The organism is Aeromonas sp. Y289-2 (assembly GCF_027705925.1).
Taxonomy (GTDB): Bacteria; Pseudomonadota; Gammaproteobacteria; order Enterobacterales; family Aeromonadaceae; genus Aeromonas; species Aeromonas veronii.
The window spans coordinates 73170-130389 of the sequence record NZ_JAPDCH010000012.1; the positions used below are offsets into that span (position 1 = coordinate 73170).

Annotated in this window: 53 protein-coding genes (2 of these 53 only partly in view); 14 read left to right on the forward strand and 39 right to left on the reverse strand. The window is 59.4% G+C overall.

All coding sequences use genetic code 11. The features are described from left to right. The 17 genes from OKC43_RS16660 to OKC43_RS16740 all read right to left on the reverse strand — a co-directional run. On the reverse strand, positions 1 to 2652 hold the 5' portion of the coding sequence (locus OKC43_RS16660; RefSeq protein ID WP_236272299.1) for a DUF6701 domain-containing protein. The gene continues 1011 nt to the left of window position 1, outside the view; 2652 of the gene's 3663 nt are visible here — the first part of the coding sequence; the start codon lies at positions 2650 to 2652; its stop codon lies beyond the left edge, outside the window. After that, positions 2652 to 3122: a hypothetical protein gene (locus tag OKC43_RS16665; RefSeq protein ID WP_047434687.1), complete on the reverse strand. Its 471-nt coding sequence runs from the start codon at positions 3120 to 3122 to the stop codon at positions 2652 to 2654. Before OKC43_RS16665 ends, OKC43_RS16660 begins: the two co-directional genes overlap by 1 nt. Next, positions 3112 to 4008: a PilW family protein gene (locus tag OKC43_RS16670; RefSeq protein WP_236272298.1), complete on the reverse strand. Its 897-nt coding sequence runs from the start codon at positions 4006 to 4008 to the stop codon at positions 3112 to 3114. Before OKC43_RS16670 ends, OKC43_RS16665 begins: the two co-directional genes overlap by 11 nt. Next, on the reverse strand, positions 4008 to 4667 hold the full coding sequence (locus OKC43_RS16675) for a type IV pilus modification PilV family protein (RefSeq protein WP_236272297.1): 660 nt from the start codon (positions 4665 to 4667) through the stop codon (positions 4008 to 4010). The genes OKC43_RS16670 and OKC43_RS16675 overlap by 1 nt, the downstream gene beginning before the upstream one ends. Beyond that, positions 4654 to 5151: a prepilin-type N-terminal cleavage/methylation domain-containing protein gene (locus OKC43_RS16680; protein WP_021231583.1), complete on the reverse strand. Its 498-nt coding sequence runs from the start codon at positions 5149 to 5151 to the stop codon at positions 4654 to 4656. Before OKC43_RS16680 ends, OKC43_RS16675 begins: the two co-directional genes overlap by 14 nt. A 57-nt stretch (positions 5152 to 5208) precedes the next feature. Further along, positions 5209 to 5643: a prepilin-type N-terminal cleavage/methylation domain-containing protein gene (locus tag OKC43_RS16685; RefSeq protein WP_100647010.1), complete on the reverse strand. Its 435-nt coding sequence runs from the start codon at positions 5641 to 5643 to the stop codon at positions 5209 to 5211. A 14-nt stretch (positions 5644 to 5657) separates the two neighbouring features. Continuing rightward, on the reverse strand, positions 5658 to 6329 hold the full coding sequence (locus OKC43_RS16690) for a prepilin-type N-terminal cleavage/methylation domain-containing protein (protein WP_123173923.1): 672 nt from the start codon (positions 6327 to 6329) through the stop codon (positions 5658 to 5660). Positions 6330 to 6406: 77 nt separating this feature from the next. Continuing rightward, positions 6407 to 6868 carry a hypothetical protein gene (locus OKC43_RS16695; protein ID WP_047434675.1) on the reverse strand — a complete coding sequence of 154 codons (462 nt, stop codon included), beginning with the start codon at positions 6866 to 6868 and terminating at the stop codon, positions 6407 to 6409. Between the two features lie 77 nt (positions 6869 to 6945). Beyond that, on the reverse strand, positions 6946 to 8166 hold the full coding sequence (locus OKC43_RS16700) for a type II secretion system F family protein (protein WP_005340027.1): 1221 nt from the start codon (positions 8164 to 8166) through the stop codon (positions 6946 to 6948). A gap of 3 nt (positions 8167 to 8169) precedes the next feature. After that, entirely contained in the window at positions 8170 to 9879 is a 1710-nt protein-coding gene (gene mshE / locus OKC43_RS16705; protein WP_139438632.1) for an MSHA fimbrial ATPase MshE, read from the reverse strand. 74 nt (positions 9880 to 9953) lie between these two features. Continuing rightward, positions 9954 to 11048, reverse strand: coding sequence for a tetratricopeptide repeat protein (locus OKC43_RS16710; protein WP_236272296.1), 1095 nt, complete (start codon positions 11046 to 11048; stop codon positions 9954 to 9956). Then, the gene (gene mshM / locus OKC43_RS16715; protein WP_236272295.1) at positions 11045 to 11935 is read right to left on the reverse strand and encodes an MSHA fimbrial biogenesis protein MshM; all 891 of its coding nucleotides are present in this window, start codon (positions 11933 to 11935) and stop codon (positions 11045 to 11047) included. Before mshM ends, OKC43_RS16710 begins: the two co-directional genes overlap by 4 nt. A 92-nt stretch (positions 11936 to 12027) precedes the next feature. After that, a complete protein-coding gene (mshL, locus tag OKC43_RS16720; protein WP_043826241.1) occupies positions 12028 to 13695 on the reverse strand; it encodes a pilus (MSHA type) biogenesis protein MshL in 1668 nt (555 codons plus the stop codon). 70 nt (positions 13696 to 13765) lie between these two features. Then, on the reverse strand, positions 13766 to 14095 hold the full coding sequence (locus OKC43_RS16725) for a SctD/MshK family protein (RefSeq protein WP_019446481.1): 330 nt from the start codon (positions 14093 to 14095) through the stop codon (positions 13766 to 13768). Beyond that, entirely contained in the window at positions 14088 to 14735 is a 648-nt protein-coding gene (locus tag OKC43_RS16730; RefSeq protein WP_100647015.1) for an MSHA biogenesis protein MshJ, read from the reverse strand. Before OKC43_RS16730 ends, OKC43_RS16725 begins: the two co-directional genes overlap by 8 nt. Then, positions 14735 to 15328, reverse strand: coding sequence for a PilN domain-containing protein (locus OKC43_RS16735; protein ID WP_005348605.1), 594 nt, complete (start codon positions 15326 to 15328; stop codon positions 14735 to 14737). The genes OKC43_RS16730 and OKC43_RS16735 overlap by 1 nt, the downstream gene beginning before the upstream one ends. Beyond that, entirely contained in the window at positions 15328 to 16191 is an 864-nt protein-coding gene (locus OKC43_RS16740; RefSeq protein WP_026035092.1) for a hypothetical protein, read from the reverse strand. The genes OKC43_RS16735 and OKC43_RS16740 overlap by 1 nt, the downstream gene beginning before the upstream one ends. Before the next feature lie 87 nt (positions 16192 to 16278). On the opposite strand from OKC43_RS16740, the gene OKC43_RS16745 reads away from it, so the two are divergent. Further along, positions 16279 to 17202 (forward strand): 1-aminocyclopropane-1-carboxylate deaminase/D-cysteine desulfhydrase, encoded by a 924-nt coding sequence (locus OKC43_RS16745; RefSeq protein WP_236272294.1) that lies wholly within the window; start codon positions 16279 to 16281, stop codon positions 17200 to 17202. A 76-nt stretch (positions 17203 to 17278) separates the two neighbouring features. Here the strand turns inward: OKC43_RS16745 and OKC43_RS16750 are convergent, their stop codons facing one another. Beyond that, positions 17279 to 19207: an EAL domain-containing protein gene (locus tag OKC43_RS16750; protein ID WP_236272293.1), complete on the reverse strand. Its 1929-nt coding sequence runs from the start codon at positions 19205 to 19207 to the stop codon at positions 17279 to 17281. A gap of 504 nt (positions 19208 to 19711) precedes the next feature. On the opposite strand from OKC43_RS16750, the gene OKC43_RS16755 reads away from it, so the two are divergent. Further along, on the forward strand, positions 19712 to 21238 hold the full coding sequence (locus OKC43_RS16755) for an EAL domain-containing protein (protein WP_236272292.1): 1527 nt from the start codon (positions 19712 to 19714) through the stop codon (positions 21236 to 21238). A 281-nt stretch (positions 21239 to 21519) separates the two neighbouring features. After that, positions 21520 to 22617, forward strand: a complete 1098-nt coding sequence (locus tag OKC43_RS16760; protein WP_005348596.1) for a calcium:proton antiporter — start codon at positions 21520 to 21522, stop codon at positions 22615 to 22617. Positions 22618 to 22762: 145 nt separating this feature from the next. On the opposite strand, the gene hutH is transcribed toward OKC43_RS16760, so the two are convergent. The 10 genes from hutH to ftsY form a co-directional block, all read right to left on the reverse strand. Next, positions 22763 to 24295 (reverse strand): histidine ammonia-lyase, encoded by a 1533-nt coding sequence (gene hutH / locus OKC43_RS16765; protein WP_236272291.1) that lies wholly within the window; start codon positions 24293 to 24295, stop codon positions 22763 to 22765. Between the two features lie 4 nt (positions 24296 to 24299). Continuing rightward, the gene (gene hutU / locus OKC43_RS16770) at positions 24300 to 26009 is read right to left on the reverse strand and encodes a urocanate hydratase (protein WP_236272290.1); all 1710 of its coding nucleotides are present in this window, start codon (positions 26007 to 26009) and stop codon (positions 24300 to 24302) included. 53 nt (positions 26010 to 26062) lie between these two features. Further along, positions 26063 to 27007, reverse strand: coding sequence for a formimidoylglutamase (hutG, locus tag OKC43_RS16775; protein ID WP_201954069.1), 945 nt, complete (start codon positions 27005 to 27007; stop codon positions 26063 to 26065). Continuing rightward, complete coding sequence (gene hutI / locus OKC43_RS16780) at positions 27000 to 28235, reverse strand: imidazolonepropionase (protein WP_234922529.1); 1236 nt, start codon at positions 28233 to 28235, stop codon at positions 27000 to 27002. The genes hutG and hutI overlap by 8 nt, the downstream gene beginning before the upstream one ends. Positions 28236 to 28390: 155 nt before the next feature. Beyond that, positions 28391 to 29095 carry a histidine utilization repressor gene (gene hutC, locus OKC43_RS16785; RefSeq protein WP_041202413.1) on the reverse strand — a complete coding sequence of 235 codons (705 nt, stop codon included), beginning with the start codon at positions 29093 to 29095 and terminating at the stop codon, positions 28391 to 28393. Between the two features lie 11 nt (positions 29096 to 29106). Beyond that, entirely contained in the window at positions 29107 to 29766 is a 660-nt protein-coding gene (can, locus tag OKC43_RS16790) for a carbonate dehydratase (RefSeq protein WP_042076162.1), read from the reverse strand. 125 nt (positions 29767 to 29891) lie between these two features. Then, positions 29892 to 30746 carry an RNA polymerase sigma factor RpoH gene (gene rpoH / locus OKC43_RS16795; RefSeq protein ID WP_005339997.1) on the reverse strand — a complete coding sequence of 285 codons (855 nt, stop codon included), beginning with the start codon at positions 30744 to 30746 and terminating at the stop codon, positions 29892 to 29894. 451 nt (positions 30747 to 31197) lie between these two features. Then, positions 31198 to 32151 carry a permease-like cell division protein FtsX gene (gene ftsX, locus OKC43_RS16800; protein ID WP_005339996.1) on the reverse strand — a complete coding sequence of 318 codons (954 nt, stop codon included), beginning with the start codon at positions 32149 to 32151 and terminating at the stop codon, positions 31198 to 31200. Continuing rightward, positions 32151 to 32819 (reverse strand): cell division ATP-binding protein FtsE, encoded by a 669-nt coding sequence (gene ftsE / locus OKC43_RS16805; protein ID WP_005339995.1) that lies wholly within the window; start codon positions 32817 to 32819, stop codon positions 32151 to 32153. The genes ftsX and ftsE overlap by 1 nt, the downstream gene beginning before the upstream one ends. Positions 32820 to 32908: 89 nt before the next feature. Further along, the gene (ftsY, locus tag OKC43_RS16810) at positions 32909 to 34807 is read right to left on the reverse strand and encodes a signal recognition particle-docking protein FtsY (protein WP_270659950.1); all 1899 of its coding nucleotides are present in this window, start codon (positions 34805 to 34807) and stop codon (positions 32909 to 32911) included. 110 nt (positions 34808 to 34917) lie between these two features. On the opposite strand from ftsY, the gene rsmD reads away from it, so the two are divergent. Together rsmD and OKC43_RS16820 are read left to right on the forward strand one after the other, a co-directional pair. Then, positions 34918 to 35547 (forward strand): 16S rRNA (guanine(966)-N(2))-methyltransferase RsmD, encoded by a 630-nt coding sequence (gene rsmD / locus OKC43_RS16815; protein ID WP_100654707.1) that lies wholly within the window; start codon positions 34918 to 34920, stop codon positions 35545 to 35547. Further along, positions 35531 to 35842 carry a DUF1145 domain-containing protein gene (locus OKC43_RS16820; protein WP_005348564.1) on the forward strand — a complete coding sequence of 104 codons (312 nt, stop codon included), beginning with the start codon at positions 35531 to 35533 and terminating at the stop codon, positions 35840 to 35842. The genes rsmD and OKC43_RS16820 overlap by 17 nt, the downstream gene beginning before the upstream one ends. A gap of 856 nt (positions 35843 to 36698) precedes the next feature. On the opposite strand, the gene OKC43_RS16825 is transcribed toward OKC43_RS16820, so the two are convergent. The 5 genes from OKC43_RS16825 to OKC43_RS16845 all read right to left on the reverse strand — a co-directional run bounded on the left by OKC43_RS16825 (position 36699) and on the right by OKC43_RS16845 (position 41820). Continuing rightward, on the reverse strand, positions 36699 to 37685 hold the full coding sequence (locus OKC43_RS16825) for a helix-turn-helix transcriptional regulator (protein WP_005339987.1): 987 nt from the start codon (positions 37683 to 37685) through the stop codon (positions 36699 to 36701). A 287-nt stretch (positions 37686 to 37972) separates the two neighbouring features. Continuing rightward, the gene (locus OKC43_RS16830; protein WP_111900333.1) at positions 37973 to 38359 is read right to left on the reverse strand and encodes a SirB2 family protein; all 387 of its coding nucleotides are present in this window, start codon (positions 38357 to 38359) and stop codon (positions 37973 to 37975) included. After that, complete coding sequence (locus tag OKC43_RS16835) at positions 38356 to 40212, reverse strand: monovalent cation:proton antiporter-2 (CPA2) family protein (protein ID WP_236272288.1); 1857 nt, start codon at positions 40210 to 40212, stop codon at positions 38356 to 38358. Before OKC43_RS16835 ends, OKC43_RS16830 begins: the two co-directional genes overlap by 4 nt. Before the next feature lie 67 nt (positions 40213 to 40279). Beyond that, a complete protein-coding gene (gene kefF / locus OKC43_RS16840) occupies positions 40280 to 40876 on the reverse strand; it encodes a glutathione-regulated potassium-efflux system oxidoreductase KefF (RefSeq protein WP_236272287.1) in 597 nt (198 codons plus the stop codon). 101 nt (positions 40877 to 40977) lie between these two features. Then, positions 40978 to 41820, reverse strand: coding sequence for a LysR family transcriptional regulator (locus OKC43_RS16845; protein WP_236272286.1), 843 nt, complete (start codon positions 41818 to 41820; stop codon positions 40978 to 40980). 142 nt (positions 41821 to 41962) lie between these two features. Between OKC43_RS16845 and OKC43_RS16850 the strand changes: the two genes are divergently transcribed. From OKC43_RS16850 to OKC43_RS16875, 6 genes are all read left to right on the forward strand, one after another. Then, positions 41963 to 42685 carry an SDR family oxidoreductase gene (locus OKC43_RS16850; protein WP_236272285.1) on the forward strand — a complete coding sequence of 241 codons (723 nt, stop codon included), beginning with the start codon at positions 41963 to 41965 and terminating at the stop codon, positions 42683 to 42685. Between the two features lie 88 nt (positions 42686 to 42773). After that, entirely contained in the window at positions 42774 to 43097 is a 324-nt protein-coding gene (locus OKC43_RS16855; RefSeq protein ID WP_236272284.1) for a hypothetical protein, read from the forward strand. A 46-nt stretch (positions 43098 to 43143) separates the two neighbouring features. Next, a complete protein-coding gene (locus tag OKC43_RS16860; RefSeq protein ID WP_005339953.1) occupies positions 43144 to 43575 on the forward strand; it encodes a DUF411 domain-containing protein in 432 nt (143 codons plus the stop codon). Positions 43576 to 43809: 234 nt separating this feature from the next. Then, the gene (locus tag OKC43_RS16865; RefSeq protein WP_236272283.1) at positions 43810 to 45963 is read left to right on the forward strand and encodes a S9 family peptidase; all 2154 of its coding nucleotides are present in this window, start codon (positions 43810 to 43812) and stop codon (positions 45961 to 45963) included. A 413-nt stretch (positions 45964 to 46376) separates the two neighbouring features. After that, positions 46377 to 47348 (forward strand): TAXI family TRAP transporter solute-binding subunit, encoded by a 972-nt coding sequence (locus OKC43_RS16870; RefSeq protein ID WP_005339950.1) that lies wholly within the window; start codon positions 46377 to 46379, stop codon positions 47346 to 47348. A 103-nt stretch (positions 47349 to 47451) separates the two neighbouring features. Further along, complete coding sequence (locus OKC43_RS16875) at positions 47452 to 50007, forward strand: TRAP transporter permease (protein ID WP_236272282.1); 2556 nt, start codon at positions 47452 to 47454, stop codon at positions 50005 to 50007. A gap of 521 nt (positions 50008 to 50528) precedes the next feature. On the opposite strand, the gene OKC43_RS16880 is transcribed toward OKC43_RS16875, so the two are convergent. Beyond that, the gene (locus OKC43_RS16880) at positions 50529 to 51782 is read right to left on the reverse strand and encodes a phospholipase D-like domain-containing protein (RefSeq protein WP_236272281.1); all 1254 of its coding nucleotides are present in this window, start codon (positions 51780 to 51782) and stop codon (positions 50529 to 50531) included. Between the two features lie 73 nt (positions 51783 to 51855). On the opposite strand from OKC43_RS16880, the gene OKC43_RS16885 reads away from it, so the two are divergent. Beyond that, on the forward strand, positions 51856 to 52032 hold the full coding sequence (locus tag OKC43_RS16885) for a hypothetical protein (protein WP_005339947.1): 177 nt from the start codon (positions 51856 to 51858) through the stop codon (positions 52030 to 52032). Here OKC43_RS16885 and OKC43_RS16890 read toward each other — a convergent pair. The 3 genes from OKC43_RS16890 to tatA form a co-directional block, all read right to left on the reverse strand. Next, entirely contained in the window at positions 52010 to 53431 is a 1422-nt protein-coding gene (locus OKC43_RS16890) for a lytic transglycosylase F (protein WP_236272280.1), read from the reverse strand. The two genes, OKC43_RS16885 and OKC43_RS16890, sit on opposite strands and share 23 nt — an antisense overlap. Before the next feature lie 229 nt (positions 53432 to 53660). Further along, a complete protein-coding gene (locus OKC43_RS16895) occupies positions 53661 to 53963 on the reverse strand; it encodes a YfcZ/YiiS family protein (protein ID WP_005339945.1) in 303 nt (100 codons plus the stop codon). Between the two features lie 16 nt (positions 53964 to 53979). After that, positions 53980 to 54141, reverse strand: a complete 162-nt coding sequence (tatA, locus tag OKC43_RS16900; RefSeq protein ID WP_005339944.1) for a twin-arginine translocase TatA/TatE family subunit — start codon at positions 54139 to 54141, stop codon at positions 53980 to 53982. 276 nt (positions 54142 to 54417) lie between these two features. Between tatA and OKC43_RS16905 the strand changes: the two genes are divergently transcribed. Next, entirely contained in the window at positions 54418 to 55386 is a 969-nt protein-coding gene (locus OKC43_RS16905; RefSeq protein WP_005357635.1) for a LysR family transcriptional regulator, read from the forward strand. A 75-nt stretch (positions 55387 to 55461) separates the two neighbouring features. On the opposite strand, the gene OKC43_RS16910 is transcribed toward OKC43_RS16905, so the two are convergent. Together OKC43_RS16910 and OKC43_RS16915 are read right to left on the reverse strand one after the other, a co-directional pair. Continuing rightward, a complete protein-coding gene (locus OKC43_RS16910; protein WP_236272279.1) occupies positions 55462 to 56061 on the reverse strand; it encodes a YhgN family NAAT transporter in 600 nt (199 codons plus the stop codon). A 99-nt stretch (positions 56062 to 56160) separates the two neighbouring features. Beyond that, a complete protein-coding gene (locus OKC43_RS16915) occupies positions 56161 to 56406 on the reverse strand; it encodes a YecH family metal-binding protein (protein ID WP_005357633.1) in 246 nt (81 codons plus the stop codon). A gap of 209 nt (positions 56407 to 56615) precedes the next feature. On the opposite strand from OKC43_RS16915, the gene OKC43_RS16920 reads away from it, so the two are divergent. Beyond that, positions 56616 to 57220 carry the 5' portion of a dicarboxylate/amino acid:cation symporter gene (locus OKC43_RS16920; RefSeq protein ID WP_005348522.1) on the forward strand. It continues 679 nt past the right edge of the window, so 605 of the gene's 1284 nt are visible here — the first part of the coding sequence; its start codon is at positions 56616 to 56618; its stop codon lies off the right edge, out of view.

The following is a 57220-nucleotide window of genomic DNA, read 5'->3' on the forward strand; positions in this document are numbered from 1 at the left end:
ATAAGGCACAAAATTGCTGACGCCTAACCGGATCACCCCGACCTCAGACCAATTCGCCGTCACGTTTGCTTCCCCGCTCGCCAACGTGATCGCTGTCGGCGAAAATGCTCCAGTGCCGCCAGCTGCAGGCGCTAACAGCGCCCAAGAGACCGCCTTATTACTGGTCGCAAAGCCAGGGGTTAGCTGATCCTGCTCATTCAGGGCTCGCGCTTGCAGAGTAAAGGACTCGCCCGCTTTACGATAGACAGGGCATGCTGCATATGTGTTGTCGTTACTGCCCGAGCAGCCACTTTGTCCTTGTGCCTGGAGTGCGATCGCTTTAGGAATCACAGCAACCGTATCACTACCGGTCAGCTTAAGGGTGCCGGTGACATCATTCTTCTGGAAAGTAGCATCCAGTCGCAACACCCCCGCATCCGGGTACTGTACGGTCAGTTGACCCACCCCATCACTGTTAAACGCAACCTTAACGTTTCCTGATGGCGCGAGCGTGGTGCTATTGACCGTCGGCACGGCAGTGCTGCTCTCAGAGACGACCTTGCTCGAGGTAAATTGGAGAGTCTGATCTCCAGTCAGTAAGGGCACGCATACCTTGGTCGCCCCCACATCGTTTGATTTGATGGCGCGGATCGAGGTGACTCCCGAGGTACCGGCATAGAAGGTGGGGACATTGAAACGCAGTGCAGCATCGGCAAACGGGAGCGTGCAATATTGTTTAGCAGGCCCCAATGAACCGGACCGACATAAGGTATCACTCTGCGGCCGCAGTGGCGGAGTCGAGCTGGACACGCCCATAGTGATGGAACTGGCCGAATAATTACTTAGCATCACCTTAGTGGTGCCGCCAGTTATAGTGACAACACCATTATTCACGTTATTTAAACCACTACCTGACGACCAACCACCATTCGTAAAGGGGTTAGGAGTGAGCGCTGCCGTAACAGTACCCGACATTAGTTGTGAACAATCCTCATTGGCACAAGCTTTAATTGTGATCTCTTCAGGCTGGCAGGTGATTGCCTGCCCTGAATGAGCGAATTCGAAATGATGTACTTGAACCCCGACCGGATTCACTTTCAATGCACATATCTTTACGTTATCAATATCATGTATATTGTTTGAGCCACCTGTTGAGCCGGTGAACGAAAGGTAAAAGTTTTCTGGTATAGGTGACTGACCTAAACCATTAGCGGTAGCATCAAATGTAGGTATCCCAGGCACTGCTGCATAACCAGCACCAGTATTTCGATCTATTGACACCATGGTTTTATTTCCCGAACGGGAATCTACAGTCAAACGGTAGCGATGAGGGGGATTAGGGTAATTATTGCCATTGTGGATCGACGGGTTCAAGGTCGGTGAACCATAAAGATAGCGATATCCAGTTGTAGCAGAGCCAGAACCTCGAATAGCAATTGAATTCTTGCGGCGAGTTTGATTATTACTACCGCCTTCTGCAGAAAAGTTACCAAATTCGTCAATGCCAACACCCAACCAGCCACCTGCAAATCCGGGTGCAGCACTGCCTTTATGGCCATACCCCAGCGGTCCACCAAATGCCCCTGGTTGAGGGGTTATCTTGGCGTCTGACAACACCATGGCAATACCATCTGCACCAGTGCCACCATAAGCGGAATGATCGAACTCTACCGTCACCAAGTTATTAGCAGCAGGAAATAACTTAAGGTAAGTCAATGAGGTAGCTTGGTCATTCTTATTTTCAGTTAAACGCAAACGCCCCTCTTTAATTGAAGGGGTAAATGGACCTTTACTGGTTTTTACCACCCATTCTGGTTTGAGTGATGATGAATCAAAATTATCATTGAAGCATTGCAGTTTTGGCTGTCCATCATCATATATAACTTTACTACTACTTTGCATTGTAACATTTTTTGCACTAAGACGCCCAGTTAATACAACTTGCTCCTGCAACACCGCATCTCCTGCGACATAATAGCTGCCCTGAACATTGGCATTTCCTTTCACATATAGGGCACCACCAACGAATATATCCATGTCGCTCGCACCAGTGAATACCGAGTCCCTTTCAATAGTGAAATCACCTCTGACATAAAAACTTGTCTGACCAGAGCCGACTAGTGTTACCACCCCAGAATTAAGGTAAAAATCGCCATCGATAATATATGTTTTACCCGCAGTCAAAACCAAGCTGGAGTTATTAAAAAGGGTCACTCCTTTTAATACGTATGCTGTATAACTGTCCGACACGTTCATCGCACCATCATTCAAAGTGACGGGCCCTATATCCCAACGCGTAGAGCTCACTCTCAGACCATAATTTACAGTAGTTCCTAACGTCACGGTTGGTAGCACCCATGGTGCAATAGTGTAACTTTTTGCATCTGTGCTACTAAGCATGCTTGGCGCTGAACGAACTTGACTAGCGATATTTGTTATAAGGCACTTACCTATTCCACATGCTTGATCATACATCTCCCATTCATTCTTCAAACGTCTAAAGCAGACATCCTGAGAGTTATAATTTTCAATTTTTGCATTTTCTTGCATGTAAAGAGTTCCTCCGGTGGAGTAACTCTGAATTGGTCCGGGGAAAATGCTGTTGCAATCAATTGCAGCCCAAACTGGTGAAACCATGATGTATAAGCAAATGATCAGAAATAAATTGCGCATCAGGGAGTTCCTCCATCATAAGCTTCGGCCATCAGGGTTCGGCTCACTACAAAATCAGGATTGGCACTGCTAAGGTCGGAGCTGCCACAGGTTCCGACACTCTCGAGACGGTAGCCCGTGTTGCTCTGGTTGTTATAGGTCACCGGTACCTCCCGGCAGCTAACCACAACCTGACAACCAGCCAAACCGATGTTGTCATTAAACTGCTGTGTGGCAAGTACCAGACCACAACGATTAGGTGATGACACAGCCGGTCTGTTAGGGAATAGCTGATATAGAGCAATCTCCAGCCCGCTCTGGGCGGCCAGCAGGGCACGCACGCTGCGCACCTCCACCGTATTTTTCTCACCACTATCGACCAGAAAACGGCCCATGGCAGCCGCCAGCAGCGCCATCACCACAATAACAAACAGGGCGATCATCAAGGCACTGCCTCGCATCCGTCCGAAAGCGTGTGGATCAGGGCACATTGAACACCTCTATCTTGTGGTTAAAGGTGACCGACTCCCCCTTGCGCTCGAAGACAAAGCGCATGCCAAACTCCCCTTCGGCGTTAAACGCCGAGGTTTCACGATAGAAGACATTGCCAGGCCGAAGTGACTCGGCCATCAGGACTCCTAGCGGTAAGGTGCTGCCAGCGGCACTGATCCCTGCACTGGTTCGGTATAGCGCCCCTCCAGATACGCAGTAACGCACCTGCTCGCGAGCAAAATACACTCTCATGCCGGGAGATGTACCATCCAGCAGCGCACCGCTATACCCGATTGATTGGGCTCCAGAGATCACCGGACCCACAGCCTCAACTTGCGCCACGCAACGACCATAATCACAGCGGTCCCGTATCGACTGCGTACCGCTGGAAACGGGTTGGGGAAACACCACTAACCAGTCGTTTACCGGCTCAACTGCAACAGGAGGCGCAACCATGACCAGCTCAAGTGTGGACGAGGCGCCAGACGGGCGATTGAGGGCAAGATAGCGCCCCGAGTTGCTGATGGGCCAGAACCGCAGACAGGGGCCTTGGTCCAGCCAGTTACCATTCTGATCTTCAATGCGCTCCGATCCCGGCACCGCATCGCGCAGTTCGCGGTTAAGCCGCTCCATGGCGAAACGGGCATCACTCATCAACTGTTCACGGCTACTGGCATCGCCATAAATCTGGGTGCCGATTCCGATAAACTGGCTGGTAAAGGTCGCCATAATCCCGAGCAACAGGATGACCATCACCAGCTCGACCAGAGTAAAGCCACTGTTACCCCGAGGCTTGCGGTAGGTTCGATTAGCAGCTAGGCGTAATCGGACGTCGGAAGTAGCAGCAGGAGCAGACATTCGGACAGACAAGCAGGAGCGTTCCATCAGTAGTTCCCCCGATAGAAGGAGAAGTCGAACACACTCCCATCCGGCAGCTTCACCTGCAACAGAACTCGCTTGCCGATAGACTCTGCCTTAAGACCCGGGCTGCCAAACAGGTCATCCGGCGTCACGGCGATCCTGACCTGGTAGTTGCGATACTCATCGCTTGCGACCTTGGAATCGGCTTGAGTAAAGAATGCCGCCTCAATCCAGTCACTGTTCAAGCAGTTAACCTCAGCCCATCCCTTGGCACAAATGACGCTGGTCTGATAATCATCCACATCATCAAAGGTATAGGGCTCCCGTTCACCACCATCCGGGCCATACTGGCTGGGCTGCCAACCCGCAATCGCCGGAGCAGGAGGATTCTGGGTACAGGTCACACCGACAGGGCAACTGCAATCCCCATAAAATTGGCCATTGAAGGTCTCGCCACAACGATAACGACCACCGTTATGATCCGAATGTTCATCAAACGACTTTTGCAAGATCTCGCCGGAGAGGCGCTGGGCCAGCTGGGCGGCGCGTACCTGCTGCACCGGGTCTACCGCCTGCGGCGCCTGATTGATAAGCAACCCCAAAATGCCGGTCAAAGCCACCGCCAGCAGCACTATGCCAACGATCAGCTCAATCAGGGTGAAACCGCGCTTAAGGGATCTCATGAATAAACCCCTCTGACTCAATCTTGATGCGGCTAGTTTCGCGACCATCACTCACCAGCAAGGTACAACCGGTGGCACAGCTGCTGCCTAGCGGTCTGCCCATCTGATCGAAGCGCAGCACGAAGCGGTTGTTGTTATCAAGGGAGATGGAGATACCGACAGAGGGCGTAACCAGTCGACCACGGGTCTCCAACTGGGGAGTCCAGCCACTACTGGTATCCAGGTCATCGCTGGCGGGACACGCCGCATAAGTACGGTGGGCAAAACGGGGGGAGGCAACCACCAGCTGGGTGCAGCGGTTGGCGGGCTCATGCATATTGACGGTCTGCACCAGCCGCAAGCGGGTCAGCAACTCGTCACGTACGGTTTGAGTTTCAAAGCCGCCTTTGCCCAGCCATTTTGGCACGGCAAAGGCGGCTAGAATCCCGAGTAACAGGATCACCAGTACCAGTTCAATCAGGGTAAAGCCCTTGGTTGCAGGCATGGGATTTCTCATCAGGAAAAAGAGAAAGCGAGGCCGAAGCCTCGCTCGTCACAACAATCAGTTAGTACAACCCGAAACAACCACACTATATGAACCACCAGCAGCAGATGCTTCATTGTATTTGACTTGGCAATTCGCATTATTGCCAGCAGCCTGAGGTTTGAACGTACCTTTGGATGCAGATACTTCACTCCAACCATCCAACGTAACGGCATTTGCAATAGTATTTGCTGTCGGATAACCATATATGGCCTCAACAGTGGTGCCAGCAACTGATACTGCAACAGAAGATGCTTCAATGCCTTGAATCGCAGCTTTGCTGTAAATCATCTGAGCAGAGCTCTGCAAGGATGCTTTAACACCATCAGCAGCTGCTTTACGAGCATCATCCTGCAGATTCAGGAACTTGGGTGCAGCGGTAACCGCCAGAATACCCAGAATGATGATCACGATAACCAGTTCGATCAGGGTAAAACCCGCCTGTTTTTTCATTTCACTTTCCTCTGTTAATTAATATTTGTGGTCACCTGACCGGACGCCGGACGGTAACTGAAACTCATAAATGCATCAGTCTTGCCTTGCGGATCCTGATACTTGCCATCACTGCCCTTACTCAAACTATTGACCAGATAGTAACGGCAGACCGAATCCAGTCCATTACTGCTCACTGTGGCATAGTATTTCAGGTCATTGCCGCTACCGCGCACTTCATTGAAGCTGGCCGTAGCCTTGGGCGGGTTTTGCAGTAACCCCTCCCAAATATTGAGACAACGTTCGGCGGTCAGATTGGCCGGATCCACATCGGGATTACCACTGGCAACGGTATCCATGGGATAGCCCGGCGACAGCTCGCCGTTACTGATCTGGGTCTCGGTCGGCGTGGTCAGATAGAAGCGACTACCGTCATAAAGCACGGTATTGAGGCTGTCCTGTTTGGCGCGACCTTCCGCCTCCCATTGCGCCCGCACCAGTGAAACGCCGGTAGCAAAACCGCCTGAGACTCCCTCGACGCTGGCCTTTTTCGCTTCGTCAGTCACATCGAGAAAGCGCGGCAGCGCAGTCACCGCCAGGATCCCCAGGATCACGATAACGATCACCAGCTCAATGAGGGAAAAGCCGGCAGACCGTCTTCTCATCCCGTTTTCCGGCATTGTTGGTGCCATTGGTTTCATTGTCATGCTCCCTCCGTAATGCCCCACATTATTTCATGCAGGCCCAAAAAAATCATGTAGTTGGGTCATATGATTAGTTTCATTCAAGGCTTTTTCATCACCCGCCCGTCAGAAAACTGATAAACCAGCCAATAACCATCCCACCCCATCTCGCAACCACTGCCATCGGGGCGGGCCAGAACCTGCAGGGGAGGCATGCCCCCCTTCGTCTCACCCATCAGTGCCAGCCACAACTGACGGCAATTTTCCGAAGGAGATTGCAGCGGCACCAGCCCCAAGGGCCACCCTCGGGCATCAAACTGCCACCCCTTGCCGGCGACATGCAGTGTCTGCGGGCGCCGCTCATCGAGCCAAATGCCGTGCAAACGCTGTGCCCGCTCGGCAAATTGCTCCCCCAACAAGGTGAGGGTGAGCTGCTGCGCCTCTTCCCGGTGGCCCTGATAGCTACGCACCAACGTAGCAACAATCACCATCAACAGGATGATCACGGCGATCCGCCGATATCCGGTCAGCCAGCGATCATCTTGCTGCGTCTGTCTGTTCATCCCGCCCTCGACTCCACCGCTCACTTGCCTCTTACAGCTCCCATCATGTCCCACCACTCAGGCGTGAAGATGCCGAGTTACTTGCCGCGAACTGCGCGCATCATGTCCCACATGGGGGTGAAGATACCCAGCGCCAGGATCAACACCATTACTGCCACGATCCCGATCAGGATCGGCTCGATCCGAGCGGTGAGACTCTTGAGGTCATAATCCACCTCCCGCTCGTAATACTCGGCCGCTTCGTGCAGCAGGTCATCGACCTGACCGGTCTCCTCCCCCACGGCGATCATCTGCATCACCAGCGGGGTGAACAGGCCGCTGCTGCTGGCGGTGCGCAGCAGGCTCTCGCCCCGCTCGATACCGGCGCGCATATCCCGCACCCGCCCCGCCATATAGGCGTTATCCACCGCATCGGCCACCAGGGTCAGCGCCGTGTTCAGCGGCACCCCTGCCTTGAGCATCATGGAAAAACTGCGGGCAAAACGGGCCAGCAGGGAGCGCTCTATGATAGTGCCGACGATCGGCAACTTGAGCTGCCAGCGGTGCCAGGTCAGCTTGCCCTTGGTGGTGGCGACCCAGCGGCGCCAACCGAACACCATCCCAGCCAGAATGGCGAGCAGCAGCCACCAATAGTTGACAAAAAAGTGCGAGGTTGCGAGCAGAATGCGGGTCGCCAGCGGCAACTCCACCCCGAATTTGGCGAACATGCCGGCAAACACCGGGATCACCATGATATTGAGGATCACCATGGCGATACCGATGGCGATCATCACGAAGCTGGGGTAGCGCATCGCGGTCTTGATCCGCTTGCGGGTCTCCAGCTCCAGCTCGAAATAGTTGGCGAGCTGCAAAAAGGACTCTTCCAGCTGACCTGTGTTCTCACCCACATGGATGATGGCCACGAACAGGCTGCTGAATACCTTGGGGTGCGCCTGCATCGAGCTCGAAAGCGGGCGACCGTTGCCGAGATCTTCCCCCAGCGAGTGAAGCGCCCGCTTGAGCGGCTTGCTGTGAGTGCTCTCCTCCAGCCCGGCAATGGCGCGCAGGATCGGGATCCCGGCCCGGGTCAGGGCATACATCTGGCGGCTGAAGATCACCAGCTCATCCAGCTTGACGCCCCCTTCCAGCAACAATGACCAGTCTATGGCAGCGGATTTGGCCTTGCCCGGTTTGAGCTCGGTGGGCATCACGCCACGGCGCATCAGCTGCTCGGCGGCCGCCATCTCGTTGGCCGCTTCTACCACGCCACTGGTGGCGTTGCCCTGGCTGTCACGCCCCTTATAGGCAAAGTTAGCCATCGCTTACCCCAAATCCTCGGCCAGTCGCAGCACCTCGTCCACCGAGGTGATCCCCTGACGGGCATAATCGAGGGCTGTGAGGGCCAGCGGCCGATAGTGTTCGTGTTGACGGGCCGCCTTGGCGAACCCTTCCGCATCGTTGCGGCGCAGGGCATCCATCATCGGCTGATCCAACTCCAGCAGCTCGTAGACCCCGATCCGGCCGGAATAACCGGTAAAGTTGCAGCTCTGGCAACCCCGGCCCTTGTGATAGGTGTATTGGCCAAGCGCCTCGCCGGAGAGTACGGTGAGCCAGGTGGCCTGCCCTTCGTCGGGCGCCTTCTCCTCAACGCAGTGCTCACATACCCGCCGAACCAGCCGCTGGGCGACCACCGCCCGCAGGGCACTCGCCACCAGATAGCCGGGCGCCCCCATGTCGATAAGGCGCAAGGCACTGGTCACCGCATCGTTGGTGTGCAGTGTGGTCAGCACCAGGTGACCAGTGATGGCGCCACGCAGACCGATCTCAACCGTTTCGTTGTCCCGCATCTCCCCCACCAGCAGGATGTCCGGATCCTGACGCAGGGTGGAGCGCAGCACGTTGGAGAAGGTGAGGCCGATCTTGGGGTTGACCTGCACCTGATTGACGCGGGAGAGACGGTATTCCACCGGGTCTTCTACCGTGATGATCTTGTTGCTGGACTGGTTGAGCTCGGAGAGAGCGCCATAGAGGGTGGTGGTCTTGCCGCTACCGGTCGGGCCGGTCACCAGGATCATCCCGTGTGGCCGTTTGAGCTGGCGACGGAAACGGGTCAGGATCTCAGGCGGCATGCCGGTCTCGGTCAGCGACAGGATGCCGGAGGATTGATCGAGCAGACGCATCACCACTGATTCACCATACTGCACCGGCATGGTGGACATCCGCACATCCACATCGCGACCGCGCACCTTCATATTGAAACGGCCATCCTGCGGCAAGCGCTTCTCGGAGATATCGAGCCCCGCCACCAGCTTGAGGCGCAGCACCAGCGCCTGGGCGATGCGCACCTCGTTGAGGATGTTCTCGTGGAGGATGCCGTCGATCCGCTGGCGAATGCGCAGCACCTTCTCGTCCGGTTCGATGTGGATATCCGACGCACCTACCTGCACCGCATCCTCGAACAGGGAGCGCAGCAGCTTGGCCACCGTCGCCTCCCCCTCGTCATTGGCTCCCAGATTGCTGGAGCCCAGCTCGAAGCCGGAGTCCTGATACTCCTCCTGCAGTTGTTCGGCGAAGCTCTCGATCTCGCGGGTACGGCGATAGAGGCGGTCGAAATACTCCAGCAACTGCCCTTCCCGCGCCACCGCCAGCACCATGATGCGCGGGCTGAGCAGGGCGGCGATGGCATCCAGTGCGCTCAGATCGGCAGGATCCGACATCGCCACCGTCACCTTGTCGTCGGTAAGGTTGACCGCCAACGCCCGATAACGGCGCGCCTGCACTTCGGGCAGCAGCGGCACCGCGGCGGCGTCGATGGTGAGGTTGTTGAGATCGAAGAAGGGCACATCCAGCTGGCGGGCGAGGAACTGCAACAGCTGCACCTCGCTGATAAAGCCGAGGTCGATGAGAGTGGTGCCCAGCTTGCGGCCGGTCTGACGCTGCTGCTGCAGGGCAAGCTGCAGCTGATCATCAGAGATGATCTGCTCTTGTACCAGCAGGTCGCCGAGGCGCATTTTCAGTCTGGGTTGTGCCATGTTTGCTCCGATCTCTGTTACTTCACACCCGTTGCCGCATCCGATTAGGCTTAGCTAATCTAACCTGCTGTTTATCAAGGGGTTAGTTGACCAATTCGTTGTTCCAGCCAGTTGGTCGACGCCTCGCCGAGGTTGCCGTGCAGCAAGGCGTTGCGATAGGCATCGAGCGCCCGCTGGCTGTGGCCCTGACCATCCTCGGCCACACCGAGGCCAAGCCACCAACGACCCTGATCCGGCTGCTGACGCAGCAGCTTCACATAGAGCGCCGCCGCATCGGCATTCTGGCCCAGCTCCTGAGTCAGTCCTGCCCAGGTGGCGTAGTAGTCCATGTTGCTGGCGAGATCCGGCTGATAGCCGGACAACCAGCCAAGCGCCTGCTGCTGCTGCCCCTCGCTGATGGCAAGGCGGGCCAGCAGCAGACGAAAATCGGCCTGTTGGGGATCGAGCCGGATCCCCTCTTCCAGCAGCTGACGCGCCTCGGTCAGGCGGCCCTCGCCGTAGAGCAGCCCCGCCAGCTGCTCGCGCGCCCCCTGGTTGTAGGGGTCGTGGGCCAGCACCTGATAGTAGTTGTCCTGTGCATCCCGCAGGCTTCCCTTGGCCATGGCGGTGGTCGCCTTGCGCTCCGCCAGTGCCGCCAGCTCCTTGGCCGACAGCTCCACCGTCTCGATCTTCAATACGCTCGGCTTGCGCGGCGCGCTGGCGACTGCCTGCTGCTCTGCCGCCAGTTCGGCGTAAAGCTCGGGCTGCAGCTCTTCATCGGTCGGCTCCGTCTCGTCAACATCGCTGGAGGCATCAAAGGGCGCACCGTCGGCCATGCCATCCGAGTCACTCTCGCCTGCCTCATCATTCACCTCATCCTGACTTGGCAACGGCAGCGCGGCCGCCACCTCGACCGGCTCGGTCTGGCTGACCGGCGCAGCGGCCCTTGCCACCACATCGGGAGTCACCGCATCGGGAGCTAGCACTTCACTGGCAGCCGTCACGGTATGGGTCTGCTGCCAGTAGATCCAGGTTCGCCAACCGAGGATCCCCAGTGCCAGACCGCAGATCAGGGTCAGCAGCAACATCCACCATCCCTGCTGACGCGCAGGGGCAATATAGACGGCAGCACCTTCGGATCCTTGCTGGCGCCGATCCAGATCTTTCAGCATCTGGTTGATAACGCTCATGGCCAGACTCCATAAGCCAGGGCGCACCCCAGCAACAGTAACAGGGGCCACCAGCGCCGTGGCGCAAAGCGGCTGGCATCGTCGGTATCGCGAATGGCGAGCCGTACCAGACGGCTATCGACCTGACGCACACCCTGACCATAGGCCAGCATCAGGCACTTCTGCGCCAGGATATTGATAAGTCTCGGGATCCCTCGCGATGCGCGCCACAACAGACGCATGGCGCGACCAGCAAACAGCGGTGCCCCGCGGTAACCGGAGACCTGCAATCTGTGCTCCAGATAGGCGCGGGTCTCGTCAAAACGCAGCGGCCGCAGGCAGTAGGAGAAGCCAATCCGCTGGCGCAGTTGGCGCAGATGCGGCTTGGCCAATCTGGCATCCAGCTCCGGCTGGCCGAACAGCACGATCTGCAGTAGCTTGCTCGATTCGGTCTCGAGATTGCCGAACAGGCGGATCGCCTCCAGTGTCTCGTCCGGCAGCGCTTGCGCCTCGTCGATCAGCACCACCACCCGGCTGCCCTGCTGGTGCAGGCTGATCAGGTGACGATGGATACGATCGGTCAGATCCAGCTCGCTCTGATCCCGTACCGCCAACCCCAGCTCCAGCGCCAGCGCGATGCGCAGCTCGGCCGGAGTGAGGTGGGGATTGGGCAACCAGGCAAGCCGCACCGGACGCGCTTCCGAACCCAGCTCGCTGAGCAGCTTGCGGCAGAGCAGTGTTTTGCCGGTACCCACCTCGCCGGTCACCTTGATAAAGCCCTCCCCCTGCACCAGCGCCCAGTTGAGTACCTGCAGCGCCTCTTCGTGAGGCGGCAGGCCGTAGTAGAAGCCGGTATTGGGAGTGAGGCTGAACGGTGCCTCCTGCAGGCCGAAGTGGGTCAGGTACATGAGACCTCACCTGCCACGGCAAGCAAGCAGCCTGTGCTGGCAAGGCAGCACAGGCCGTTCGGGATAAGGGTGACCGCATCTGGTGTCATGGGTCAGCCCTTGGCCGGATACCACTTGTCGAGCAGCTCGGAAGAGCGTTGCAGCTCGTTTTGCCAGGTATCTTTCTCCACCACGGTCGGTTTGAGCATGATCACCAGCTCCACCTTCTTGGTGCTCTCGCGGCGGTTGGTAAAGGCTTCACCCACCCAGGGAATATCCCCCAGCAGCGGTACCTTGCTGACGATCTCCTGCTTGTCGGTCTTCATCAGGCCGCCGATAACGATGATGTCACCGTTATTGGCCTGCACTACGGTATCGGACTCTCGAATGGAGCTTTTCGCCAACGGCAACACCAGCGTATCGCTGTCTGTCACCTTTATGGTCTTGGTTTGCTCTTCAGTATCGATAACGGAGGGATGGATATGCAGCAGCACCTTCCCCTCTTCATCGATCTGTGGTGTTACATCCAAAGAGATACCTGAGAAGAAAGGGGTCAACTCTACATTGGGAGTTGTTCGGTCACCGCTCGTCGTGCTCACGGTTGTTGTCGATGCATTGGTGACAAAATATTCGTCCGTCCCCACCTTGATCACCGCCTTCTGGTTGTTGGTCGCGGTGACACGGGGGCTGGAGAGGGTATTCACATCGCCCTGAGTCTTGAGCAGGTTGACCGCCACATTGAAGTTGCCGTCAGAGACCTTGAAACCGGCGCCGCCACCCAGTGCAGTGAAGATCTGATTAGGGGTGGTGGGTAACTGGGTATTGGCCAGTGAACCGCCACCGGTAATCCCCTTGTTGCCATCCCAGCTGGCGGAGAGACCGCTCCAGTCCACCCCCTGCTCATACCCTTCGTTGAGGGCAACTTCGATGATCCGCGCCTCCAGCACCACCTGCCGCTTGAGGTGACTATCGGATTGATTCAGGAATTCACGCACTGCCTTGAGCTCTTTCGGGTAGGCGCGAATGGTGACCAGACCCGCCTGCGGGCTGGTGATCACCGCGCGACCATCACCCGTGCCAATCAGGGTCTGCAGAGAGTCGCGCAGATCGGTCCAGTAGTCGCTGTTGGTATCGGTCTCGATACGGGTGCCATTGCTGCTGTTGCCGTTCGAGTTGTTGCCGGAGGAGTTATTGGTGCTGTTGTTGTTCGATGCACTGTCAAAACTGCTGTCGCTGCTGTTATTGCTGTCATTGGCCGTCACCCCGCCGGTACTGACCGAGGTGCGGGAGAGACCACGACGGGACATCATCAGGTAGTTGACCGGGATGGTTTCGGTACGCAGACCCGCCGGATAGATATGGAAGACATTGCCCTTGCGCTGCACGTCGAAGCCGTACATGTCGCCCACCACCGCCAGCACCTCTGGCAGAGTCACATCCTTGAGCTCGACGGAAACCAGCCCGGCCACCCCGGGGTGAACCGCCACGCTGTAGCGGGAGCCCTTGAACAGGGAACCGAAAAACTCCACCGCCTCCACGTCGTGAGCCGCGATACGCAGCCGCTTCTCCGGCATGCCGACCGGCATCTGCGGCCGGTTCAGCTGCAGCAATTCACTTTGCACCGATTTGGGCAACGCGGTCAGAGGGGCAGCCTGTTTCTGCTGTTCGTTCATGGCCTGTTTGAGAGCATCCTTGGCCTGGGTCGGCTCGGGGTGCTGATACGTGGTACAGCCTGCAGCCATCATGGCCACGGTGATCAGACAGAGACGGTGTTTTTTCATGTAATTAGGGCACCCTGACTTGCAATTAAACTCGATAAAGCCGATTCACCTCTCGAGAGGCAAGCACGACTCAAACCCGGATCTTGCTGGCAAACAGTGTTACCGCATGGCGTTTTCCCGCCTTTTCCAGCACCACGGCATCGGCATTGATGGCCACCAGCGTATAGCCGTCCACCTGTTGCCCGACCCGATAACTCTTGCCATTGAGTACCGCCAGTGCCGGGCCATTGCCCAGCACCACACTCTGCAGCTTCGGCAAACCGGCGCTGCTCTCGCCGGTCGCACGGGCGCCAACCGCCACATCAGCCAGCGGCGCAGTAGGATCCTGCAATACCTCGACCTGCTCCGCCTGTGCCAGCAAGCTGAACAGGCAACAGCACAACGCAAACACTCTAGCCACGGATAAACTCCTTGCTGGTACTCAGGGTGTAGATCTCCATCTCCACCACCGCGCCGGGATAGGCTTTGACCTGATAGTCGAACTGCTTCCAGTAAAAGTGGCGCGGCAAGGCTTCCAGCGCTTTAAGATATTGATACACATCGAAATAGCCGCCTTCAAGCTGAAGCCGGATACCATGCTTGTAGAGATTGACCTTCTGCTCTCCCGCCATCAGCGGGGTCGGCTCCAGCGAACTGAGGGCCAGCATGTGAAGGTTGGCGGAGCGGGAGAGCAGCGCCTCCAGCACCAGCGGCATCTCGTGCGCCGGGATCAGATCGACGGTCTGGGCCTTCAGCTCATCGTCGATCCGGGCCAGATCCGCTTCGACCTGCGCCAGCTGGTCGCGAACTCCCTGATTGGGATCCCGCTTGAGCCGGGCCTGCTTGCCGAGGTTTTCCAGCTCCATGATCTCGAGGTCACGCTCGGCGGCACTCAGGGCCATGCGATCCTGCTGCAGGCGAGTATCAGCGCCATCGAGCCAGCCGTAGAGTCCAGCCGCGCCCAGCAGCACCAGACCAGTCAGCAGGATCAACACCCGCTCCCGCTGGCTCAACAGGGCGATACGCTGGCCCCATGCCTGCCACTGTGCTTTCAGGTTCATCAGGGTTTCTCCCGCGCAATGCCGCTCAACTGGAAGGTCAGACGGCCCTCCTTGTCACGGCCAAGGGTCAGTTCACCAAACTCCTTGCCCACCAGACTCGGGGTCTGCTTGAAGCGATTGACCCAGGCCGGCACATCCTGACTGCGTCCGGCAAAGCCGGAGAGGTTGATCCGCCCTTCGTTGATCTCGATGCGCTGCAACGAGAGGTTGCTGTTGCGAATGCGGGAGAGATCCGCCATCACGCTGGCATAGCCCTGGGATTTTTGCAGGGTCAGGCTGCCCAATTGGCGCATCAGCCCCTGCTTGGCCGTCAGCTCATCCTGCTTGTTGACCAGTTGCTGTTGCAGCCGGGGATCCGCCTGATGGCGCGCCAGCTCGGCATCGAGCCGCTGCGCCTCGCTGCGCTTGAGTTCCAGCTCGGCAGAGCGCTGCGCCAGCGCACGGCTGACCTGCTGCTGCTGCCAGCTGTAACCGACACCCGTCAACAGGATCAGCAGCAGCGCAAAGCCCCATACCAGCGCCATCTGATTGAGGCTGGCCCACTGCCGCTTGGGTCGAAACTCGGCGCCATAGAGGTTTATCTGACGTTTCATCACGCATCCTCCCCGATGGCGGCTGCGTAGGCCGAAAGGTATTCGACGCCAGCCAGCACCGCCTTGTTGGCCATGGCGGAAACGGCAAAGCCGAAGGTCTGCTCCATGTGGCGCACCAGGGTACCGATAAAGGGCGAGGCGACGGCAAACTGCATCTGTCCCAGCTCGGGCAATTTCAGCTGGCCCGCCAGATAGTCGAGGGAGCGCTGGATCTCCAGCGCCAGCGAATCGAGCAGCATGCTGTCCGGCTCATGTTCGCCAGTCAGGCTGGTAAAACCGCGCAGCTGGCGAGAGAAGCAGAGCCCGCCCTGATGGAAGACCAGCAGCTGCAGATCCTGTCCCTTGGGCTGCCAAAGCAGCATGCGCACCGTGTCATCCGCGTCATAGAGAGAGGTGAGCGCCAATTCGTCGCTGATGATGGATTGCAGGGTGGCGATGCCGTTGATGGCATCGGCCAGCTGTTGCACCCGGCTCTTGGGCAGGCAGATCACATTGATGCGCGGGCGACCGGCCGGCGGGGTGGGCAAGTCCACATAATCCATCGCCAGTTGCAGCACGGGTTCGCTGACATAGTCCTTGATGGCCCAAGGAAGCGCCCCCGCCATCTCGGCGTCAGGCACGGCAGGCTTGTCGATCTGGATCTGTTGATAAAGGCTGGCGGCGAGGGCCACCCGCACCGTAGACTTGGCCAGCCCATGACGGCTGAACAGCTCGTTCATGGCCACTGCCCACTCCTGTGGGCCGTTGATGGTGCGCGTCGCGAAGACGGGGGGATTGCCCACCGCAGCCAGCATGATCCTGTCATTGGCCAGCAAGAGCCCGACCTGGCGGCTTGGCGTCGACCGTCTGAACAGTTGTTTCATGTAAGCCCGCCCATCAATAGTGATTAAATGTATGAAATATTAACATAAACAGCAGATTAGCCTCCAGATTAAAAGACGGACTCACCATTGCAAGCCATCCTTTCCGCCGAGTCAGAGGGTCAAGCCATCCTCCCTTCCCCCCTGCAACGCCTCCACCATCCGTTGCTGACCCGCTATGGCGTCGAGCTGTGGTGCAAGCGGGATGATCTGATCCATCCGGCCATCTCCGGCAACAAGTGGCGCAAGCTCAAGTACCACCTGCAGCATGCCAAAGAGCACGGCAAACGGCACCTGCTCTCGTTTGGCGGCGCCTACTCCAATCATATCCACGCGCTGGCGGCAGCGGGGTGCCAATCTGGTCTTCGTACTACCGGTATCATACGGGGCGAATATGACGCCGTCAGTAACTCTACCCTGCGGGATGCCCTGCGCTGGGGCATGGATCTCGTTTTTGTCGACCGCCAGAGTTACCGGCGACGGCAGGATCCCGACTGGCTGGCCCAATTCGATGCACCCGATACCCTGATCGTGCCGGAAGGGGGTAGCAGCCCGCTGGCCATCCCCGGGGTGGCGGAACTGGTCGGCGAAGTACCCTTCTCGCCGGATCTCTGGGTACTGCCCTGCGCCAGCGGCGGCACTCTGGCGGGCCTGATCGCTGGCAAACGGGATCGGGAGCAGATCCTCGCCATTGCGGTACTGAAAGGAGGCGGCTTTATCGCTGACGAGGTGTGTCGCCTCCATCACGCGGCTGCCCATATCCCCGGCTGGCGCATCGCGCTCGATCACCACGATGGTGGCTATGCCAAGTTCAGCCCGACCCTCTGGCAGTGGGTGCAGGATTTCAGCGCCACAACCGATCTGCCCCTTGAGCCTATCTACAGCGGCAAGGCAATGTGGGGTCTGTTTCGCGAGCTGGCGGCAGGCCGTATCGCCCCCGGCAGCAGAATCGTCTTTATCCACACCGGCGGCATGCAAGGGCTCGCTGGGCTGCGGGAGCAGGGGCGACTGTGATCCCTGCCTTACGGCAACCGCAAACAGCATCGCAAACAAGAGAGGGTCGCCCCAAGGCGACCCTCTCTTGTTTATCTCAATCACCAGCCGGTTCCAGCACCAGCCGCTGGGGCTCGGCAAACCAGGGTCCCTGCCCGGCATGCACCCCGAGGTGGCGCAGAATCTTCCACTCGTCGCCACTCTCCACCCCCACTGCCAGCACCCGGGTGCGGGTATTGGCGCAGCCCCCCACCAGACTGCGCACCGCCATCTGGTTGACCTGACGGGCATGGATCTCCCGCACCAGACTTGGGTGCAGCTTGAGGAAGTTGATCTCGAACTCCTTGATGTACTGGGTGCTCACCACATCCTGACCGGCATGATCGATGGCCAGCTGGCAACCCAGCATCCGCAAAGAGCGCAGCGGCCGCTTGAGCGCCTCGAAGTGGCGGGTCACCTGGGATTCGGAGAGTTGCAGGATCAACCGCTCGTTGGTGCTGCGCGGCAGCTGGAACAGGGCGAAGAAGAGCCAGCGCTGGAACTCGCGATTGAGCAGGCTCTGGGCACTGAGGGTCAGGCTGATGGGGCAGCTCTGCTCGGAGCGCTGGCGCAGCAGGGTGAGGGTCTGCTCCGCCACCAGCCGATCCAGTTGCAGCAACAAGCCCACCTTCTCCGCCATCGGCATGAAAATACCCGCCTGCAGGGCACGCCCCTGCTCGTCGTGCAGATAGGTGAGCAACTCCTGCTGCAGCACCACCTGCCCCCGCTCCTGCTGGATCGGCTGGGTATAAAATTCGATGCCGTGCTCTTCGAGACGGCGGCTGATCAGGGTGCGCCAGCGTACCGTCCCCTTGCTGCTCTGCTCCTCATCCAGCTGCTTCTCGTAGAGGAACCAACCGTTGTGGCCCTGTAGACGGGCGCTCTTGAGGGCCAGCTCCGCCTCCTCCTGCACCTTGAGCAGGCTGTCTTCTGCCTGATAACAGACGGCGCCGAGATAGACCGCAGTCTCGGGGTTGACCTCCTGCGGCCAGTGCAGCCGTTGCAGGCTCTTGAGCAGCTGGCTGGCGCTATCCACCATCTCGCTCTCGGACATATTGGGCAGCAACACCGCAAAAACCTGACCGGCGTAGCGGGCCTGCAGGGCACCGTTGTGTTTGCGCACGAAGGCACCGATGGTGGCGCTCGCCTCCATCATCAAATCGTGCCCCAGCAACTCGAACTGATCGGCCTCCAGCTCCTCCAGACAGGCGAGATCGATCAGCAGCACGCCGCCGCTCATCACGCTCGCCTCCATGATGGCGCTCTCCAGCCGATTGTCGAAAAACAGCCGGTTGCCGATACCGGTCATCTTGTCGACGAAGGCGTTGCTGCGAATGAAGTTGTCGAAGCGGCTGCGCTCCTTGCGGGCATCCGCCAACTCGGCGAGCAGATGATCGAGGGCCTGACTGGCGGCCACCGGCCACTCTTCGCCGGGGTCATGACTCAGTTTGGAGAGTTTGTCATCGAGGATCAGCTGGGCACGAATGCCCAGCAGCTCGGCCCCGCGCAACTGCTGGCGCAGCCAGCGGATGGAGTACCAGAGACCGAACACCACGATAAAGATGCCCAGCGAGATGCCGGACATCGCCTTGATGGAGTATTCCGCCTCCTTGAAGGGGCGCTCCAGTTTGAAGTTAGCCTGCATGCCGGCCTGATGGGGCAGCGGGTGGCTGTATGGCACCAGCAGCTGCTCGTCGACCGGATTGCGCACATCGCGGAACCAGTAGACCCGCTGGTTATTCTGGCGCACCTCCAGCTCTACCACATGGGCAGCCCGCAGCAGGGTAGGTAGCCAGTGGCTCATATCTTCCATGTCGTGAGCAACATCGAGCTGCTTGTCGATCACTTCGACCAGCGCATCGACCTTCTTTTGCTGCAACTCCATGCCCAGCTCGCGAAAGCTGAACACCCCGCCAATCAGCACGGTCGCCATGGCTGCGATCACGCAAAGGGTGATAAATGAGACAAGCTGTGTAGTGAGTTTCATGCGCCTTTCCGTATGCCCAGCATCATCCATGTCGCCTCATGGTAGCAGCGGCGATCGGGCCACAGCTATGGATGAAGATCCCGCTTCTGCAATTTAAGCGGGCAAGCATAACCCAAAGCAGAGGGAGAATACCAAGGATGACAGGCTGCAGACGCGGGAAAGGGCGGGATGACAGACAGAAAAATGGTCCCTCAAAGGGGACCAAAAGGAACACTCATATCAAAACTAACACTCTGTGCTACTGACAAAAAACAGATACAGGAGTATTGAACACACGGTGAGTCAAACCGCAGGGCTACTCTAATGCAGTTCGGATAAGCTGAGCAATTGTCATTTATGACAGGTCAGCGATTGAATCTAGCCAAAGTTAATAATAAACACATTTAAAATCATGCAGTTAAAAAATCAATCAACAAGTGTGACAACTCGGACTCAAATTGATTGCACTAATGCTCTATGATGGCAAAGTCCATTTGTGTCTCATGAAACTGGCAGGTACTTCCTTTGCGTAAATCACCCGTCTGGATCGCTCTGTTGCTGTTCGTCCTGCCTGTCGTGGGCAGCCAGTTTCTCGGCCTGTGGTTTGCCAAGCCGATGGCCTTTCATCTGCTGGAAGAGAAGGTTGCCGAGCTCAAGGGAGCCATGGCCGTACGCCACCGGGAGCTGGATGCAGCCATCAACAAACAACTGGCACAATTTGAGTTCAACTGCGGCGCCAAAGACATGGAGCTGCTGCGCGATCCGCGCTTCTACAGCGCTCATATCCGCCTGCAAGGGTTGGAGCTCGCCTCCGGTAACAGCTGCTCCAGCCTGGGGGTGGAGATCCCGCTGATCAAAGAGCTCCAGAATAGCGGGCAGAAGTTTGGCAAGTTGGGGATCACCGCCACCGTGGCCAAATACAATACCGAGCAGGAGCTGGTGGCCTTTTACCGATCCGGCGACAACCTCGCCTACTGGGTGCTGGATAACAGCTGGAGCCACGACCTGCTGCAACACCCCTGCAGCCACTGCTTCTATCTGGAGTTCAGCCGACAGGATACCGATGCAAGCACAGTCCACTTTCCCCGTGGCGACCAGGAGATCAAACAGGAAGAGAGCAATATCAGCCTCAGTTTCTTCGATCCCAATGAACTCACCAAACAGACGGTCTGGGCGGGAAAAGCGCTGGAGCAATATGCCCATGACCAACTCAATCACTACGGTCTCTGGTTCGGAATCGCGCTCGGCGCCCTGTTAAGCGTCACATACTGGCTGCTGCGCAGCTATCGGCGCTCCCTCAAGGGACTGCTGCAAACAGGGTTGATCCGCAAGGAATTTATTCCCCTCTACCAGCCGATAGTGGATGCCCGTACCCATCAAGTGGTGGGATTCGAGGCGCTGCTGCGCTGGCAGCGGGGAAACGAGCTGATCCCTCCGGGCACCTTTATCGAATATGCAGAGGAGCAGGGACTGATCCTGCCGATGACCGAACAGTTGCTGGAGCAGGTGATCACTGACCTGCCGCAGCTGGCACCGGAGCAGTGGGTCAGCGTCAATCTGGTGGCGGCCCATATCGAGCAACCCCTGCTGCGCACCTTGCTCGCTCACAGCCAAAACCCCTCACCCACCCGGCTCACCTTCGAGCTGACGGAGCGCAAGCCGATCCTCGACATCAAGGCGGCCACCGAGGAGATCACCCTGCTGCAACAGATGGGGTATCACTTCAAGCTGGATGATTTCGGTACCGGCTACGGCGGCTTTGCCTACCTGCAGAGCCTGGGGATCCGCCAGATCAAGATCGACAAGATGTTCGTCGATACCATAGGCACCAACGACCTCAAGCGCAGCGTACTGGACGCCATCATCGTCTTCGGTCGGGAATCGGGCATGGAGATGATCGCCGAAGGGGTCGAGAGCCAGTTGCAGGTCGACTATCTGAGCCAGCACGGCGTCTATCTGATCCAGGGCTACTTCTTCGGCAAACCCATGCCGCTGAAGATACTGACCCACTGGCAACGGGAGTGGCAGTTGCAACACCAGAAGGCCAGCTAACGAAGATCTGGCAGGATTTGGCCGCGAAATGGCCTGGCTATACGCTCGGCATCACCAAAGAGGTGCCGATGGCCGGTAGCCCCCAGCAGACCCGGGCCCAGCTCCATGGTGAAATCGAACCACCTCCTGCCACCCCTTATTTACATTCAGCAACAAAATGATCTGCCCTGACGGGGATAACAACCTTTATCATAAGGAGCCGGTTATTGCGCAACCGATAACCGAGCAGCCTGTTTATGTCATCCGGTCGTCAAGACCCCCAATAGAGAGAACCATTGCCTATGAAGACAGTTATCCGGCAAGAGATTGCCCTGCCCGTTGGCCTGCTGACCCTGCTCTTTTTCAAGACCCTGGGCAGTGACCTGCTGACAGAGACAACTCCGCTCGGGATCTATCTTCCGGTTTCGGCGGCACTACTGGCCATCGTCACCTGGGCCATCTTCTCGGTGGTGCGCCACTCCGATGCCCTCGCCATCAAGCTGGGCGAGCCCTTCGGCACTCTGATCCTCACCCTGTCGGTCATCTCGCTGGAAGTGGTGATGATCTCCTCGGTGATGCTGACCGGTGAACCCAACCCCACCATGGCCCGCGATACCATGTTTGCGGTAGTGATGCTGGTGAGTACCGGTCTGGTGGGCTTCACCCTGCTGTTTGGCGGCTGGCGCTACCACACCCAGAGCTTCAATCTGGACGGAGTGAAATCCTATCTGGTGGCCATCATCCCGCTGGCCCTGCTCTGTCTGGTGCTGCCCAACTTCACCGAGGGCGGTGCAATCGGCAGTATGTCGCGCGCCATGTCGTGGATGCTGATCATCATCTCGATCCTGCTCTACGGGGTCTTTCTGCTGATCCAGACCCGCAGCCACAGCCACTTCTTCGTCGACAGCGATCACGAGGATTATGAGGAGCACCACGGCCCGCTGCAGAGCAACGTCTATCACACTATTCTGCTGCTCGCCTACCTGCTGGTGGTGATCCTGCTGGCCAAGACCCTGGCCATCCCCATCAACTACGGGGTGCATGTGATGGAAGCACCCGCTGCACTGGGCGGATTTATCGTGGCCTGCATCGTGCTGGCCCCCGAAGCAGTCGGCGCCATCAAGGCCGCCTTCAACAACCAGTTGCAACGGGCCATGAACCTCTACTTCGGCTCGGTGCTGGCCACCATCGCCCTTACCGTGCCTGCCGTGCTCTTTATCGGCTCCATGCTGGATCAGGAGGTGCGCCTCGGCCTCTCCCCCGCCGATATGGTGCTGCTGGTCACGACCCTGATGGTCTGTAAAGTAACCTTCAGCAGCGGCCGCACCAATGTGCTCCATGGTGCGACCCATCTGGTGTTGTTCGTGGTCTATCTGTTCCTGATGTTCGAACACGAATAACCGCGTTCAACCAACGTCAGAAACGCCAAGACCGCCCGATTGGGCGGTCTTTTGTTATCTGCTCCCGGCTGTCACCGGCGCCTGTGAAGCGGCTTCCCCCTCATCCCCAACCCTTCTCCCGCCAGGAGAGAAGGGGGATCAAGGCTTACAGGCTGGGCAGCACCCCGACCGGGATCAGGTCGTTGTAGCTGGCACGGCCCAGCAGGGCGGCGGCAGCTTCGATATCCGGCGCGAAGTACCTGTCCTTGTCGTAGAAGCTCACCTCTGCCCGCAGTCGTCCCTTGGCCAGCTCGATCAGCTCGGTACTACGCAACGGCGCACGAAAATCGAGCCCTTGCGCCGCCGCCAGCAGTTCGACTGCCAGAATACCACGGGTATTCTCGGCCATATCGGCAAGCCGGCGGCCAGCGAAGGTCGCCATGGAGACGTGATCCTCCTGATTGGCGGAGGTCGGCAGGCTATCCACCGAGGCGGGATGGGCCAGAGTCTTGTTCTCGGAGGCCAGCGCCGCCGAAGTGACCTGAGCGATCATAAAGCCCGAATTCACCCCGCCGTTGTTGACCAGAAACGCCGGCAGACCGGACATCCGAGAGTCGATCAGCAGCGCCATTCGCCGCTCGGAGAGGGAACCTATCTCGGCGATGGCCAGCGCCAGATTATCGGCCGCGAAGGCCACCGGCTCGGCGTGGAAGTTGCCGCCGGAGAGGATCTCCTCGTCATCGGCAAACACCAGCGGGTTGTCGGAGACCGCGTTGGCCTCGCACGCCAGCACCTCGGCGGCGTGGCGGATCTGGGTCAGGCAGGCACCCATCACCTGCGGCTGGCAGCGCAATGAGTAGGGATCCTGCACCTTCTCGCAGTTGTGATGGGACATGCCGATCTCGCTGCCATCCACCAGCAGGTGGCGGTAGCAGGCGGCCGCGTCGATCTGGCCACGCTGACCACGCACCGCGTGAATGCGAGCATCGAACGGCCGACGACTGCCAAGGGCCGCCTCCACGCTCATGGCGCCGATGGTGATGGCACCAGCGAACAGATCCTCGGCATGGAACAGCCCTTCCAGCGCGAAGGCGGTGCTCGCCTGAGTGCCGTTCAGCAGCGCTAATCCTTCTTTGGGTGCCAGCGCGATAGGCTCGAGCCCGGCAATTTTCAGCGCAGTAGCGGCGTCGATCAGCTCGCCCTTGTGGCGAGCCTTGCCCTCCCCGATCAGTAGGCAGCTCATATGGGCCAGTGGCGCCAGATCGCCGGAGGCACCGACGGAGCCCTTCTTCGGCACCACCGGATAGACTTCGGCGTTGATGAGGGTCATCAGGGCCTCAAGCACCGTCAGCCGGATGCCGGAGAAGCCTCGCGCCAGCGAGTTGAGCTTGAGCACCATCATCAGCCGTACGGTGGCGTCATCCATGTACTCGCCAATCCCTGCCGCGTGGGAAAGCACGATGGAGCGCTGCAACTCGTCCAGCTGCTCCACCGGAATGCGGGTGTTGGCCAACAGGCCAAAACCGGTGTTGATGCCATACACCACCCGGTTCTGTTCGATCACCTTGGTAACCACGGCAGCGGAGGCGTGGATCCCCGGCAGCGCGGCCGGATCCAGTGAAACATGTACCGGCTCGCGGCTGACGCGGCGCAGGGTGGCAAGATCCAGCTTGCCCGGAGTAATAGTCAATTCAAACATGGTGTTACACCTTTCCTTTGACACCGTTGGCGCCGTCAATCATCGGCAGATCCAGTTTCGCCTCATGGGCACAGTTGATGGCAATCTCGTAGCCGGCATCCGCGTGGCGCATCACCCCGGTGGCCGGATCGTTGCGCAGCACCCGACCGACGCGGCGGGCCGCGTCATCGGAGCCGTCGCAGACGATCACCACGCCGGAGTGCTGGGAGAAGCCCATACCGACCCCGCCGCCGTGGTGCAGCGACACCCAGGTCGCGCCACCGGCGGTGTTGAGCAGGGCGTTGAGCAGCGGCCAGTCGGAGACGGCATCGGAGCCATCCATCATCGACTCGGTCTCGCGGTTCGGGCTCGCCACCGAGCCGGAATCCAGATGGTCGCGGCCAATGACGATGGGCGCTTTCAGCTCGCCGTTTTTCACCATCTCGTTGAAGGCCAGACCGAGGCGCACCCGATCCTTGACCCCGACCCAGCAGATCCGCGCCGGCAGCCCCTGAAACGCGATGCGCTCGCGGGCCATGTCGAGCCAGTTGTGCAGGTGAGGATCATCCGGGATCAGCTCTTTCACCTTCTGATCTGTCTTGTAGATATCTTCCGGATCGCCGGAGAGGGCCACCCAGCGGAACGGGCCAATCCCCTCGCAGAACAGCGGGCGAATGTAGGCGGGGACGAAGCCGGGGAAGTCGAAGGCGTTCGCAACCCCCTCCTCCAGCGCCATCTGGCGGATGTTGTTGCCGTAATCCAGAGTCGCCGCGCCGCGCTCTTGCAGGGTCAGCATCGCCTCCACCTGACGGGCCATGGAGCGACGAGCGGCCAGATTCACCTCCTGCGGGGCACTCTGCTGTAGCTCGCGCCACTTGGCCACGCTCCAGCCCTGCGGCAGGTAGCCGTGCACCGGGTCGTGGGCGGAGGTCTGGTCGGTCACCACATCCGGTGTGATACCTCGGGCCACCAGCTCGGCGAAGACGTCGGCGGCGTTGCCGAGCAGACCGATGGAGATGGCGGTGCCGCTCTGTTTGGCCTCTTCGATCATGGCCAGCGCCTCATCCAGACTGTGAGCCTTCTTGTCCACATAACGGGTGCGCAGACGAAAATCGATGCGGGTCTCGTCGCACTCGACGGCGATCATCGAGAAGCCGGCCATGGTGGCGGCCAGCGGCTGGGCGCCGCCCATGCCGCCGAGCCCACCGGTGAGGATCCAGCGGCCCGCAGGCGAGCCGTTGAAGTGCTGGTTGGCCACCGCGAAGAAGGTTTCGTAGGTGCCCTGCACTATCCCCTGGGTGCCGATGTAGATCCAGGAACCCGCAGTCATCTGGCCGTACATCATCAGGCCCTTCTTATCGAGCTCGTTGAAGTGCTCCCAGTTGGCCCAATGCGGCACCAGATTGGAGTTGGCGATCAGCACCCGCGGCGCATCCTTGTGGGTCTGGAACACCCCGACCGGCTTGCCGGATTGCACCAGCAGGGTCTGATCCTCCTCGAGCCGGGTCAGCACCTCGACGATCTTGTCAAAGCAGGCCCAGTTGCGGGCAGCGCGACCGATGCCGCCATAGACCACCAGCGACTGGGGATGCTCGGCCACCTCGGGGTCCAGGTTGTTCATCAGCATCCGCAGCGGCGCCTCGGTGAGCCAGCTCTTGGCGGTCAGCTCGGTACCGCGCGGGGCACGGATCACGCGGTTAGGATCATGACGGGGATCCTGCTGTTGCACAGACATACACACTCCTTGTTGTATCAATAGGGTGCCTTCGGCGATGGGTGGCCAAAGGGTTAACGGGTCAACAGATGAACCAGCCGCGCGGCCACGCGGGCACTGCGGTTGTCCTGATCCAGCGTCGGGTTATACTCGGCCAGATCGGCGAGCCGCAGCTTGCCGCTGGCCCGGATATGGGCGATCAGCGGTTCGATCACCGCCAGCTCCACGCCGCGGGCGGCGGGGGCGCTCACTCCCGGCATCACGGCCGCCGGCAGCACGTCGAGATCGATGGTCAGATAGAGGTGATCACAATCGGCGATAAAGGCATCCAGTCCGCTTAGCAAGGCTGGCAGTTCGGTCTGGGTCATCGCCTCGTCCAGCACATGCCACACACCCAGCGCCTTGGCACGGGCAAACAGGGCTTGGGTATTGGCGGTCTCGGCCACCCCAAGGCAGGCGTAGTGAAACGGCGTGCCCTGAGCGGCGCACTGCTCGGCGATCTGGAAAAAGGGGGTGCCGGAGCTTGCCAATTCCTGCTTCATGCGCAGGTCAAAATGAGCATCGAGGTTGATAATGCCGACCCTGCCACTGCCGCCCAGATGACTGTTGAGGCCGCTCCAACTGCCGAAGGCCACCTCGTGGCCGCCCCCCAGCACCAGCGGGAAGTGGCCCAGATCGAGCGCAGAGGCGACCCGCTCGGCCAGATGGCCGTGGGCTGCGTCGAGATTGCCATCGGGGCAGCTCACATCCCCGCCATCATAGACGGGACGATTCAGGTGCCAGGCGGTATTGGCCAGCAGCTTGCGGACCACCATCGGCGCCCCGGCGGCGCCGACACGCCCCTTGTTGCGGCGTACCCCTTCATCGCAGGCAAAACCGAGCAGCACTACACCGGCAGTGTCTTGTGCTCCGGCGGTCCAGGGCAGCATCTTGTCATGCCAGCGCAGTGCCAGTTCACCATCTTCCGGATCCTGCCGCCCCTGCCAGAGCGACATGTCGATCGGGTTGAACTTATCCATGGAGGGTCTCCTCGCCGTTGAAGATGCGGCCTGCCAGCTGATCGACGCCGACCATGTAGCTCAGCTCGGCCGGATGGGCGCAGTGCCAGATCAGGAAATCGGCCGCCATCCCCACCCTGAGCTGGCCAAGGCGATCCTGCTCACCGAGCGCTTTGGCGGCGTGACGGGTCACCCCGACCATGGCCTCCAATGGGGTCAGTCCAAACAGGGTGCAGGCCATGTTCATGGCCATCCGCAGCGAGACAATGGGGGCGGTACCTGGGTTGATATCGGAGGAGACCGCCATCGCCACCCCCGCCTTGCGCAGGGCGGCAACCGGCGGCAGCTTGGTCTCTTTGAGGAAGTAGAAGGCGGTGGGCAGCAGGGTGGCGACCACGCCACGGTGGGCCAGCGCCAGGATCCCTTCCGGATCCAGATACTCCAGATGATCCACCGAGAGGGCGCCAAAGTTGGCAGCGAGGGTGCTGCCACCGAGATTGGAGAGCTGATCCATATGCCCCTTCACCGGCAGGCCGTACTGATCCGCCGCCAGATAGACCTGCTCGGTCTGGGCCAGCGAAAAGCCGATGTGCTCGCAGAAGACATCTACCGCATCGGCCAGACCCGCCTCGGCGGCGGCCGGGATAATCTCCTGACAGATGGTCTCGACCCAGCTGTCGGGATCGTCGCGATACTCCGGCGGCACCGCATGGGCCGCCAGCAGAGTGGTTTTGACCCGGATCGGCAACGCCTCTCCCAGTCGGCGGGCCACCCGCAGCATCTTGAGTTCGTCATCCAGCGTCAGGCCATAGCCGGACTTGATCTCCACCGTGGTGACCCCTTCGCGGATCAGGGATGTCACCCTCGGCAGCGCCAGCTCGAACAATTGCTCTTCGCTGGCGGCACGGGTCGCACGCACCGTGCTGATGATGCCGCCACCCCGACGGGCGATCTCCGCATAGGGCACCCCTTTCTGGCGCAGTTCAAACTCTTCGGCACGGCTGCCGGCGAAGACCAGATGGGTGTGGCAATCGATAAGGCCGGGGGTAGCCAGCTTGCCCTGCATATCCTGCCAGTGAGCAGGATGGGGCCCCTTAAGCTCGGTCATCGGCACCAGCGCGTGGATCTTGCCATCCTTCACCCCGATGGCGTGGAGCGGCAGCAGGCCGTAGTCGGCCAGCTCATCATTCAGGGTAGCGGGCGTCACGTTGAGCCAGACCCGCTCGCAGTTCAACAGTTCCTTGTTCATAGCGACCTCAAATGTATATACATATTCTTATAGTCGATCTCTATGACGAAAGAAAGAGCGGCGTTCACATCCTGATAACAGCATCAAAATTAGAGTTTAAGCACAAAAAAGCCCACCAGGAGGTGGGCTTTGCAAAAATCGATTTGTATAGACATTCACTCCAGCTGAGTCTTGGAGCTGAGCTTGTAGCGGGAACCGGGGGAGAGCAAACGGGCGTAGGAGACGAGATGCCCCTCCGACCAGGTACGCCGGTGCAACAACAGGCAGGGGGAATCCACGCGGATCTGCAACAATCCCGCCTCACCGGCGCTGGGCAACACGGCTTCCACCACGTGCTCCATCTCGGAGAGGGGGCAGACATCCATCAGATAGCGGTTGGGGGTCTGTTGGGTAAAATCCTGCTCGCCATAGCCCGGCAAACGCCCGGCATCGACGAAGCGCTCCTCCAATTGCAACGGCTCCCCATCGGCCTGATGGACGATCAGGCTGTGAAAGATGGGGGCGCCAACCCGCAGCCCCAGTTGTACCGCCACCTTCTCGTCGGCGGCCAGCCGCTGCAGCCGGATCACCCGGGCGCTGTACTCACCGCCACGCTCGGCGATCTCGTCGGCAATATTGCGAATAGCCAGCAGCGGCGACTCGGTGCGCCGGTCCGCCACGAAGCTGCCGGAACCGGCGGTACGCACCAGCCACCCCTCAGCCACCAGTTCCCGCAGCGCCCGGTTGACCGTCATCCGGCTCACGGTGAACTGCTCGCACAGGGCCGCTTCGGTCGGGATCCTGTCCCCCGCCTGATAGTGACGTTCGCGGATCCCGTCCAGAATATGCTGTTTGATCTGCAGATAGAGGGCTGGCGCCACCATGAAGCACCCTAGCGCCGACGGTGGGGCGGACGCATGTCCGGCCAGGCGCGGTAGACATCGGGGATCTGATCCGGGCCGCTGATGCAAAGATCGAGATCGTGCAGCAGACCGTCTTTAATCCCGTAGATCCAGCCATGCACCGCCAGCTCCTGCCCCTTGCGCCAGGCGTTCTGGATGATGGTGGTGTGGCAGACGTTGGCGACCTGCTCGGCCACGTTCAGCTCGCACAGGTAGTCGAAGCGCTCATGCTCATCCTCGATGGCCTCGAGCTCTTCACCATATTTGAAGTAGACATCCTTGATGTTGCGCAGCCAGTTGTCGATGAGACCCAGCTCCTGGTTCTGCATCGCGGCCTTGACGCCGCCGCAACCGTAGTGACCGCAGACAATGATGTGCTTCACCTTGAGCACTTCCACCGCGTATTGCAGCACGGAGAGGCAGTTGAAATCGGTATGTACCACCAGATTGGCGACGTTGCGGTGGACGAAGACATCCCCCGGCAGCAACCCCATCAGCTGGTTGGCGGGGACCCGGCTGTCGGAACAACCGATCCAGAGGTATTCGGGGGCCTGCTGGGCAGAAAGAGTGGCAAAGAAATTGGGATCTTCGGCTTTGATCCGTTCGGCCCACTCACGGTTGTTGGTAAACAGGTCGTTCAACAGTTTCACTTCTGCTCTCCCTAATGTGGCAGTGGCGGCAACATAACACACTCAAGGGTAACCAAAGCAAGGCCGACCAGATCCTTGCGAAACAAAAACAGGGCCATCAGGCCCTGTTTTTATGAGAGGAAGCATCAGGCTTCCATGGCATCTTTCAGCTTCTTGAGTGCGTTTTTCTCAAGCTGACGCACACGCTCGGCAGAGACGCCGTAGGTATCGGCCAGCTCCTGCAGAGTGGTCTTGCTGTCATCATCGAGCCAGCGGGCGCGGATGATGTGCTGGCTGCGCTCATCCAGGGTGGCGAGGGCCGAGCTCAGGCGACGGGTCGCGTGATCGTCCCAGTTGTCATTCTCGATGGTCGCTGCCAGATCGGAGGATTTGTCCTCCAGATAGTGAACCGGAGCGAAACCGCCCTCTTCCTCATCATCACCAACCAGATCGAACGCCTGATCGTAGTTGGCCATCCGCGCTTCCATCTCGGTCACGTCAGCGGCAGATACGCCGAGATCGGCCGCCACGGCCTGAACCTCTTCGTGGTTCAGCCAGCCCAGACGTTTTTTGGATTTGCGCAGGTTGAAGAAGAGCTTGCGCTGGGCCTTGGTGGTCGCCACCTTGACCATGCGCCAGTTGCGCAGGACATATTCGTGGATTTCGGCCTTGATCCAGTGCACGGCAAAGGAGACCAGACGCACGCCGACCGTCGGGTCGAAGCGCTTGACCGCCTTCATCAGGCCGATGTTGCCTTCCTGAACCAGATCGGCCTGAGGCAGACCGTAACCGGCATAACTCTTGGCGACATGAACGACAAAGCGCAGATGCGACATAACCAGCTGGCGGGCAGCCTCGAGATCGCCATCCTGCTGCAAACGCTCAGCCAGTTCACGCTCTTCCTCTGCGCTCAGCACAGGAATAGAGTTTACTGCCTGGATATAGCCTTCCAGACTACCTTGCGGAATCAGAGCCATAGTGCGCTGCAATGAAGTTCCCATCTGTTACCTCTTACTTTTCAATCGAATCAGTCTAACACCCTGAGAGGGTCTGTCTACTGACCGGATGCCATTCTGCGGCGTGTATCAAAGAACATGCCCAGTTTTAGACCGGCTTATCTTAAGCCTGCAGGATGAATCATGAATGAACAGTCAAAAAAAGGGGGTCACAATGAAGGACCCCCGAAAAGTAGCATGCTAAGTCCATTGTTGCGGAGCTCGCAACCTTCACATGCTTGCCAAGTCTGACGAGCAAGGCAGAGGGGCCACACCCGTATAAATGCTTCAGCTTTAATAGACTGCTTATAAATCAGAAGGTTCACTGGATCTAGCGAAGATCCGGAAGATCATTGTTATTCAGAATACTCTGACTATGGGGGCCAAGCCAGAAACGGCCCCTCTTTTACTTGATCTGCCTCTCAAAATCCAGCGATTTACTTTGATGACAAAGTAATCAGGATGGTTCGATGTCACGAATGTGGCGATGGACCGAGAACCAGGAGGCAATCAGCCCCAGCAGGGCGCCCAGCAAGATCAGATTGATCCCGTCTACCGCCCCCATGCCAACCAACCGGAAGTTACTGTTATACAAGCCCGCCAGCTCCTTCACCACCCCTTCGCTCCAGATCACCATCACTTCGGTCAGCCACCAGGCCAGCATGCCGCCGATCACCCCGAACCAGATACCGGTATAGAGGAAAGGGCGATGAATAAAGGAATCGGTCGCCCCCACCAGCTTGAGCACTTCAATCTCGGAACGCTGGTTGAGGATGTTGAGACGCAGGGTATTGCCGACGATCAGCAACACGGCGGAGAGCAGCAGCACCGCGATACCGGTAATGGTGTGGCGCAGCAGGTTCATGATCCCCTGCAACCGGGTCAGCCACTGCAGATCCAGCTTGCCCTGCTCGACCCCCACCTCGTTGTTGAGCTTGCTGAGCAGCTCGGCGGCCCCTTCCGGGTTCTGCCAGCGCGGATCCGGAATGACGCTCAGCACCGGCGGTAGCGGGTTGCTGTCCAGATAATCGAGCGCATCGCCGAAGCCGGAGATCTCGCGAAACTCCCGCAACGCATCGTCACGGCTCAGGTAGGTGACCGAATCCACCTCGGGATAGAGCAGGATCCTGTGTTGCAGATCGAGAATACTCTGCTCCGGCAGATCCTTGCGCAGGTAAAGGGAGATCTGGGAACTGCTCTGCCAGCTCCCCTCCACGACCTCGGCGTTTTTCAGCAACACGTGGAAACAAGAGGGCAGCGCCAGACTGACGCCAAGCACCGCCAGCGTCATCAGGGAGGCGAGCGGATTGCGCCACAACTCTCCGAGACTGGCAAACGCCTGCCGCACATGGTCAACCCCGTACATCATCAGACGGCGCAGCGGCGGTTGTTTATGACGAACGATAGCCATCAGAGCTCCTCCCCGGCCGAATACATGCGACCCGCCTTGAGGGTCAGGGTGCGATAGCGCATGCGAGCGATCAGCCCCAGATCGTGGGTGGCAATCAGTACCGATACCCCAAAATTGTTGAACTCCTGAAATAACCGCATGATATCCATGGAGAGCTGGGGATCCAGGTTGCCGGTCGGTTCATCCGCCAGCAGCAGCGGCGGCTTGTTGACGATGGCACGGGCGATGCCGACCCGCTGCTGCTCACCACCGGAGAGCATGCGCGGCTGGTAACGCTCCTTGCCGAGCAGCCCCACCTTGTCCAGCGCCGCAGCCACGCGCTTGTTGATGTCTGCATGGCTGTAACCATCAATCACCAGCGGCAGCGCCACGTTGTCGAACACGGTTCTGTCCATCAGCAGGCGGTGATCCTGAAAGATCATCCCGATCTGGCGGCGAACATAGGGGATCTGGCTGCGCTGGATATGGCTGACATCATCACCATGAAAGAAGACGCGACCATCGGTCGGACGCTCCATCACGCTGATCAGTTTGAGGAGGGTACTCTTGCCCGCCCCCGAGTGCCCGGTCAGAAAGGCCATCTCTCCCTTGCGCAGGTGAAAGCTGACCTTTTGCAGCGCCTGATGGCCGCCGCTGTATACCTTGCTGACCTTGTCAAAACGAATCATAACGGTTCCCTGAAATTGACAAACCCCGACCGGAGTCGGGGCATGGAACACTTACTCATCACGGCTGAGCTGACTCATCGCGGCCGGACTTATTCATCGCGGCTAAAGAGCGCCTCGATGAAGTCGTTGGCAACGAAGGGACGCAGATCGTCGATCCCCTCGCCCACCCCGATATAGCGGATCGGGATCTGGAACTTGTCGGCCACCGCAAAGATGACGCCGCCCTTGGCCGTGCCATCCAGCTTGGTGAGAGTGATACCGGTCAGGCCAACCGCCTCACTGAACAGCTTGGCCTGGCTCAGGGCGTTCTGGCCGGTGCCGGCATCCAGCGTCAGCATGATCTCGTGGGGCGCCTCTTCATCCAGCTTCTTCATCACCCGCACCACCTTCTTGAGCTCTTCCATAAGGTTGCTCTTGTTCTGCAGGCGACCGGCGGTGTCGGCGATCAGCACGTCAGCTCCGCGGGAGCGGGCAGCCTCGATGGCGTCATAAATGACGGAAGCGGAGTCGGCACCGGTATGCTGGGCAATCACCGAAATGTTGTTGCGCTGACCCCAAACCTGCAGCTGTTCGACCGCAGCAGCACGGAAGGTGTCACCCGCCGCCAGCATCACGCTCTTGCCTTCAGCCTGGAACTGCTTGGCCAGCTTGCCGATGGTGGTGGTCTTGCCGACGCCGTTTACGCCGACCATCAGGATCACATAAGGCTTCTTGCTGGTGTCGATCACCAGCGGCTGCTCGACCTTGGCCAGCATCTCGCCCATGTCCTGCTTGAGCAGGCCGTAGAGCGCCTCGGCATCCTTGAGCTGCTTGCGATCCGCGTGCTGCACCAGCCCCTCGATGATACGAGTAGTGGTATCCACACCGAGATCAGCGGTCAGCAGCTGGGTTTCCAGCTCTTCAAACAGCTCATCGTCGATCTTCTTGCCACGGAACAGGCCGAAGAAACCGGAGCCGATATTCTCCTTGGTGCGTACCAGACTGCGCTTGAGGCGAGCAAAGAAGCCCTCCCGCTGCGGTTTGTCCTGGGTGTCGTCGTCCACCTTGGCGGCCAGCGGCAGAGCGGCCAGGGCGGCGGCCTCAGCCTCCATCGCGGCGACCAGGCGCATATCTTCCGCTCGCTGGGCCTCTTTGGCGATACGGGCTTCTTCCGCAGCCTGAGCTTCAGCGGCAATGCGAGCCTCCTCCGCAGCGCGAGCTTCGGCAGCAATGCGAGCTTCTTCCGCAGCACGGGCTTCGGCAGCAATACGAGCCTCTTCCGCAGCGCGAGCCTCGGCGGCAATGCGAGATTCTTCCGCGGCGCGAGCCTCGGCAGCAATACGAGCCTCCTCCGCAGCGCGAGCCTCGGCAGCAATACGAGCTTCTTCCGCAGCACGGGCTTCGGCAGCAATACGAGCCTCTTCCGCGGCGCGAGCCTCGGCAGCGATACGGGCCTCTTCCGCAGCACGGGCTTCGGCAGCAATGCGAGCTTCTTCCGCAGCAAAAGCTTCGGCAGCAATACGAGCCTCTTCCGCGGCGCGAGCCTCGGCAGCAATGCGAGCCTCTTCCGCAGCGCGAGCCTCGGCAGCAATACGAGCCTCTTCCGCAGCAAAAGCTTCGGCAGCAATACGAGCCTCTTCGGCTGCCTTGACCTCAGCGGCTTGCGCCTCTGCGGCAGTGCGAGCGGCGTCAGCGGCACGCTCCTCTTCGGCGATCAGCGTTTCGTTGACGATCACCGGCTCCAGATCGGAGGCGCACTCCTCCACCACTAGCGGGCCGTGGTCGTCCAGCTCGGTCGGCAGGCAGCAATCATCTTGCAAAACGGGATTCTGTGCGCTGGCAGGCACTTCGGGGGCAACAGCCGGCGTACTATCGGAAACGGGAGCGGGGGTAGCAGTGACCTCGGGCTCAACGGTAACGAGGGTGGCTTGGGGTGTCTGTGGTTGGACAGCCTCAGCCTCTTCTTTCTTGCGGCCGAAACCCAGCCAGGAAAACAAACCTTTTGCCATCTAAAAATACTCACATCAAAGGCTGACTGCTATGATAGCCGTCCCTTGGCGGGTCGGCATAAAAATGAACCGCCTTATACTACCACTTTATTTTCTGACGATGAAACGCGATGCCCAGAGTGAAATCCAGCCGTAGCAACCCGAGCAAGAGTCCCGCCCCGCAAGGAAAATCGGGCTTTGTAAGAATCATCAGCGGCCAGTGGCGAGGCCGCAAATTGCCGGTCAAGGATGTGGAGGGGCTCAGGCCCACCACGGATCGCGTCAAGGAGACCATCTTCAACTGGCTGGCCCCCCACATTCGCGGCACCCGCTGCCTAGATCTGTTTGCCGGTAGCGGCGGACTCGGACTGGAGGCGCTGTCGCGCTATGCCGAGCAGGTGACCCTGATCGAGATGGACAAAGGGGCCGCCGACCAGATCAAGAAGAACCTGACCGCCCTCGGTAGCAGTCAGGGTCAGGTGATCCAGTCAGATGCAGTGAGCTGGCTGCAAGGCCCGGCCACGCCGTTTGATCTGGTGTTCCTCGATCCGCCGTTTCGCCGCGACCTGCTGCCGCAGGTGTGCGAACTGCTGGAGCAGCGCGGCTGGCTGGCACCGGACGCCCTCATCTATCTGGAACGGGAAAAAGAGATGGCCGATCTGGCGCTGCCCGCCAGTTGGCAACTACTCAAGGACAAGCAGGCAGGTCAGGTCTGTTATCAACTCTATCTACGGGAGGTAAACAATGAAGCGGGTCTTTAATCTGTTGGCGATGGGGCTGATACTGTTCTTCTGGTTTGGCGTACTGGTGAGCCTGATTGCCCCGCTACCCGGCAAACTCAACGGCTTTCTGCCGGTCTGTGGCGTGATCGTCGCCCTGCTGCACTGGCTGCAGGCCAGCATGATCAAGGCAGCTTGCAAACGCTACTTCGCGGTCACCAAAGCCGAATTTGTCACTGTGCTGATCTTTGGTGTGTTTGGCATGGTCGACATTCGTCAGCGCCTGCAAGAGATCGTCAACGCCGCCCAGCGCGGCAATCTCTCGGGCAAACCATAAAAGAAAAGGGGACGGCGGTAGCCGTCCCCTAGAGTCGTGTCGTCCTGTCCGTAGAACTGCAATGCTCCCTGCAATCCCTGACGTTATCCTAATCCTTTGGAATATCCCCTTTCCAATCCGTTGGCGTGTCCTGCGGCGTTCCTGGCCTGGCAATTCATCCTGAACTGCTTCACTGTCTCCATCCTGGAGGTGTCCATTACCACGTCCTGTGGGGTTCCTTACGTCTTCCTGACAGATAACCATCCGGGTTATCTCACTTCATCCTGAAGTATTCCTCTCGCATCCGGCGAGGTCCTGTTCATCCTGAAGAACGAGGTTCCGTTCGTTCTGCTCCCATCCCGAGAGTGTCCTGCCGCATCCCGCGGTGTTCCTTTATTCATCCGTGACGATAATCATCCTGATTATCGAGCTCATCCTGAGGTGTCCCTTGTCCACATCCTGCGGACTATTCCATCTTTATGCGCTGCACTGCATCCTGCCGAACCAGCTCCGTCCTTGTGAGACCCATACTAAGGAAATGCGCACCCCGAACAAGGGCCATCCGATGATAAAGATCCGATGCAGCTCCCATTTCAAAAAACGAACTTAAAAACTAACCCTTTAATATCAGAAACTTATTTAGTTTCACGGGAAAGCTCGATCATTCTGGCATGGCTTCGCGTACGGCTCAAAGCGCCAGCCTCTTACAGTCGCTATGGCAGATCTCTTACACGGGTTTCGCCCCCAAAAACGGGGCAGGAAAACGGTTCAATCCTGACGTTAAGACTTAAAAATTAGTTGAATAAATATGCTTAAAAAAACCGCAAAAAAAAAGAGCCGAGACCAGGCTCGACTCTTCAACATTCCAATTTTTTAATCAGCTCAAACGGTTGGCCGGATTGAGATAGGCCTTGCGTAGCGATTCCGGTGCCAGCACTTCCAGTTCACCGCCGATGTTGTTCAACCAGCTGCGAAACTCCGGGGTGTCCTGCACTTCGGTCTCCACCACCACGCTGCGCTTGTCATAGCGGGTCATGCGTGGATTGTTGCCAGGGATCTGGTTATCCACCAGCGACTGGCTGTTGGCATCGATCCGGCCGACGAAACGGATCGGGCCGCTCACATCCTGATAGCCCTGATCGCGGATCAGCTTCTGGATATTGAAATCCTTCGGCTGGGTGGCGCTGAAGTTGGTCAGCTCCACGTTCTTGATATGGTCAAACGGGATGCCGTAGACCTTGGGATCCAGCTCGGACAGAGTGCAGAGCAGGATCGGACCGTCCGGCTGATTGAGAATGCCGAGCGGGTTGATACGGTCGTAGCAGAGCCACACAGTGCGCTCTTTGATCACGCGCTGGATCTCGGCACTGAACTTGCGACCACGCCAGAGCGCATCGCGGATCAGGGTGCTGCGGCGGATCTCCGGGTTGCCGGCAAACGGACGCGGTGACTGGTGGACACTCTCCAGCCAGCGCTCGGCCAGTTCACTCTGGCTGTCACGGATCACCTGGCTCGCCTTGTCGACCAGCGGGTTCAATTCGGTCAGTACGCTCGCTGGCAACAGTTGGCTCGCCTGATCACTCCAGGTTTTCAGGGCCACCGCCAGCGAGAGCGGCATGATATTGGCAAAGTCGTTGAGGCCGTGGCGCTCGAAGCACCAGCCATGGGGTTTGCTGCGCTCGTCCGAGGTGAGGTCGAACAGTCCCATGCCGGACATCTCCTCCAGGTCCCGTTGCACGGTACGCAGACTGACGTGGATGCCTTCCTCTTCCAGTTTTACCTGGAGTTGGCTGGCGGTCAGCTTGTAAGGGCGGTGCGGGATGCAACGCGCCAAGGTCAGTTGTCGTAACAGCTTCTTGCTCATGGTGCTTGCCTTCACTGGTTTAGCGTTGACTGTATGCTAGTCGTGACTTGCGACAGTCTATGTCGCAAGTTTTGCTGCGACAACTGTCGCCATTTTCATACAAAACACACTAAAGAATTGATTTATAAAGACAATGCACTCAAAAAAGGAGCCGCTAGAGGCTAAAATTAGCCAAAAATCCCTCAAATGAAAGTTCTATGTTGCGATTTATTGCCAGCATAAAACTCCGATTAATTAATTCATCACAGAATATGATTTCAGGGGAGAGCATAGCTCTCCCCTTTTGCTCACATCAGCCACGACCAGGCTGACTTGGTGATGGCCGCACCGACCATGTAGCCAAACACCGCCAGTGCCGCCACACCGGCCACCAGCTTCTGACCGCGGGCCGGGCGCTTGAGCGCCATGACACCAAGACCGATATAGAGTACCAGTGCCATCAGCTTGGCCATCAGCCAGGGTTGTTGACCCGGGCTCAACTGCAAGGCCACCGCCAGCAACACACCAAACAGCAGCAGGAAGGTGTCGTTGATATGCGGCAGGATCTTCAGCCACTTCTGCTGCAACCGATCGCTGCCGGCCAGCGCCAGACTCCAGCGATAGATAAAGAGCAGCAGACTGACCAGCGCCAGCGTCATATGCAGGTGTTTGAACATGGGATAATAGGCAATCATTTTGCTTCCTTGTCGTCGTCGGGTAGCCCGCTGTTCCAGTTGTGGGCATGGATACGCTCCTGCCCCTCCTCGTCGTCTTGCAACAGATCGGAGAGGATCTCCCGGTATTGCAGGCTCTTGTTGATATAAGTGTGTTCGTCGTCCAGATAGTTGACCTGCTCGCGCAACAGCCAGTTATCGTGCTGCTTGAAGGTTTGCCCCGCCCGCCAGGCCTGGTTGGCCCGAAAACCGAGCTGGGTCAGGGCTTCCACCCCCAGATCGACCGCCGAGCCGAGGGTTTCCCGGTGCACGCTCTCGACCCCGTGTCGCAGGATCTCGTGGGCGTGGGGCCGATCCAGCGCTCGCGCCAGGATCTTCAGGTGCGGGAAGTGCTTCTGCACCATCTCGATCACCGCCAGCGAGGTAGCCGGATCGTTGATGGAGAGCACCAGCAACTTCGCCTTGTGTGCCCCGGCGGCATGGAGCAGATCGATCCGGCTGGCATCGCCATAGAAGACCTGATAGCCGTACTTGCGCAGGGTCTCTATCTGGCTGGCATCCTGCTCGAGGATGGTGGTACCGATGCCGTGACCATGCAGTAGACGCCCCACGATCTGGCCGAAGCGGCCGAAGCCCGCGATGATCACCGGATGCTCCACCAGCTCAGGTTGCTCATGCTGCGGTGCGTCGCTCTGGTTACGGTAATCGAACCAGGGCTGGATCACCCGATCATTGAGGATCAGCAGCAGCGGGGTGAGCGCCATAGAGAGCGCTACCACCAGCGTCAGCAGCGAGATGGTCTCACCGGGCAGCACCCGGTTCTGGGCGGCAAACGAGAAGAGCACGAAGGCAAACTCGCCCCCCTGCGCCAACGCCAGCGCGAAGGTCCAGCGCTGGCTCGGCGAGATTCGGATGATGAAGCCGAGCGCCATCAGCACCAGCCATTTGAGCACCATCATGCCAACGACCAGGGTTGGTATCAGGAAGGGGTGCTCGGCAAACAGCCCGAAGTCGATCCCCGCCCCCACCGACATAAAGAACAGGCCGAGCAGCAAGCCCTTGAACGGCTCAATGTCGGCCTCCAGCTCATGGCGATATTCGCTGTCGGCCAGCACCACACCGGCGAGGAAGGAGCCGAGAGCGGGCGAGAGCCCCACCGACTCCATCAGCACCGCGATGGCGATCACCAGCAGCAGGGCGGCGGCGACGAAGATCTCCCGCATGTGGGACTGGGCGATGGCACGAAACACCGGCCGCATCAGATAGTGGCCACCCAGCACGATGCCGGAGATGGCCGCGACCACCAGCAGACCATGCTGCCAACCCGCCAACTCGGAGCCACCACTGCTAGCGACCGGCGCCATGGCCAGCAGCGGCAGGATCGCCAGGATCGGAATGACCGCAATATCCTGAAACAGCAGCACCGCAAAGGCGGAGCGACCGCTCTCGCTCTGCATCAGCTTGCGCTCCTGCAGACTCTGCAGAACGATGGCGGTCGAGGAGAGCGCCAGAATCAGGCCGATGGCCAGCCCCTGTTGCAGCGGCAGACCGATCAGGTGCGCCACGCCGGTCAGTGCCGCCGTAGTGAGCAGCACCTGCAGGCCGCCGGTGCCGAGGATCGGCCCCTTCAGCTGCCACAAGAGGGCCGGACGCAATTCAAGACCGACCAGAAACAGCATCAGCACCACGCCAAACTCGGCGAAGTGCATCACATCCTTCTGCTCCCCCACCAGCCCCAGCAGAAAGGGGCCTATGATGATCCCCGCCAGCAGGTAGCCGAGCACCGAGCCCAACCCCCAGCGTTTGGCCAGCGGCACCGCGATAACGGCGGCCGAGAGATAGATAAAGGCATCAAACAGGATCCCGTGGCCCATCAGTCAGCCCTCCGTGTGAACATCTGGTCCGGCTCATAAGCTCGGCCAACAAGCTGCCCATGTGTCATCAGAGCACCTCCAGCAAGTCGCGCAGATAAGGGCGCCCGGCCAGTTGCTCCGGGGTCAGCAGATCATCACGCAGGGCGCAAAGCAGCTGGCGGTAATCCTGTCCACAGCGGCGCAGGGCGGCGGGATCCTTGATCTTGTGGAACGAGTGGAGCACAAAGGGCGGCAACCAGTTCATGCCGCACAAGGTGGCAGCCTGCTGAAATGGCAGCAGAAAGTCGAGCAGCGGTCGGCTGTTATACCCCTCGCTGCAGTAGGACTCCGGCGCCCCGCCCGTGGTGATGGCGCTCAGCCACTGCTTGCCCTTGAGGGCATGAGCCTCGGGGCCGTAGGCATAGCCATACTCCAGCACCAGATCCATCCACTCTTTCATGATGGCCGGGCAGGAGTACCAGTAAAACGGGTGCTGAAAGACAATGATGTCATGCTCACAGAGCAGCGCCTGCTCCCGCTTCACATCGATAAACATATCGGGATAGTGCTGATAGAGGTCGTGAACCTTGACCCCCTCCAGCCCCTCAATCGCCTGCAACAGCTGCTTGTTGGCCCGCGAGCTCTGCAACGCGGGATGGGAAAAAATAACCAGAATGCGTTTCATGACCACATCACCCGAACAAAGCCTTGCGGTGCAAGGCGCGGTAAACAGAAAAGGGGAGTCTGGGGAGCTGCATCGTAAAGGTGCACAGGAAAGCGACCTTATCAGGAAGCGCCATAGCCTGCCAACTCGGGGATCAGCTCCCGCAGCGCCGGATTGAGGGTCTGGTGGGCGGGATAGCAGAGCCCAATCCGGCGAAACATCCGCGGTCCGCTCACCGGCAGGGTGCAAAGCCCCGCCTCATCCTCGACCAGCCCGTCCGGCAGAAAACTGATGCCGACCCCCGCCAGCACCAGCGCCATCACCAGCCCCTTGCTCTCGGCCTTGGCCACCAGATTGAGGGTAAGGCGGTCACAGGCCAGCAGGCCGATAGTCTGCTGATGGGCTTCGCAGGGCGGGCACTCAATAAAATCATAATGTTGCAGCTCGGCGAGCTCGATCCTTTCGCGACTTGCCAGGGGATGGTCGACCGGCACGCAGAGCACGTAATCCTCTTCCCAGAGCGGCAGAAAGACCTCGTCCTCCCGGCGCAGAGCGTCCAGCGTCAGCCGACAGTCGGCTGGCGTGCCGTAATCGGAGAGAGTGAGATCCAGCTCGGGCAGTACCGTCTGTACCCGTTGCAGCAACCCCGCCACCCGACGCCGGCTCAGGTCGGACATGATGGCGATATTGAGCCTCGCACGCGTCGCTTTCTGGCGAAACAGCTCCGGCAGACGGCGCGCCTCCTCCACCAGCTTGACCGCGTGGGGATAGAGATAGTGGGCCGGATCTTTCGCCACCACCCCCTTCTTGCCCCGGACAAACAGGCTGTCACCGAGCGCCTCTTCCAGCTGGCGCAATCCCGCCGAGAGGGAGGGCTGGCTGACGTGGCAGCGCTCGGCCGCCGCCGTGATGTTCTTCTCTTCATAGATGGCGATGAAGAAACGCAGCAATCTCAAGTCCAGCATAAACCAACCATAGTTTTTTCAGATGATAACCAGCGGAAAACAATATTTATCACTTATAGATGCAGTGACTATAGTGATTGGGTTCCGTGCTGGCCAGCCACCTGTTTGCTCAAACCGACTCTTGAATCAGAAGGAAAGACCCATGTCAAAATCTCTCGTCGTGATCACCGGTGCCTCTGCCGGGATCGGTGCCGCCATCGCCCGTGCCTTCTCTACTGCCGGTCATCCGCTGCTGCTGCTGGCCCGCCGGGTCGAGCCGATGCAGGCACTGAACCTGCCCGATACCCTCTGCATCGGGGTCGATGTGACCGACACCGCCGCCATGAAAGCCGCCGTCCAGCAGGCAGAAGCCAAATTTGGCCCGGTCGGCTGCATGGTCAACAACGCCGGCGTCATGCTGCTGGGTCAGGCCGATGTGCAGAATCCCGCCGAATGGCAGCAGATGCTCAACATCAACGTGATGGGGGTGCTAAACGGCGTCCACGCAGTGCTGGCAGGCATGAAGGAGCGCCGCAGCGGTACCATCATCAACATCAGCTCCATCGCCGGTCGCAAGACCTTCCCGAACCATGCTGCCTACTGCGCCACCAAGTTCGCCGTGCACGCCCTGACCGAGAACATCCGGGAAGAGGTGGCCGATGTCGGCGTGCGGATGGTGACCATTGCCCCGGGTGCGGTCGAGACCGAGCTGCTCAGCCACACCACTGACGAGAGCATCAAGGCCGGTTACCACGACTGGAAAGATCAGATGGGTGGCGTCATTGCGCCGGAAGTGATCGCCGATGCCGTGCTCTACGCCTGGAACCAGCCTGCCAACGTCTGCGTGCGCGAGATCGTGCTGGCGGCGACCCGTCAGCAACCTTAATCCTGGCTGACTGACACCATGGGGAGGGCTTGACCCTCCCCCGGGGCACAGGGTTACCATGTGCCCCTTGTTTTTTCCGAGTCATTCCATGGTTCTCACCCGTCGCCAACTCGCTCACGCCCGTCGCTGGCTCCCCTTGTGGAGTCTGGTGCTGGTGTTGATGTCGTTTGGCAGCCGGGCCGCAACCGACCTCTGTACCCTGACCACCCACTGCAGCCAGAGCGAGCGTACCCTGGAAAAAGCGATGCCCTGCGGCAGCTTTACCACCGCCCTCTCGATGACGCTGGTAGGCAGCGACAGCCTGACGGTCGCCGTGCTGGAACCGGATACCCCCGACTTCGCCCCCCCCTCTCTCTTTATGCCGGACGCCCCGTGCGAGCGGCTCGAACGCCCCCCACGCACCCGGACCTGAAACGCATCCCGTATCGGGCATCTTTTCTTTCAATCTGAGGTGAGTGATGTACAAACCCCTGTTACTGGCCATGCTGGCCGGTACCGTCAGCTTTTCGGCCCTCGCGGCCGAGAAGATGACCGTCTACAAATCCAAATATTGTGGCTGCTGCCAAAGCTGGAACGAGCACATGGAGCAGAATGGCTTCGAACTGGAAGTCATCGAAACCGAACAGCTCGGCGCAGTGAAGCAGCAATACGGTATCGCACCGGAACTGGCCTCTTGCCATACCGGTATCGTAAATGGCTATGTGATCGAGGGGCATGTACCGGCCGCCGATGTACAAAAGCTGCTCAGGGAAAAACCGGCGATCCGTGGCCTGACCATTCCGGGCATGCCCCAGAGTGCGCCGGGCATGGATATTCCGGGCCATCCCTATGAGGTACTGAGTATCAGCAACGAGGGCGCGACCAACCGCTGGTCGAGCTACCCAGGCTGACGAAAACTGGTCATGAGAGGGCACTCCCATATCATGTGAGGCACACCTGAGCGGACTCTTGCCGCTCATGGCCAGAAAGAGGGCCGCTATCGCGAGATAGCGGCTTTTTTTGATTACATTTCCTGCAATAACAAGGGATTGCTTGCAACCACCGGCAACAAGGGGCAGATTTAACGCCAATTCATGGAGCCGATGCTCAGGTCTACCAACCCTTTCCAGCGCCAAGGATGCGACATGTTTACCTTTTCCCGAGGAGTTCTGCTGCTAGCCTTTCTGACAGTTCTCCCCCCCACTTATGCCAATGAAGAGCCCGCCATGCTGACAAGCGAACATCCAATCCAGCCGCCCGTGGCCGCCAAACATCCCCGCACTCTGAAAAAACACGGGGATACCCGCATCGACAACTACTACTGGCTGCGTGACGACGAGCGGCAGAAGCCCGAGGTGTTGGACTATCTCAAGGCCGAGAACGCCTATACCGAGGCCATGCTCAAGCCGACCCAACCCCTGCGCGAACAGCTTTACAAAGAGATGGTCGCCCGCATCCCCCAGCAGGATGAGTCGGTACCCTATGTGAAGAACGGCTACCGCTACCAGACCCGCTATGAGCCGGGCAAGGAGTACGGGATCTACTCGCGCACCAAGCTCGGTGAAGAGCAGTCAAGTCTGCTGCTCGACAGCAACCTGCGGGCTGAAGGGCACGAGTTCTATGCCCTCGGCGCCCTTGAAGTGAGCCGCAACAACCGCTGGCTGGCGGTGGCGGAAGATTTCCTCTCCCGCCGTCAGTACCAGATCCAGTTCCTCGATCTGGAGAGCGGCCAGTGGGCCACCGACAAACTGGAAAATACCTCCGGCAATCTGGTGTGGGCCAACGACAACAAGACCGTCTTCTATGTGCGCAAGCACCCGCAGACCCTGCTTCCGTATCAGGTCTATCGCCACACGCTAGGGACGGATCCGGCCACGGACAAGCTGGTCTACGAGGAGAAGGATGACTCCTTCTACATCAGCCTCTACGCCACCACCTCGGAAGATTTCATCGTCATCGCCCTCTCCAGCACCACCACCGGCGAAGCGCGGCTGATCGATGCCAACCAGCCGGAGCACGCCCCCCGCCTGTTCCTGCCCCGCCAGGTGGATCACGAATACAGCCTGGATCACTACCGCGGCCGCTTCTATGTGCGCTCCAACAAGGACGGCAAGAACTTCGGCCTCTACGAAACCAAGGAGAGCCCGGTTGATCGCTGGAAGGCGGTGATTGCCCCCAATCCGGACGTGCTGCTGGAGAGCTACGCCCTGTTCAAGGATTGGCTGGTACTGGAAGAGCGCAACAAGGGGCTGACCCGACTGCGCCAGATCAACTGGCAGAGCGGTGACGAGAAGGAGATCGCCTTCGACGATCCCGCCTATGTCACCTGGCTCGCCTACAACCCGGAGCCGGATACCAGCGCCCTGCGCTATGGCTACTCCTCCATGACCACCCCCGCCTCTACCTATGAGCTGGATATGGCGAGCGGCAAGCGCACCCTGCTCAAGCAGCAGCCGGTGGCCGGCTTCAAGGCCGACCAGTACGCCAGCGAGCGGCTCTGGGTGACCGCCCGCGACGGCGTATCGGTGCCGGTGTCGCTGGTCTATCGCAAGGACAAGTTCAAGAAAGAGCAGGCCGATGCGCCCAAGAATCCGCTGCTGGTCTATGGCTATGGATCCTACGGCGCCAGCATGGATCCCGACTTCAGCAGCTCGCGCCTGAGCCTTCTGGACAGAGGCTTCGTCTACGCCATCGCCCATATCCGGGGTGGTGAAGAGCTGGGCCGTCACTGGTACGAAGATGGCAAGTTGCTGAAAAAGCAGAACACCTTCAATGACTTTATCGATGTCACCAAGGCGCTGGTTGAGCAAGGCTACGGGGCCAGGGATCAGGTCTACGCCATGGGCGGCAGCGCTGGTGGTCTGCTGATGGGGGCCGTCATCAATCAGGCGCCCCAACTCTATCGCGGCGTGGTGGCGCAGGTGCCATTCGTCGATGTGGTCACCACCATGCTGGACGAGTCGATCCCCCTCACCACCGGGGAGTATGACGAGTGGGGCAACCCGAACCAGAAGCGCTACTACGACTACATGAAGAGCTACAGCCCCTACGATCAGGTGAAGGCTCAAGCCTACCCCAACCTGCTGGTCACCACCGGGCTGCACGACTCGCAAGTGCAGTATTGGGAGCCCGCCAAGTGGGTCGCCAAGCTGCGCGAGCTGAAGACGGATGATAACAAGTTGTTACTGAACACCGACATGGACGCCGGCCACGGCGGCAAGTCGGGCCGCTTCAAAGCTTACGAGGATATCGCGCTGGAATACGCCTTTATCCTGGATTTGGCCACCCCGGCCAACTGATCTCTCATGACTCCGGCCCTTGTCATTCAAGGGCCGCATAAGAATCCTCTCGTAGTTTTTCCCTCTTCCATTTCCCTCCATATCAAATTAATCTTCGGCAAGAAAATGAATGATCGAGGTCATGTTTCTCAAGATTTAACTCCGCTATTTTGCCATTTCGTTTGATTTATGTTGGGTGAATGTGCTTAATCGGAGTGCTTGCAACTTTTTATTTGGCCCCTCAGGGGCCAATTTATCTTCGACCGACAGGAGGTCGGTAGCCTCACCACAGGATGAGGGTGACAGCCGGAAAGGGGGTGATCAACTCCCCCGCTTTCGCGCAACGAGAAGAGCGGGCAAGCCCGGCGCAGAACGGGATTGCCATCAATTTATCCGGGGATCGGATAAACAAAATCAAAGAAAAGGGAGAAAAAATGAAAGGATTAACTTTGGCATGCGCCCTGTCGGCGGCTCTGGTCGGTGTTTCATTCGGTGGTCCGGTACAAGCGCAGGAGCGCTTCGTGACCATAGGCACCGGCGGTCAGACCGGCGTCTACTATGTCGCTGGCCAGTCCATCTGCCGCTTCCTCAATCGCGGCGCCGCCGATCACCAGATCAAGTGCAACGCCCCGGCCAGTGGCGGTGGTGTTGCCAACGTCAATGGCATCCGCAGCGGTGAATTCAACTTCGGCATCATGCAATCCGACCACCAGTTCAAGGCGATGAAGGGGCTGCCACCGTTCCAGGCCGAAGGGGCCATGGACGATATGCGCGCCGTCTTCTCCCTGCAGAGCGAGGTGTTCACCATCCTGGCTCGCCGCGATGCCAAGATCGCCAGCTTCGACGATCTGAAGGGCAAGCGCGTCAACATCGGCAACCCGGGCTCCGGCCAGCGTGACACCATGGAAGAGATCATGGCGGTCAAAGGCTGGAAGAAGGGTGACTTCGGTCTGGTCTCCGAGCTGAAGCCGGCCGAACAGGCCTCCGCCCTCGGTGACAACAACATCGACGCCATGAGCTACTTCGTGGGTCACCCGAACGGCGCCATTCAGGAAGCTTCCACCACCACAGATGCAGTACTGGTACCTGTGACCGGCGCCGACATCGACAAGCTGCTGGCCGAGAAGAGCTACTACAGCAAGGCCGAGATCCCAGGCGGCATCTACAAGGGCAGCGACAAGCCGACCCCCTCCATCGGTGGCAAAGCGGTGCTCTCCACCAGCGCCAAAACCGATCCGGAAGTGGTCTATCAGCTGGTCAAGTCGGTGTTCGACAACCTGGATCGCTTCAAGCGCCTGCACCCTGCCTTTGCCGACCTGAAAGAGGCCGACATGATCAAGGTGGGTCTCTCTGCACCGCTGCATGAAGGGGCTGCCCGCTACTACAAAGAGCGCGGCTGGCTCTGATTGAAGGCCCCGGGGCCTTTGTCACTCTCTTCGACACCCGTCTGCCGCCTGATTGCGGGGGCGGGTGTCGCTCTTGTTGTACTCGTTGGCACAAGTTAACCCTATGCAAGATAAACAACTCTCTACCGAGGAACTGATCGCCCAGGATGTGGGCGCTCGCCTGCCGCTGGGCATCATGGGCTGGCTCATCACCGCACTGGCGCTGGCCTGGTCCCTGTTCCAGCTCTGGATCGCCTCGCCACTCCCCTTTATGGTGGGGTTTGGCGTACTCAATGACACCGAAACCCGCTCCATTCACCTCACCTTTGCCCTGTTGCTCGCTTTTCTGGTGTTCCCGGCATTTCGCTCCTCGCCGCGAGATCGGGTCCCCCTCGGTGATATCGCCCTCGGTCTGATCGCTGCTGGCGCCGCCTCTTACCTGTTTGTGATGTATGAAGCGCTGGCACTGCGTCCCGGCACCCTCACCACCGCCGATCTGGTAACCGCCTGCATCGGCATTCCGCTGCTGCTGGAAGCGGCGCGCCGCGCCCTGGGGCCAGCACTGGCGGTCATCGCCATCGTCTTTCTGGTCTACAGCCTGGCGGGCCCCTGGATGCCGGGACTGCTGGCACATCGCGGGGTAGGTTTCACCGCGCTGGCCAACCACCAGTGGATCACCACCGAAGGGGTGTTCGGCATTGCCCTTGGCGTCTCCACCAGCTTCGTGTTCCTGTTCGTGCTGTTCGGCGCCCTGCTGGAGCGGGCCGGTGCCGGTCACTACTTTATCCAGCTCGCCTTCAGCCTGCTCGGTCACCTTCGTGGCGGCCCGGCCAAGGCGGCAGTGGTCGCCTCCGGCCTGACCGGTCTGATTTCCGGCTCGTCGATTGCCAACGTGGTGACCACCGGCACCTTCACCATCCCGATGATGAAGAAGGTAGGCTTCAGTTCAGAGAAAGCGGGGGCGGTCGAAGTGGCCTCCTCGGTCAACGGCCAGATCATGCCGCCGGTGATGGGGGCAGCCGCCTTCCTGATGGTCGAATACGTGGGCATCCCCTATGTGGAGATCATCAAGCACGCCTTCCTGCCTGCCGCCATCTCCTACATAGCGCTGCTCTACATCGTCCATCTGGAGGCGTTGAAACTGGGCATGCAGCCCATCGGCAACCATCAACCCAAACCCTGGTTGCGTCGCCTGACCGGTTTTGCCTTTGGCACGGCCCTCATCAGCGGCCTGTCACTGGCGGTCTACTATGGCCTCGGCTGGCTCAAACCTGCTTTGGGTGACTACGCCCTGCCGGGGATCTCGGTACTGCTGGCTGCCACCTATGTGGCCCTGTTGAAGATCGCCGCCAGCAATGAACCACTGCCTGCCGAAGATCCCGACAAGCCGCTCACCGAGCTGCCCAACACCCGCGCCGTGCTGCTCTCCGGCCTGCACTTCCTGCTGCCGGTGGTGGTACTGGTGTGGTGCCTGATGGTGGAACGCCTCTCGCCGGGGCTGTCGGCCTTCTGGGGGACCGTGATGCTGGTGATCATCCTGCTGACCCAGCGCCCGCTGCTCAACTGGCTGCGCAAGGACGGCAAGCACGACTACGGCACCGTCGCTGACGGCGTGGTGGATCTGCGGGAAGGGCTGGTCGCCGGTGCCCGCAACATGATCGGTATCGGCATTGCCACCGCCACCGCGGGAATTATCGTGGGTGCGGTCTCCCAGACCGGGGTTGGTCTGGTGCTGGCGGATCTGGTGGAGTTCCTCTCCATGGGCAACCTGCTGCTGATGCTGCTGCTGACCGCCCTGCTGAGCCTGATCCTTGGCATGGGGCTGCCCACCACCGCCAACTACATCGTGGTGTCCAGCCTGCTGGCACCGGTGGTCGTGACGCTGGGGCAGCAAAACGGGCTGATCGTGCCGCTGATCGCGGTGCACCTGTTCGTCTTCTACTTCGGCATCATGGCGGATGTGACGCCGCCGGTGGGGCTGGCCTCCTTCGCGGCAGCCGCTGTCTCCAAGGGCGATCCCATCAAGACCGGGATCACCGCCTTCTACTACAGCCTGCGTACCGCAGCGCTGCCGTTCCTGTTTATCTTCAACACCGATCTGCTGCTGATCGACGTGGACTTCGCCCACGGGGTGCTGATCTTCATCGTGGCGACCATCGCCATGCTGATCTTCGCCGCCGCCACCCAGGGCTGGTTCCTGGTGAAGAGCCGCTGGTACGAGAGCGTGCTGCTGTTGCTGGTCGCCTTTACCCTGTTCCGCCCGGGTTTCTGGATGGACATGGTGCACGACCCCTATCGCGAGACCCCGCCTGCCCAGCTGGCCCAAACCATGGGTGAAGTGGAGGCGGAGAGCACCCTGCGGCTGCGGATCCTCGGTGAAGATGCAGTGGGCAAACCGCGCAAGTTCACCCTGCTGGTCGCCGTACCGGATGGGGCAAATGGCGAAGAGCGGCTGGCCAATCTGGGGCTGAGCCTCTATGAGCAGGATGGCAAGACGCTGATCGACAACGTTGCCTTTGGCAGCCCGGCCGCCACCATGGGACTGGAGTTCGATCAGGAGATCCTCACCGTCAAGGCGCCGACCGAGCGCTGGACCAAGGAGTGGATGTGGATCCCGGGCTTCCTGCTGTTCGGGGCGATCGTCTGGCTGCAGCGTCGCCGCAGCGTCAAGGCCGGCTAACCCACTGGGCAGATGAGACCGAGGGCCGCTATTGCGGCCCTCTTTTTATTGCCTTGCCCTCTGCGGCTCTTGTGATGAGCAACAGTCATGGAAAAAGGTAAACGGTGGCGAGCGGCCAAAAAAGTGGGGTGACATGTCCATGTCACCCCCTCGCAAATAGCATGTTCCATATTGGAGTCCGGCCGCTCCGGGTCTCTGTTTCACTTTCCGATAGTTCGCGACCCATCTGAAGTGCGCACCAATTGCAGCGATGCAACTGGCCAGCAACCCGTTACAACCTTCGTCCACACGGCAGACAGGCCGCCGTGTTTGTCCTTGCAACTGAAATATTACGCATAAAAACAAAATAAAAAACGTTTTTATGCTAATTCCATTCACATCAGAGTATAAAAAACAGCCTTATCATCACCACTAAATTGTTATAAAACAGCAAGATAGATTCATGCATGGTTATTCACCCGCAAGGGGCATCAGCAATGGCTTACAAGGCTTTGCGAGATCTCGCACAAAAAATGGCCGCCTCACAGCCAACGCCGCAGTGGCAACCAGTCGCTCAGGCGGGCTATCAGCCGCCTTGACCACCCTTCGGGTTTGCGCGGCAATCCACCCGCCTGCTCCTGCCAGCGAGCCAGCCACATTCGCAGCGCCTCGCAGATCGGCGGGCAGTGCAGATGCAGCATCAGCTCGGTATTGAGAAACAGCGAGCGGGGATCGAGGTTGAGGCTGCCAAAAAGCGCCCGCTCCTCCCCCAGCAGGATCAGTTTGGCGTGCAGGCTGCCGTGGCCATGGTCAAACTCGGCGACCCGGATCCCGCGGCGCAGCAACCAGCCGAGATAACGTTGGTAGGCGCCATAGACCAGCGGCACATCGGTGCTGGCCAACGAGTTGGTGAGAATGTCGATGGCGACCCCCTGCTGGCGCAGCCGCGCCAGACGGTGCCGAAATCCGCGAGTAAGGATGAGGTAAGGGGTCACCAACCCCAGCGAGCAGGGATTGTCAGCCAGCTGGCGCCAGAGCTGACGGGCAGTGGTGGGACGGGAGATAAGCCCCTTGCCGGGACGGTCGAACCACACCTCGGCCCGCCCCTCATGCCATTGCAGCGGCAAATCGCGCTCGTCAAACAGCGCCGCAGGCAGATCGTAGACCGTCGCCACCGCCGGATCCGTCATGGTAAACAGGAAGTCGTTGACCACCTCTATTTCGGCGGGCAGCAGCTCGCGGCGCAGCAGATGACGGATGGGGTGACTCCAGCGGCTGTGCCAGAACTGCTCGAACCCCTGCGCCATCTGCTGGCACAGTCCCCCCTGACAGGCGAGATCGAGATCCACAAAGGGGGCTTGCGGATCCAGACCGAAGTAACGATCGCCGATGTTGCGCCCGCCAATCAGCGCCAGCTTGCCATCCACCAGCAGCAGCTTGTTGTGCATCCGGTGGTTGATGCGGCGAAAGCTGAGCAGTCCCTCCAGCAGCAGTGCCAGCGGGCGCCAGCCCCGCAGCCAGAAGGGGTTGAACAGCCGCACCTCGATCCCCGGGTAGTGAGCCACCATCTCCAGAAAGCGGTTGTCACCGGCATAGAGATCATCCACCAGCAGCTGTACCTTGACGCCACGCCGGGCGGCGTGGAGCAGCTCGCTCAGCAGCAGCTTGCCGCTGCTGTCCTCTTCCCAGCTGTAGTACTGCGCCTGGATCCGCTCGCGGGCATGACGGATCCAGTGGCAGCGCACCTTGAGCGCCAGCAGGGGATCGTCGATCAGGGCAAAGGATCCGGGGATCATGGTGTCATCCTGCTGTCATGGCCGGGTGTCATAACGCTGGCGAGCCTCTTCACATATTCAAAAGGAGTTGCTGATGGAACTGCATGATACCCCGATGTTGCGCTATCTGGGCCAGCTCAGCCAGCCAGATCTCATCCCGGCCACCGGCCCTGCTCACTGGTTTTTGCAACACAGGGACGGTGGCTGGCAATTGCCGACCGTGCAGGCGACCCTGCCGGTCAACCGGCTCAGGGCTGAGCCGCTTCGATAGCGGCAGCCTTGCCCTCGATCTGGGGCAGGCTGAAACGATAGGCCACGTAGTACTTGTAGATGGTGCCGACATAGTTGATCGGCCCCTGTCCGACTTCGTTGGCCACCAACTGATCCACGTTGCCGAACCAGACGTTGGGATCGAGCCCCAGCTTCTCCGCCTTGCCTCGCAGCACCTGCACCCGGTTCGGCCCGGCGTTGTAGGCGGCGAGGGCAAACAGGTGGCGATTGAGCCGATCCAGCTTGGGATCATTGAAGTAGGTATCGAGGATCAACCGCATGTAGCGGCAGGCGGCCTCCACATTTCCCTCCAGCGTGGTGAGTCTGGCGCCGTTGATGCCGACTTCCCGCCCTGTGCTGGGCAGCAGCTGCATGAGGCCCACGGCCCCCTTGGGCGAACGCGCCTTGGGATTGAGGCCGGACTCCTTGTAGCCAAGCGCCGCCAGCATCAGCCAGTCGAGATCGTATTGATTGGCGTACTTCTCCAGCACCTTGCGAATGGTCGCGAGGCGCCCCATGGGATCCGGCGCCAGGATATTGCTCATCTGATCGCTGCGAACCAGCAAGCGGCGCAGGGTCATGTCACTGTAGAGGCTGTTGCGGCTGACACTCGCCAGATAGCCATTGACCGCCTTGAGCAGCTCGGGGCTGTTCTTGCGCAGCGCCCAGGCACTGGTGCCGTTGCTGCGCAGGGGGATCAACTTGTGGGCCTTGAGGCCGGAGATCATGCCACCCAGCCAGATCCTCCCCTTGTAGCTGTCGGTCACCGTCAGGGGAATAATGCCAGCGGCCACCATCTCCAGCAGATCGCCATCCTGCAGATATTCGGGCACCGTTTCGATATAGACGGGGGGCAACCCCAGCTCGCGAAACAACCAGTTGAGCTGGCGCAGACTCTCGTAGTAGCTGGAGCTGGCGCGCACCCAGACCCGCCTGCCGGAGAGCTGGGTAATACGGCTGAAGGCGGGCAGGCTCTGCTGGCTCACCACCCACTCCTCGATGGAAGAGATGAGCGGCCGGGAGAAGGCCACCTGTTCACGCCGGGTCGGGGTCACCGTCATGGTCGCCGCCACCAGATCGCCGCGCCCCTCGGTCAGATAGTCCAGCAGCTTGTCCTGACGCACCGGGATGTAGACCACCTTGAGTTTGACCTTCTCTTTGGCGAGATAGGTCTTGTTCAGCCAGCGTTCGAACCCTTGCAGCTGATTGACCAGAATACCGTACTGGGCGCCGCGATCGAGAAAGTAGAAGCCGCGCTCATAGACCACCAGAGCCCTGAGTTCGCGCTTTTGCAGAATGCTTTCGAGGTCCCCGGGTTGGGGCAGACGCTGTGGCTTGAGTTCAGCCGCGAGCAGGGGAAAACAGCAGAGGGCCAGCAGCGCCCAGATCCAGCGTCGCATCACGATGGCTGCCCCTGTGCTGAGGTCACGCCTGCTGCCTGTTGGCAGCACGGATCACGATAGAGGGTGGGATTGGGGGCAGAGATCCATCGCTGCGTCATGATGTTTGCGCCTTCTGTTGGCCGACTCGCGCCGGGCAAAAACGTCTGTGGGATAGAGTAACTATAGAACGCCGACCCACAGCAGAAGGGTCAACACGGCAGGCAAACCTGCCGCGTTATCAGACAACTCAGATAGAGCGAGCCCGCATTTCGAAAATCAGTTTTTCGGCGGTGCAGGTGAATTGCAGGCGGGCTTTCAGGATCACGCCATTAGCGCCCTGAGTCAGTTCGCTGCTCACTTGAGCTTCGGCAGTGACCTGTTTGGCCAGTGCTTCATAGGCAGCCAGCTTGGCGCGGGCATCAGCCTCGGCAGCGGCTTCAATCACCAGATCCATCACATCGTCGCCTTCGCCGATGATGGTGCCGATCTCGGCAAAACAGCCGCAGCTGTCACAGGTTTCGTTCAGTTCAACTTTCTCGTCTACAGACATTTTCTACTCCTACTGCTTATTTCGGATGATTTGCGTCGTCACGCATCGCCTTGCGAAAATCTTTGATGGCGGTACCCAGATCCTCACCTGCACTGGCAAGACGCTTGCTGCCGAAGACCAGCACAACGACCAGCAAGAGGATCAGCATATGCCAGATATGAATTCCACCGAGTCCCATAGGGATACTCCCTCACAAAGAGATATCTGTTACTTGTATCAAAATAGAGCGCAGGGATTGTTGGGCAAAATCAAGGCAGGTGCAAGTGAGCAAATAAATCATAGCCAAAAAATAGGGCGACCCTGAGGTCGCCATATTGATTGTGCTACATGTCCCCTCAACCGCTACATCCTGTACCAGTGGTTCATGCGAACCTGAGACCATTCGAGGATAAGATCGCCAAGATATGAAAACAAATGGTATAAATTCATCTTAGAATTGAAGAGGATTCATATCATGCTGCTGGAACAACTGGGTCGCATCGACCTCAATTTGCTGATTATCCTGCAGGTACTGCTGGAAGAGCGCAACGGCAGCAAGGCGGCACGCCGCCTTCATCTGAGCCAGTCCGCGGTCAGTAAAGCCCTCGGCCGTCTGCGCGATACCTTCAATGATCCCCTCTTCATCCGCTCTGCCTACGGGCTGGAACCCACCGGCCGAGCCCTTGCGCTGCAACAACAGTTGCAACCCATCCTGCTGTCGCTGGACAACCTGATCCAGCCGCCCGAGTTCGACCCCGCCAGCTCGGAGCGGGAGTTCGTCATCGCCAGCATGGACAGCGCCTTCACCCTGTTTGCCCCGCTCTACCTGAGCGAGCTGAAGCGGCAGGCACCACGGATCCGCTTGCGTTACGAGGAGTGGACCGAGAACAGTCTGACCGAGATGAGTCAGGGTCAGGTGGACATCGCCTTCGCGGTGCGGGAAAACTGCATCAGCTCCGATTATCGGCTCGATACCCTGCCCGACAGCATCTGTCAGCGAGTGCTGGCGGTCGATGATCTCACCTGTCTGGTGCAGCAGCACCACCCCGCGCTGCGAGAGCCCAACTGGAATCTGGAGCACTACCTCAGCTATCCCCATGTGCAGACTTACTGCGAGGGGCGAGACCGCTGGATGCTGGATCACAAGCTGGCAGAGCAGGATCTCTACCGGCGTATCGAGGCAACCGTCCCCTCCTTCGAGGCGGCACTGCGGATGGGGATGCACTCCGACATGATAGTGACCCTCTCCAGGCTCTACGCTCGCCACGCCACCCAGGTCTATCCGCTGTTGCAGTTGCCGCTGCCCATCGGGTTGGACAGCATCTCCCATCTGCTCATCTGGCATCAGCGTCACAGCGAGGATCCGGGCCACCGCTGGCTGCGGGAATTGCTGCTCTCCCTCATCATGAGCAAACTGGAACCCGCTGCGACCACTCACGGGTGACGGCACGCCTTCTCGGCGGCACAAAAAACGGGGCTCTGCGTAGCCCCGTTTCATTCACTTCAAGATGTAACTCACTCAGCCCTGACCGGTCACCGCCAGATAGTGATGTACCCCGTCCAGCAACATCTGGACCGAGATCATCACCAGCAGCATCCCCATCAGCCGCTCCACCGCAGTGAGCCCCCGCTCACCCAGCAGCTTGTTGAATACCTCGTAGAACATCAGGATCACCGCGCTGGCAGCCCAGGCCAGAAAGAGTGCCAGCGACCAGTCCACCATCCGGGTCGGCTCCTGATTGGCCAGCAGCATCAAAGAAGCCAAGATAGAAGGACCAGCGATCATCGGGATCGCCATCGGCACCAGGAAGGGCTCCTCGCCCGCCGCCAGCCCGGTCACGCCCCCCTCACTCGGGAAGATCATCTTGATGGCGATCAGGAACAGGATAATGCCCCCCGCAATGCTGACCGCCTCCTGCCGCAAGTTGAGGAAACCGAGGATCTGCTGACCGACGAACAGGAACAGCATCATGATGGCCAGCGAGAAGATCAGCTCGCGCACCATCACCTTGCGGCGTCGCTTGGGATCGATATGACGCAGAATAGAGAGGAAGACCGGCAGGTTGCCCAGCGGGTCCATGATCAGAAACAGCATGACTGCGGCAGAAAAAGTATCCATACAACGCCCGGGCTACGCCCTGAATAGGGAAAAGAGAGGGGGCGAAATATAGCAAAGGGCGAAGAATTGAGCGAGCGCCATGATGCGCTCGCAGCGGGATTAACCGTGGTTGCAGATCTTGTCGGCGCGGGTCTGGAAACCCTCGGCGGAGTCGATGAATTTGCCGCGGGCAGCCAGAAAGTCGATCAGCGCTTCTGCATCCATCTCGCTGGCGCTGCAGGTATGAAAACGGGCCTCGGCACCGAACCGCTCGGCCATCGCCTGCTTCAGGCTGGCACGGGTAAATTGCCCTCCTTGCGCCAGCATCATCTCCATCACTTCGTGACCATGAACCGATTGCGACATCTCTCACCTCAATAATGAACATATTTAATGCCAATTAAATATCTCCCCGCCCGAAGAGATCTTGATATAGGCCAATAAATTGCGCATTTCCTGGTCAGGGGAGTGGTCACCGCCACCGCTTTGTCGATAATGTGGCAACCCGCGTCAGGGATCGCTACACTGGCGCCCCTTTTTGGCCATCGCAGACAATGTATAAGGATATTGGCGTCATGCTGTTCCATGGAGAGGCTCTCAAGCCTTGGCAGATCTGGACCCGCCGACCACTCTGGCTCAAGACCCTGCTCGGCATGCTGACAGGGGTGGGTCTGGGTGTCGGCTTTGAAGAGCAAGCCCTGCTGCTCAAGCCCCTTGGTGTCTTGTTCGTCAACACCATCCAGATGCTGATGGTGCCCCTCATTTTCTGCTCGGTCATCGCCGGCCTCACCTCGCTGCTCAAGGGCAAGGCCCTCGATCGCATCGGCAGCAAAGCGATCTGCCTCTACTTCTGCTCCACCGCCATCGCCATTTGCATCGGCCTGATGATGGGCTGGCTGCTGGAGCCCGGCATGGGCGCCGACATGGGCCCCTATGAGCGGATCGGTATGTCGGAACCACCCACTCTGGCCAGCGTGCTGAGCCATCTGGTGCCGAGCAACCCGGTACAGGCGATGGTGGATGGCAAGATCCTGCAAGTAATCGTCTTTGCGGTGGCGCTGGCGGTCGCCCTAAACGCCAGCGGTCGCCGTGGCCGTCCCGCCATCCTCTTCTTCACCTCGCTGGCCGAGGGGATGTTCAAGCTGACCCAGATGGTGATGGCGCTCGCGCCTTACGGTGT

What these genes read in the sequence shown, in the direction of transcription:
- OKC43_RS16850 (WP_236272285.1), top strand. Translation starts at nt 41,963, where the DNA reads ATGTCAAAATCTCTCGTCGTGATCACCGGTGCCTCTGCCGGGATCGGT.
- OKC43_RS16760 (WP_005348596.1), top strand. Translation starts at nt 21,520, where the DNA reads ATGAAGACAGTTATCCGGCAAGAGATTGCCCTGCCCGTTGGCCTGCTG.
- ftsE (WP_005339995.1), bottom strand. Translation starts at nt 32,819, where the DNA reads ATGATTCGTTTTGACAAGGTCAGCAAGGTATACAGCGGCGGCCATCAG.
- kefF (WP_236272287.1), bottom strand. Translation starts at nt 40,876, where the DNA reads ATGAAACGCATTCTGGTTATTTTTTCCCATCCCGCGTTGCAGAGCTCG.
- OKC43_RS16865 (WP_236272283.1), top strand. Translation starts at nt 43,810, where the DNA reads ATGTTTACCTTTTCCCGAGGAGTTCTGCTGCTAGCCTTTCTGACAGTT.
- hutH (WP_236272291.1), bottom strand. Translation starts at nt 24,295, where the DNA reads ATGTTTGAATTGACTATTACTCCGGGCAAGCTGGATCTTGCCACCCTG.
- OKC43_RS16855 (WP_236272284.1), top strand. Translation starts at nt 42,774, where the DNA reads ATGGTTCTCACCCGTCGCCAACTCGCTCACGCCCGTCGCTGGCTCCCC.
- OKC43_RS16690 (WP_123173923.1), bottom strand. Translation starts at nt 6,329, where the DNA reads ATGACAATGAAACCAATGGCACCAACAATGCCGGAAAACGGGATGAGA.
- OKC43_RS16735 (WP_005348605.1), bottom strand. Translation starts at nt 15,328, where the DNA reads ATGAAACGTCAGATAAACCTCTATGGCGCCGAGTTTCGACCCAAGCGG.
- rpoH (WP_005339997.1), bottom strand. Translation starts at nt 30,746, where the DNA reads ATGGGAACTTCATTGCAGCGCACTATGGCTCTGATTCCGCAAGGTAGT.
- OKC43_RS16885 (WP_005339947.1), top strand. Translation starts at nt 51,856, where the DNA reads ATGGAACTGCATGATACCCCGATGTTGCGCTATCTGGGCCAGCTCAGC.
- OKC43_RS16870 (WP_005339950.1), top strand. Translation starts at nt 46,377, where the DNA reads ATGAAAGGATTAACTTTGGCATGCGCCCTGTCGGCGGCTCTGGTCGGT.
- mshL (WP_043826241.1), bottom strand. Translation starts at nt 13,695, where the DNA reads ATGAAAAAACACCGTCTCTGTCTGATCACCGTGGCCATGATGGCTGCA.
- OKC43_RS16875 (WP_236272282.1), top strand. Translation starts at nt 47,452, where the DNA reads ATGCAAGATAAACAACTCTCTACCGAGGAACTGATCGCCCAGGATGTG.
- OKC43_RS16680 (WP_021231583.1), bottom strand. Translation starts at nt 5,151, where the DNA reads ATGCCTGCAACCAAGGGCTTTACCCTGATTGAACTGGTACTGGTGATC.
- OKC43_RS16730 (WP_100647015.1), bottom strand. Translation starts at nt 14,735, where the DNA reads ATGAACCTGAAAGCACAGTGGCAGGCATGGGGCCAGCGTATCGCCCTG.
- OKC43_RS16880 (WP_236272281.1), bottom strand. Translation starts at nt 51,782, where the DNA reads ATGATCCCCGGATCCTTTGCCCTGATCGACGATCCCCTGCTGGCGCTC.
- OKC43_RS16670 (WP_236272298.1), bottom strand. Translation starts at nt 4,008, where the DNA reads ATGGAACGCTCCTGCTTGTCTGTCCGAATGTCTGCTCCTGCTGCTACT.
- hutG (WP_201954069.1), bottom strand. Translation starts at nt 27,007, where the DNA reads ATGGATAAGTTCAACCCGATCGACATGTCGCTCTGGCAGGGGCGGCAG.
- OKC43_RS16825 (WP_005339987.1), bottom strand. Translation starts at nt 37,685, where the DNA reads ATGAGCAAGAAGCTGTTACGACAACTGACCTTGGCGCGTTGCATCCCG.
- ftsX (WP_005339996.1), bottom strand. Translation starts at nt 32,151, where the DNA reads ATGGCTATCGTTCGTCATAAACAACCGCCGCTGCGCCGTCTGATGATG.
- OKC43_RS16890 (WP_236272280.1), bottom strand. Translation starts at nt 53,431, where the DNA reads ATGCGACGCTGGATCTGGGCGCTGCTGGCCCTCTGCTGTTTTCCCCTG.
- OKC43_RS16750 (WP_236272293.1), bottom strand. Translation starts at nt 19,207, where the DNA reads ATGAAACTCACTACACAGCTTGTCTCATTTATCACCCTTTGCGTGATC.
- OKC43_RS16665 (WP_047434687.1), bottom strand. Translation starts at nt 3,122, where the DNA reads ATGTGCCCTGATCCACACGCTTTCGGACGGATGCGAGGCAGTGCCTTG.
- OKC43_RS16710 (WP_236272296.1), bottom strand. Translation starts at nt 11,048, where the DNA reads ATGAGCGTTATCAACCAGATGCTGAAAGATCTGGATCGGCGCCAGCAA.
- ftsY (WP_270659950.1), bottom strand. Translation starts at nt 34,807, where the DNA reads ATGGCAAAAGGTTTGTTTTCCTGGCTGGGTTTCGGCCGCAAGAAAGAA.
- OKC43_RS16905 (WP_005357635.1), top strand. Translation starts at nt 54,418, where the DNA reads ATGCTGCTGGAACAACTGGGTCGCATCGACCTCAATTTGCTGATTATC.
- OKC43_RS16845 (WP_236272286.1), bottom strand. Translation starts at nt 41,820, where the DNA reads ATGCTGGACTTGAGATTGCTGCGTTTCTTCATCGCCATCTATGAAGAG.
- OKC43_RS16685 (WP_100647010.1), bottom strand. Translation starts at nt 5,643, where the DNA reads ATGAAAAAACAGGCGGGTTTTACCCTGATCGAACTGGTTATCGTGATC.
- OKC43_RS16860 (WP_005339953.1), top strand. Translation starts at nt 43,144, where the DNA reads ATGTACAAACCCCTGTTACTGGCCATGCTGGCCGGTACCGTCAGCTTT.
- OKC43_RS16915 (WP_005357633.1), bottom strand. Translation starts at nt 56,406, where the DNA reads ATGTCGCAATCGGTTCATGGTCACGAAGTGATGGAGATGATGCTGGCG.
- OKC43_RS16675 (WP_236272297.1), bottom strand. Translation starts at nt 4,667, where the DNA reads ATGAGATCCCTTAAGCGCGGTTTCACCCTGATTGAGCTGATCGTTGGC.
- mshE (WP_139438632.1), bottom strand. Translation starts at nt 9,879, where the DNA reads ATGGCACAACCCAGACTGAAAATGCGCCTCGGCGACCTGCTGGTACAA.
- OKC43_RS16820 (WP_005348564.1), top strand. Translation starts at nt 35,531, where the DNA reads ATGAAGCGGGTCTTTAATCTGTTGGCGATGGGGCTGATACTGTTCTTC.
- OKC43_RS16740 (WP_026035092.1), bottom strand. Translation starts at nt 16,191, where the DNA reads ATGAAACAACTGTTCAGACGGTCGACGCCAAGCCGCCAGGTCGGGCTC.
- hutI (WP_234922529.1), bottom strand. Translation starts at nt 28,235, where the DNA reads ATGAACAAGGAACTGTTGAACTGCGAGCGGGTCTGGCTCAACGTGACG.
- OKC43_RS16835 (WP_236272288.1), bottom strand. Translation starts at nt 40,212, where the DNA reads ATGGGCCACGGGATCCTGTTTGATGCCTTTATCTATCTCTCGGCCGCC.
- OKC43_RS16895 (WP_005339945.1), bottom strand. Translation starts at nt 53,963, where the DNA reads ATGTCTGTAGACGAGAAAGTTGAACTGAACGAAACCTGTGACAGCTGC.
- OKC43_RS16700 (WP_005340027.1), bottom strand. Translation starts at nt 8,166, where the DNA reads ATGGCTAACTTTGCCTATAAGGGGCGTGACAGCCAGGGCAACGCCACC.
- OKC43_RS16695 (WP_047434675.1), bottom strand. Translation starts at nt 6,868, where the DNA reads ATGAACAGACAGACGCAGCAAGATGATCGCTGGCTGACCGGATATCGG.
- hutU (WP_236272290.1), bottom strand. Translation starts at nt 26,009, where the DNA reads ATGTCTGTGCAACAGCAGGATCCCCGTCATGATCCTAACCGCGTGATC.
- OKC43_RS16910 (WP_236272279.1), bottom strand. Translation starts at nt 56,061, where the DNA reads ATGGATACTTTTTCTGCCGCAGTCATGCTGTTTCTGATCATGGACCCG.
- tatA (WP_005339944.1), bottom strand. Translation starts at nt 54,141, where the DNA reads ATGGGACTCGGTGGAATTCATATCTGGCATATGCTGATCCTCTTGCTG.
- mshM (WP_236272295.1), bottom strand. Translation starts at nt 11,935, where the DNA reads ATGTACCTGACCCACTTCGGCCTGCAGGAGGCACCGTTCAGCCTCACT.
- rsmD (WP_100654707.1), top strand. Translation starts at nt 34,918, where the DNA reads ATGCCCAGAGTGAAATCCAGCCGTAGCAACCCGAGCAAGAGTCCCGCC.
- OKC43_RS16830 (WP_111900333.1), bottom strand. Translation starts at nt 38,359, where the DNA reads ATGATTGCCTATTATCCCATGTTCAAACACCTGCATATGACGCTGGCG.